The sequence below is a fragment of the Rhodanobacteraceae bacterium genome (assembly GCA_024234055.1).
GTDB lineage: Bacteria > Pseudomonadota > Gammaproteobacteria > Xanthomonadales > SZUA-5 > JADKFD01.
This window is the reverse complement of the sequence record JACKOW010000013.1, coordinates 1-57671: the sequence shown is the minus strand read 5'-3', so window position 1 is coordinate 57671 and position 57671 is coordinate 1. Positions and strand designations below refer to the sequence as shown.

The window sequence follows — 57671 nt, the reverse complement described above, 5'->3', positions numbered from 1 at the left end:
ATCTGGCGCGGGCATTGATGATGCCCAGTGATTTGCTGCTGCTCGACGAGCCCACCAACCATCTGGACCTGGATGCGGTGATGTGGCTGGAGCAATGGCTGCTGAAATATCCGGGCATGTTGATGATGATCTCGCATGACCGCGAGTTCCTTGATGGATTGTGCACCCATACGCTGCATCTGAACGAGGGCAAGGCCAAGCTCTACACCGGCGACTACACCAGCTTCGAGCGCCAGCGCTCAGAGCATCTGCGCCTGCAGCAGATCGCCTTCGAGAAGGAGCAGGCCGAGCGTGCCCATCTGCAGGCCTTCATCGACCGCTTCAAGGCGTCGGCGGCGCGCGCCAAGCAGGCGCAGTCGCGGGTCAAGCGTCTGGCCAAGCTGGCCGGTACCGAGGCGGTGCGCGCCGAGCGTGAAGTGCGCATTGGTTTCAGCGATCCGCCCAAGCTGCCGTTCTCGCTGATTCGCCTGAATCATGTCGATGCCGGTTATGGCCAGCATCGGGTGCTGGCCAATGTCGACTTCCGCCTGGAAGCGGGCGATCGCATCGGTTTGCTTGGCCCCAACGGCGCCGGCAAATCGACGCTGGTCAAGTCGCTGGTCGGCGAACTGCCCTTGCTCAAGGGCGAGCGCATCAACCATCCGGACCTGGAACTCGGCTACTTCGCCCAGCACACGGTGGAATCGCTGCATGAGGGTCAAAGCCCGATCGATCACATGCGCATGATTGCGCCCGGTGTGTCGGTACAGGAATTCCGCGATTACCTGGGGCGCTGGAGCTTTCCCGGCAATCGCGCTTTCGAGCTGGTCGACGGCTTCTCCGGCGGCGAGCGAGCGCGGCTGGCGCTGGCCCTGATCGCCTGGCGCAAACCCAACGTCATGCTGCTCGACGAGCCCACCAACCATCTGGATCTGGAAACCCGTGAGGCCCTGGCCGAAGCCCTGAGTGACTTCGGCGGCGCCATCGTGCTGGTCTCGCATGACCGCCATCTCACCGGTCTGGTGTGCAACACCTATTGGCGCGTGGCCGACGGCCATGTGGAGGAGTTCGACGGCGATCTGGACGAATACGCGGCCTGGCTGCGCACCCGCAACAACAAGACAGCGGAGCGTCGCGCGGCTTAGCGGACGCCGCGCCCCGGCTGGGGCCTGCTGGTGCAGGGTGCCGAAGAAGCAGGCCGCAAAGGTCGCGAAGGAAAAGCAGAAAGGACGCGAAGGGAAGCGGCTGGGTTCGGCTCGACAGACTTGCTGCTGTTCGGGCCATCGGCAAGACTCTGCGTCGACTGATGATGCTTGAGAACTGATCCCGTGATGGGCGACCACCCGCCTCAGATGCCGCCATTGCGGGAGATGGTCAGGGATGGATTGCGTCTGCGGCCCCTGGTTCAGTTCGACGAAGCGCTCTATTGCGCCGTATACACCGATGTCGATCTGATGCGGCAGGTGGCCGAGGTATTGACCAAGCCCGCGGCACAGCGCGCCTTCGCCCTGGCCTTGAAGGCCAACGCGGATCCGCACTCGCGGGCGCGCTATTGGGTGATCGAAGCCCTGGATGCCGACGTCGGGCTGCTGGGCGTCGTGGCAACACCGGCCGCCGAGACCGAGCTGCAAGGTGAAGTCGGGGCCATGGTGCTGGCGGCGTGGCAGAACCGCGGCCTTGCGGCCAAGGCCATTGCGTTGCTGGCTGATCATGTCTTCAGCGCGTCGACCGTGGCCCGTCTGCATACCCGGCATGCCGGCAACAACGGGTCTGCCAGCGGCTTGATGCACAAGCTCGGCTTCGCGGCGCTGACAGCGGATGCCGACACGGCGCTCGGCTTTCGCTGGGAGTTGACTCGGCGGCAATGGCAGCAGCGGCAGGGCCTGGACTGAGGGCAAGTGGGCAAGAGGGCAAGAGGGCAAGAGGGCAAGAGGGCAAGAGGGCAAGAGGGCAAGAGGGCAAGAGGGCAAGAGGGCAAGAAAGATCAGCAGCTCGCCTCAAACCCGCTCTTGCGTGCCCTCTTGCCCTCGCGCCCTCGTGCCCTCGTGCTTTTGCCCCTCGCGCCCTCGCGCCCTGTTGCATTGACTCATCATTCGGATATGGTGTGCCCGGGCCGGTCGCGCCGATGCGGCCACGATTGATTCGCTGCAACTTCCTGAGGCCGGGCTGGATGCAAACTGAGCGTGCCGAGCTTGCGGGTTCACTGGTCTGCGTGGGTCTGGGGATGACTCTGGGCGCGCACATCAGTCCGCGGTCTCGTAGCCATATCGAACAGGCCGAGGTGGTCTTCGCCGCGGTCTCCGATCCACTGGTGGAACTCTGGCTGCAGCAGATGCATGCGGATGTGCGCAACCTGCAGCCCTGTTACGGTGAGGGCAAGTCGCGTCACCAGACCTATCGCGAGATGGTCGAGGTCATGCTGATCGAAGTTCGCGCCGGCAAGCGCGTCTGTGGCGCCTTCTACGGCCATCCGGGCGTGTTCGCGCTGGCGCCGCATCAGGCGATCGAGCAGGCCCGTCAAGAGGGCTTTCACGCGCACATGGAGCCGGGCATTTCAGCCGAGGATTGTCTCTACGCTGATCTCGGCATCGATCCTGGGCGTTACGGCTGCCAGCATTTCGAAGCCAGTCAGTTCATGGCCTACCAGCGCCACATCGATACTGCGGCCTATCTGATCCTCTGGCAGGTGGGCATCACTGGTGACATCCATAGCCGCAGGTTGAGCACCAACCCTGCGTACGTGGAATTGCTGGTCGAAGTGCTGGGCGCCGACTATCCCGCCGAGCACCGGGTGACCGTCTACGAAGCGGCGACGCTGGCCATCGCCCCCCCGAGGATCGAAACACTGGCGCTGCGGGATCTGGCCTCTGTGCCCCTCACCCTGCAATCGACGCTGATCGTACCGCCCGCTCGGCGCATGCTCAGCAATGCGCTGGTCAAATCCAAACTCGACGCACTGGAACAGCAGTTCCGTGCCGCTTGAGCCCACCCCAAGTCCACAGGAGAACGGCATGTCGAAGGTTGTTGAATTTCTTGCCCAGTTAGGTGCCTCGGTTGAGCAGTCGGATCAGAGCTATGCGGCGGCGGTATCCCGCCTGGATGTTGGCGCCGAACTGCGTGAAGCGCTGGCGCGTCGTGATGCCACCCGTCTGCCGCAGTTGCTCGGCGCCAGCGAGGCCGTGTGCTTCATCTTGCTGCCGGCAGAAAACGAACCGCAGCAACCGGATGAGCAACCGGCTCAAGATCCGGCTCAGGAGCCTGAGCAGCAGACCGAGTCGCGGCGGGTTGCGGCGGGGCGCTGAACACGGCCAGATCCATGTCCAGTCGGCCAATGCTCCGCGCGAGCTGCCTGGCGCTGCTGCTCTGCCTGACGCCTCAGGCCCACGGTGATTCGGATCAGTTCGAATCACTGTTGGCTGAAGCGGATGCCCTGCGCAGTGCCGATGCGGGCAAATTTTCCCTGCTGCTGGATCGGCTCGATGCCATAAGTGTCGAGGCGACCGTGCAGCAGCGTGAACGTCTGCGCTATCTGCAGACCTACAGACTCGCGCTGGCCGGTGATTTTCAAGGCGCGATCCGCGATCTCAAGGTGCTGTTCGAAGAAGCTACCGATGTGAACGTGCGCTTTCAGACTGGCGCGTTTCTCGTCAACAACTTTGCGGCAACACGAGAGTTTGCGGAGGGCCTGGCCTACCTCGACCAGACCCTGGCCTTGCTGCCTCAGATCAGTGACCAGCAGCTGCGGCAGCAGAGCCTGATCGGTGCCATGGTGCTCTTCAATCAGGTGGGGCAGTACGATCTGGCGCTGCACTATGCCGACATGGTGCTGGCTGAACCGACCAGCGGGCGTACGCGCTGCAAAGCGGAATTCATGCGTCTGGAAGCCCTGTTCAATCTGGGTGAGCTGCCGGCAGACGATCAGCAGTTCACGGAGCGAATCCAGCGCTGTCAAGCCGAAGGTGAGGTCCTGGTGACCGGTTTCGTTCGCGGCTATCTGGCGCGCAAGTGGGATGCCGAGGGACGAACTGCCGAGGCGGTGAGCTTGTTGCAGCAGCACCTAGCCGAGGTCGACGCCACCCGCTACCCGCGGCTGATCGGCGAAATCCAGTCACTGCTTGCGCAGTACCATTACAAGCTGGGTCACGCGGCTGAAGCCGAGGAGCACGCCCGCCAGGCCATCGCCCAGAGCAGCGGCATTGCCTTTTCTCTGCCGCTGGTGCTGGCCTACAAGACCCTTTATGACACCGCCATCGAACGCGGCGACACGGCCGCTGCGCTGGAGCAGTACCGCAATTATGCCGAGGCCGACAAGGCCTATCTGGATGCCACCAAGGCCCGCGAACTGGCGGTGCAGCTGGCCAAGCACGAAACCCTGCAGAAGACCCAGACCATCGAGCTGCTCAACCGCCAGAACCGGGTGCTGCAGCTGGAGCAGAAGGTCAGCAAGCAGGCGGCCACCAACACCCAGCTGGTGCTGGCGCTGGTGTTGTTGCTGCTGGCGTCGCTGGCCTTCTGGGCCTATCGCATCAAGCGGGTGCAGATCGAGCTGAAGCGACTGGCTGAAACCGACGCCTTGACTGGCCTGTCCAATCGCGGGCATTTCACCGATCGCGCTGGCGAACTGCTGCTGGCCAGCGAACGCAAGCGCAGGGTGGTGAGCTTGATCATGTTTGATCTGGACCTGTTCAAGCGCATCAACGATCACTTTGGACATGCCACCGGCGACTGGGTGTTGCGTCAGGTCGCGTCGGTGTCGAAGTCAGCGGTGACGGGCAAAGACGTTTTTGCGCGCATTGGTGGAGAAGAGTTCGCGATTCTGCGCCCGGACTGCGATCTGGATTGCGCCCGCGAGCTGGCTTCGCAGCTACGCGAGTGCATTGCTGGCATCGATGGTCGCACTAACGGCGCCAGCTTCGAGGTCAGCGCCAGCTTTGGAGTCAGCTCCAGCGCAGATTCCGGCTACGATCTGGATCGATTGCTGGCCCATGCCGATCACGCCCTCTATGCCTCCAAGCACGCCGGCCGTAACCGTGTGAATGTCTATGATTCCAGCATGGCTGAAGTAGCCCAGGCGCCGTAGAGCGCGGTCTCGTCAAACATGCCTCAAGTTGTTGGATTGAGGGCGAGAGGGCACGAGGGCACGCAAGATCAAGAGCTCGCGGTGAGGCTGCCATTGCTGCCCTCGTGCCCCCCCAATGCTGGTTGCGCGAAACAGGCGCGCCGCCAGGGGCGACGGGGACTCCCATGGCCTCGCTTATGGCCGCGTTGGCAGGATCAGCGGATGCTGATCTTGCCTGCGGTTGTCGGATCAGCTCATGAATCCCAGATCATTGCCGTTGAAGTTGGCGAGTTGCGGGAAGATGGCATCCAGCGCCGTGCTGTCGGTCACGCCCATCCAGCGCGCCAGCGTGGAGGCCACCTGATCCACCGCTGTGGTCGGGATGTACTGCCCGCGTGACAGGCTCCAGTCCTGGTCGGCGTTGTCGTTGGCGTTGAGCACCAGTTTCGGGAACTTGCCGTAGAGCTGATTGCCGCGCACGGCGTCGCCCAGCACCAGCAGATTGCCGCCCCAGGCGTGATCGGAGCCGCTGCCATTGCCGCTCAGCGTGCGCCCGAAATCGCTCATCGTGAAGGTGGTGACTTCGCTGCGGGCGTTGATCTCGCCCAGCGCACTCCAGAAGGCACCGAGGGCCTGATTCAGTGTGGTCAGCAGCGCGCCGTGGCCGGTGCTCGCTATCTCGCCGCCGGCTTCAAACATGCCCTGGTGCAGATCGAAGCTGCCCATGCGTACGTAATAGACCTGACGATTGGCGCCCAGCGTGCGGCTGACCTTGATCATGCGCGCCACCATCTTCAACTGGTCTGCGAGGGTGTTGCCGGCCGGAAACACACTGCTGACATTGCCGCTGCCATCGGGCGCATCCAGCAGGGTGGCCAGGCTTTCGCCTACATCGAGCGAGCGTCGGGCAATGCTGGAATAGCCGCGGGCGAAGGGATGGACCTGGGCATCGTCGAGCAGGTCGTTGAGGACTGCACGACGCACATTGGAATAGTTGGCGGTGCTGTCGGCAGCATAGTTGTCGATCAGGTCGACGCCAGCGCTGGACAGCTGATAGGGCAGGATCTGGTCGCCGATCAGGAAGCGCGCGGCGCCGGCGACCGAAATCGTCGGAGACAGCCCGTTCGCCAGCGGGCCACCTGCGGCCAGTTTGGCCACCCGGCCACCCCAGCCGAAACGTGCCATCGGATTGCTCGGCGCCGACATGCCCACCTGCCACTGCAGTTCCTGGTCGTTGTGCGAGAACAGCTGCGGTGGCCGTGGCGCACCGTTTTCGTACTCGCTCTTGCTGATCGGTCGGACCAAGGTGCCGGTGTTGCAGACAAAGGCCGCCTTGCCCTGATTGAACAAGCTCTGGATGCCGCTGTGGGCCTGCGCGGCGCTGCCGTTGACCGCAGTGAAATCGGCATTGGCCGGGTGCAGGCCATAGGCACTGGGCTGGTTACTGGGTGTGATCGGCAGCAGATCGTTGAAAGCCAGTGCCAGGCCGCTGCTGTTGCTGCCGCTGTACACGCCGCCGCGGGTCAGGCGGTAGGTGTCGTAGCGGCTGCCGGAGCTCTCGCTGTCGCGTGGCACCAGCCAGTTCCAGGAATCGTTGGCGCCAGCCAGATAGACGCAGACCAGGGCGCGGTAGCCAGTGGCCGACTGGGCCATGGCTCGCGGCATCAGCGCCAGCTGCGGAATCAGGCTGGCCAGCGAGCCTGCGGCAAAGCTGCAGCCCAGCTTCTTCAGGAACTCGCGACGGTTGTTGCTGCTGTGGTGACCCATGACGGCGGCTCCTTACTGCTGCACGGCAAATTCGGACGAGATGGCAATCAGATGGATCAGGCTGAGCACCTTGCGACGGTGATCGGCATCGGCCATGCCGGTGTCCAGCAAGGCCACCAGCTTGCCGCGCATGCTGTCACTCATGCTGCCGTAGAGCAGCCGCTGGTTGAGTTCCTCCACCAGTTCGGCATGCCCGGCAGGCATGGCGTCGATCACGGTCGGCGACAGATAGGCGGCATTGTTGGGCGTGGCAAAGCCGGTGGTAGTGGCGCTGGTGGCGTTGTAACCGCTGAAGATGCGGCGCCAGAACTCGTCGGACATGCTGATGAAGGTCGATTCGTTGAGAATCTGGAATTCCGGCGAATACAGGCCGGCATCCGCGATCTCACCGGGCTGCTGGTAGTCGGGCTCGTAGAAATTGAACACCGAGGTGGCGCGCAGTGGCGCCTGGCCGAGGCCCCCGCGCTCGGTGCCGCTCAAACCGTTGGCGCCATTGAGGCCGTTCTGTACACCGAAGGCGCGCAGGATGGCGGTCAGCCGCAGCAGCGGTTCGCGCAGCTTGCCGAATTCCGTCGCTGGCGCGCTGGCCCGGGCCTCTGGATCCAGCAGGATGGCCTTGACCACGGCGCCGAGATTGCCACGCACGCCGCTGCCATCGTCCTCGAATACCGCGGCCACGCGCTCGATGTAGCTGGGCGAGGGATTGCTGGTGGTCAGTCGCTGGATCAGCTGCCTGGCCATCATCGGTGGCACATTCGGATGCAGGTAGAGCGAATCCAGCAAGGTGTCCAGCTGGTTGTTGCAGTAATCGATGCAGGTCTGCTGGTCGCTGGCTGGCGTGGAGGTGTAGCAGGCCACCGGGCTCGGCTGGATGCTGATGCCACCCAGCAGAATCTTGGTGTCATTGGGCGCCGGCAGTACGGCGTAGTTGTTGCTGGCGGTGGCCGAGCGTCCGGTGTCGCTGTAGCGCGGATAGCAGACCATGGGCTGGTAAGTGTCCGGATGCGCCAGCGCCGTGACCGTGCCAGGCACCGCGTAGCGACCGGGCGTGGAGAAGAACTGCGTGGTCGAGAACTGGCCGGCGGTGCCGGTGCTCAGGCCACAGTTGCGATTGATGAACACGCCGCTGACGGTGGCGGGGCCTGAGCACGAGTAGCTGAAGCCGGTCAGTACCCGTGCGGTGGCCGTGACCAGATCCTGGGTGTAGGTGGGCACTGGTGCGCCATTGCTCAGGACCGGGCTGAAATCGCGATTGCGCTCGATCAGGCCGATCGAGAACAACTGCATGACCTCGCGGGCATAGTTCTCATCGGGCTGGATCAGACTCGGCACCAGGGTGTTGGAGTCATCCAGAGTCCAGTCGGTCTTCTGATTGCGCAGATGGGTCAGGAAGGTGCCCATCATCGGGCTCAGCGTGACCTCGCGCAGCAGGGTTCGGTAGTTGCCGAAGGCGTTGCGCAGCAGGATGTCGTTGTACTCGGCCACGCCGATGGTGTTGTTGTCGAGTGCGCCGACCTCCGACAGCACCAGGATCTGCGAGAGCGCAAACGCCATGCGCTGGCGCAACTGGTCCGGCGCGTACAGGGCCGAGTTGAACCAGCGTTCCTGCCGGTAGGCGCGATAGAACTGCGCGTTGCGCGGATCGATCAGCACCTGGGCAGCGATCTGTTGCTCGATGGTGGGCCGTTGCAGCGTCGGCGGCACTGTCAGCTGGGCGTCGATCCAGCCGGCATATCCCAGCGTGCGCACGGAGGCGATATCGGCGGGGGTGGGACCAAAGCTGGCCTGGGTCAGGAAGCGCGCGGCGCTCTTGTCGCTGCTCGGTCCGCAATCGCTGCCGCTGAGCGCACTCAGCCGAGTCAGACTGAGGCTGCCGCTGCCGAATCCCGGCTGGGTGCTGGTCCAGGTCCAGTTGGCGTGGTCGGCATCGACGCCGGTAAAGGTCATCGTGCCCCAGGGCACGCTGATCACCTCCGCCGGATTGAAGGCCGGCGGAAAATCAGCGCCCGAGGTGATCGAGGCGGTCAGCGTGGCGCTGTTGCCCTGTATCGGCCCCAGCGCGGTCATCCAGCGCTGTTCGCCGTTGAGGTAGGCATACCAGATCGCCAGCAGCTGGCGCTCACTGCCGCTGCCGAGGACTTCGGTGAAGATGCCGTGGCCGTTCTGGGCCGGGTCGTACCAGGATCCGCTGTGGCAGGCCGCAATCTGCCCCACGGTCGGCTCGAAGCGGCTATCCGGCGTGGTCAGTCGCTCGATCGGCATGCTGCCGTTGTTGAATCCGGCGTAGGTGCTGGTCCAGCTGGCACTGCCGTGACTGGCGTCACTGAAACTCAGGGTCAGCGTGCCCCAGGGCTCCACCTGGGCGGTCGCCGGATCGAATCGGGGCGGGAAGTCGGCGCCACGGGTGATCGACAGGGGGATGCTGACCTGATTGCCAGTCGCACTGCCGACGCCGATCAGCCAGCGTTGCTGGCCGTCCAGATAGGTGAACCAGGTGGCCAGCAGCAAAGGTTGACCATTGCTGACAATGTGCTGCAGCACAAAGCCCTGGCCATTCTGGGCCGGGTCGTAGAAGGTGCCGCTGATGTTGCTGCCGATCACGTAGCCGGCCTTGTTGGCGGGATCGACCGCCAGGGCGCGGCTTCCCGCGAGCATCAGGCCCAGATAGAGGATGGACGCAAAGAGGTGTCGCGGCGTGTTCATGCAGCCTCCTGACGGGAATTCGGGCCGGATCCGGCGAATTGTTTGCCATGGACAACGATCCAGTCCGGCAACGGTTGACATACCCGTGTAGCCTTGGGCACCTTGAATGTTCGAAGCTGCACAAAATTTTTGCCGCTGATCGACCAGTATCGCGAATACTGGTGTTTCCCTACTTTGCCCGCCGGTGGCGATCGCCTAGCATTGGACCCATGAGTCTTCAGCCCATCACCATCCTCTTTGCCGACATCGCGGGCAGCACCAAGCTCTTCGAGAAGCTTGGCGACGTCGGCGCCCGGGCCATCACCTCGGCGGTGCTCTCGGTTCTGACCGAGATCACCCAGCAACACGGGGGCCGGGTGATCAAGACCATCGGCGATGAACTGATGTGCACCTTTCCGGGCCCCATGGCCGGCATCATGGCGGCCATCGACATGCAGCGTCGGGTGCACGGCGATCTGATCTGGCAGCGTGATTTCCTGGCCGTGCGCATCGGCTTGCATCATGGCGAGGCCTTGCTGGAAGAGGGCGATGTCTACGGCGATGCCGTCAACACCGCCGCGCGCATGACCCAGATGGCCAAGCGCGAGCAGATCGTGACCACGCTGACCACCATCCAGGGCATGAGCAACAGCTCGATGATCCGCACCCGCCATCTCGGCGATGTGCGCGTGGCCGGCAAGCACAATCCGGTCGAGATCGTCGATGTGATCTGGCAGGAAGACACCTCCAACGTCACCATGGTGGCGCGGGCCATCCGCCTTGACGATGCTCCGGCCGGCGCCAAGCTCACGCTGCGCTTTCGGGGGCAGCTGATCGAGTTGTCCAGCCTGGCGCCGCCCTTCGGCCTCGGCCGCGATCCGGGCAGCTCGCTGGTCATCGACAACGAATGGGTGTCACGCAATCACGCCACCATCGAGTTCAGGCGCGGTTATTTCGTGTTGACCGATCGCAGCACCAACGGCACCTATCTGCGGCTGGATGACGACGACGAATTGCGCCTGCATCGCGACGAAGTGCAGTTGCGCAAATCCGGCAAGATCAGTCTGGGTCAGTCCACCGACAAGGATTCGGCTGACGTTCTCTATTTCCAGTGTTCGGGTTGAGAGTTCGGAGCTGATTGCCGCCGCCGGCGCCTCAGTCTGGCGGAAGGCCGTGGCTCAAACCGCCGGAGGCGTAGGTCGCAATAGCGACACCAGCACCTTGTCGACCCTTGCGCCATCCAGGTCGACGACCTCGAAGCGGTAATCGTCGAAGTCGTAGGTCTCCGCCACCTTGGGAATATGGCCGAGCTCGGAGATCAGCATGCCAGCCAAGGTCTGGTACGCGTGTTCGCCCTCACCAGGCAGTGCCGGCAGTTCCAGCAGATCCCGCAGATCCTCGATCTTGAGCGCGCCATCCAGCAGATAACTGCCGTCGGCGCGGCTCACGATCATGGCGTCATCGGTGTCCGGCCGGCCCTGATGAACGGTGGCGCCGAGGATCGCCGCCATCACGTCATTGCGCGTGACCAGCCCCTGCAGATCGCCATATTCATCCACCACCAGCGCCAGCCGCGACTCGGCATCGCCCAGTTCGTTCAGCAATTTCAGCGCGCTGGTGGATTCGGGCACGAACAGCGGCTTCTCCAGCCGCTTGAACAGATCGAACTGGCCACCGGAGCCAATGCGCTCGATCAGGGATTTGACCGTCAACACGCCCAGCACTTCCTTGTCACTGCCACGCATGACCGGATAGCTGGCGTAGGGCGTGGTTCGCATCGTGGCCAGGTTCTCCGCCAGCGGCGCTTCGGCATTGAGCCAGGCGATGCGGTTTCGGGGCGTCATCACGCTCTCGGCACTGCGGTCCGAGAGCCGCAGTGCGCGATTGATCATGTTGCGCTCGATGTCTTCAATCTCTCCCTGTTCGGCACTCTCGGCCACCAGCAGGCGGATCTCTTCTTCGGTGATGCGCGACTCGTTGCTGTCGCCAGCGCCCAGCAGCCGCAAGCTGACCCGGGTGATGAAGGCCAGCATGACCACGAAGGGATGGGTGATGCGGCTGAAGACCAGCATCGGCATCGCGACGATGACGGCAATGCGTTCGGGTGCCAGCAAGGCCAGGCGCTTGGGCATCAGCTCGCCCAGGATGATGCTGAACAGCGTGATGCCCACCACGGCAATGCCCAGGCCCAGGGGCTCTGCGTAGGCCGCCAGCGGATCGAACTGCGACAGCCAGTCTGAAATCCGCGCACCGATCGCGGCGCCACTGAACACGCCGGTCAGAATGCCGACCAGGGTGATGCCGGTTTGCACCGCCGACAGGAAAGTCTCCGGATGCTCGGCCAGCTTCAGGGCCGCGCGCGCACCACGATGGGTCTCGGCCTGCTGCTTGAGGCGGCCCTTGCGCGAAGTGACAACCGCCATTTCGCTGAGGGCAAAGAAGCCATTGAGCAGGACCAGGCCCAGCAACAACAGAAGTTCCAGAGGCATGGGTCGGCGCTGGATAGCGGTCTCGGTGTACGAACGCTGATTAGAGCACAGCGAGGCCGCGATCCCGCGGCTGGACTCAGGTGCGGTCCTCGCCGGGTGACACCAGCGACTCCAGACCATCGGCCAGAGAGCCGAGCTCATTCAGCACGCGATCCAGTTCGCGCGTGCTCAGCGAGCCATAGCCACGGTTCTCGCACAGATGCACGTAGGCGGTGCCGTCAAGGTCGTCCACGGCGAGAAAGCCGACCCGTTGAGCCCAGTTGAAGCGCAGGCATTTCTCGGCGGGCAATCGCGCCAGCGGAGCGACCGGGGTGGACATGCGCAGCAAGCGCTTGCCGTCCTCGGTTTCAATGTCGGCCAGGAATAGACTCTGCACACGCCCGGCCGGCAGATTCAGGTCGAGACTGATCACGAAGGGTTGGTTCTGGTTCAACTGGTGTCGGCTGGCAAGATGCGAGCGGATGTCTTCAAAATTGTGCACGGGAACGATTCCGGATGATCGATGTGGACGATGTTAGCAGCCTTCCATCCGATCGCGCCGGTCGCGGGCAAGTCAGTGGTGAGCAGGCGCGCGATCGGATTCTTGGCGTGGTGGCAGCGATACCACGCGGTTCGGTGTTGAGCTACGGCGCTGTTGCGTTGCGGGCCGGTTTGCCAGGGCGTGCGCGACTGGTGGCCCGCGTGCTGTCGCAGTTGCCCGATGGCCATGATCTGCCCTGGCACCGCGTGCTCCGCGCCAGTGGCAGCATTGCCTTCGCGCCGGGCTCGGTCGATTTCGAGCGCCAGCGGTGCCTGCTTGAGGCCGAAGCTTGCACGGTGTCGGCGCAGGGCAGGGTGAAGTCGGCTCCTCGCCAGCCGCAAACACTGGACGAGGCGCTCTGGGGTGGTCTTTTTCCGGATTGACCCCAGATCAGGTCTTCAAACGAGTTCCATCACTTCGAGCTGGCCGGCACAGGATTCCGCATGCAAGTCCCTCCGATGACCCGTGGTCTGCTGATTGTTTGCGGCCTGATCTTTCTGCTGCAGTCCATGGACCCGCAGGCCTGGCTCACCATCCATTTCGCCTTGTGGCCGCTGGGCAATGGCGGCAGTGGCCTGCCGCCTCAACTCGGCGGCTGGCCGCAATTCCAGATCTGGCAGCTGCTGAGCTATGGATTCCTGCATGGCAGCGTGCAACATCTGCTGTTCAACTGTCTGGCGCTGTGGATGTTCGGCAGTGATCTGGAGCGCTTCTGGGGGCCGGGGCCGTACCTGCGCTTCGTGCTGGTATCCATCGTCGGCGCCGGCGTGGCCCAGCTGATCGTCGCCAGCTTCAGTGGTGAGCCCTATCCCACCGTGGGCATCTCCGGCGGTGTCTACGGCATCCTGCTGGGTTTCGGCATGATGTTCCCCAACCGCATCATCATGCCGCTGTTCCCGCCGATTCCGATGAAGGCCAAGTTTGCGGTGATGCTGTTCGCCGGCATCGAGGTCTATCTCGGCGTCTTCACCCGCGGCGGCGGTGTCGCCCATTTTGCCCACCTCGGCGGACTGGCCACCGGCTTTGTGATGATCCAGTACTGGCGCGGGCTGCTGCCGTGGAAACCGAAGCGGGTGCTGCGGTATTGAGGGCGCAAATTGCCAGCTGTCTGTGGGAGCGGGCTCCGCCCGCGATCTTCGTTGGTGCCCCGAAAAGATCGCGGGCAGAGCCCGCTCCCACAGGATCCGCGCCCCCGGCTTCTTCAGTACTGCCAGTTGAAGTTGACGTTGCCCACGCCCGAGGCGGGTACCGTGTAGCTGTGATTGCCGCCGTTCTCCCAGGTCACGGCGCCGCCGGCGGTGATCTTGATGGCCTTGAACTGCAGGGTCTTGCCGGCTGGCACGCTGACCGTGAGCCACCAGTTGGGGTAGGTGGTTGGCGTGGTCAACATGGCGCCCACGGCACCCGTGGTGGTGGTCGACCAGTTGCCCAACTCCACGGTATTGCCGGTCAGGTAGATGTTGTCACCGGGGTTCGTCGGTGAGGCATTGTTGACGGTGAAGGTCACCGGGATCAGCTTGGCTTGATAGACCGTGAAATTGAAGCTGTTCGACGGCGTGGTGCTGCCCGAGCGGGTCACGGTGATGGCGCTGACGCCCTGGCCTACGCTGGGCACGGTCGCCACCACTTGCTGGTCGCTCCAGCTGACGATGGAGGCTGCCGTAGTTCCGAATTTCACCGAACCGCTGGCGCTGCCGAAACCTTGCCCCGAAATCACCACTTTGACGCCGGGCTGGGCGGCAGTCGGCGTGACATTGCCGAGCTGAGCGCTGCTGGTGGCCGGATCGCGCTGCCACACCGAGACACTGTTGGCCGGCAAGGAGAAGTTTGCCGTGCTGTACCCGCCGCTGACGGCGCCGGTGGCTGTCAGTGAAACGCCGCTGACCAATCCGCTCAGATAGTCGGTGTAGGTGCCGGTGGGTAGCGAGGTGACCAGGCCGCTGATGTTCTGCGCCGAGCTGCCCTTGTTGATGGCCACCACCACCACGCTGCCGTAGAACTTGCGCTCGAAGATGAAGGTATTGCTGTTGATCCAGCGCTCGCCGATGGAGCCGTAGGCCAGCGCCTCATTGTTCTTGCGCAGCGTCGACAGGCTCTTGATCAGCTTGAAGGCGGTCGTGGTTTCGCTGAAGCCCGGCATCTTGCGGCGGTTGTCCGGATCGTCGCCACCTTCGAGGTACTGCTCGGTGCCGTAATAGATGCAGGGAATGCCGCGAGCGGTCAGCACGAAGGCCAGCGCGCCGTGCAGGTGGGCGCGATCGCTGCTGCTGGTGTCCACCGTCAAGAAGCGCTTGCGATCGTGGTTGTCGACGAAATTGACCAGATCGTTCTGGTAGGCAAAGTCAGCCTGCTGCTGCACCAGCACCGAGTTCAGTGCGGTGAAGGAGCCACCCTGGCCGAATACGCTGTTGATCGTGGTGAACAGCGGAAAATTCAGCTCGGCCACGCCGCTCTTGTTCGAGAACTTGAGCAGATCCTTGTACAGCGGGTTGTTGCTGTCGTCGGCCACCCATTCGCCGAAGACAAAGCTCTGCTTGTTGCTGTAGATGTGATTGGCCAGGCTGTATTGCCAGCCCCAGTTGACGTGCTTGGTGGCGTCAAGTCGAAAGCCGTCCACGCCTAGATTCTGCAGATTGGTCACCGCGCCCTTGAGCAGGGCATCGACTGTCGGATTGGTCTGATTGAGATCGGACAGATCGTAGATGGTGTAGTACTGGGTCTCGTAGGGCGAATCCCATTGCGCGCCGCCCATGTTCGGGCCGGTCTGGAAGAAGCCGCCGGGATTGCTGCTGTAGGTGGCCTGCAGCACACCGTTGGCATAGAGCGCGCCGTCATCACCAGAGCCGCGCACATTGGAATGGTTGGGTGCGAAGTCGACGATCACCTTGATGCCGGCATTGTGGGCGGCGGTCACGAAATCGGTGAAGGGCTGCCAGGAGCGGCTGCTGGTGGTGAAGTGCTCATCGGGCTTGAGCGTGTCGCGCATCTCGTAGCCGTGATAGGGCGCCACCGAGCCCGCCAGCGCCTGCAGATTGCGGTTGTCCAGCGGCGAGGTCACCCAGATGGCGCTGACACCCATGTTCTGCAGATAGCTCATCTTGGCGGTCAATCCCTGGAAATCGCCGCCGAGGTATTTCTGCAGATTGCTGCCGCTGGCATCGAACAGCGGATCGCCACTCGGGTTGTTGGTCGTGGTCCCGTCGAAAAAGCGGTCGACGAAGACCTGGTAGATCACATCGCGGTTGTAGCCAGGACGGATGCTCTGGGCATCGGCACTGCCGAGCAGTCCGAGCCCGGCGGGCAGCATCAGGGCGGCGGCCACCCAGGTCGAAAGACGCGAAGCACGGTGTTGCGCAAGCGTGAAGGCGTAGCTGTTCATCAAACTCTCCCCAGTCTGAAGGCACAGGAACCGGCGATCGACGATCGCTCGGGCACCCTCGTTTCAGGCACACGCAGGCAGCCGCTTGAGCGAACCCGCAGGTTCGTCCCCTCTCAAGGCGGCGTCAGTGAGTGCAACGACGGTGATGCGCAGCCTAGAACCTGAACGCCCACTGTAACAGTCGGTTGCATACGTATTCATGCGTGATCGTCGCAAACGAATGCAGAGAGCGGGGCTTGGCGGGCCTGCTGCGCAGGTGCCTGCTTGCGCTGGCTCTTCCGGGTGTTTCGAGATCTGGGCCCTCGCGCGCCCGTCAGCCGCCGCGCCGACCCAAGGACAGATGCGTACGCCACACGGCGGCTTGAACGCTGCGCAGCTGGTCGGGATCGAAGTGGAGCAGCGCGCCGTTGCGCAGCCGGAGTTGGGCCGGCAGGCCGCTCGGCGATTGTTGATAGAGCTCGGCGTAGATGCTCAACGCGGCGGCATAGCTGCCCAGTACCGAGGGATGAAACTGATCCGAATCGTACAGCGGCAGGGTAGGGACGGCGCGCCAGGCCTCGCGCCAGGCTTCGCCCGCCGGGATGAACATGCCGTTGATCGCCAGCGCGGCTTCCGAGTAGCTGTCGCGCACATCATCGAAGAATGCGCTGCGTGAGGCATCGGGCCACACCATGTACAGCGCCGGCCGCGCGCCGCCCGCGCGAATCAGTGGATCAAATCGACTGGCCCAGGTGCGCAGATGCGCCTGGCTCTCGGGCAGAGACGACGGCCCCTGCTGCATGATCACCCAGCGATAGCCGCCATTGGCCAGCGCCGTGTGGGCCGTGCGCTGGCGAAAATGATCCTCCAGCGCGGCGTTCGGCGCGGTGATGGCGTCGGCCACCAGTACCTTGCCGGTCTGCGCGACGATGGCTTCCAGCATCATCGGCATGTCATGGGAATAGGTCAGGCTGTTGCCGATGAACAACACCTTGGCGTGATCGGGCAGGCCATTGTCCTCGATGTTGTTGACGTCGAACTGGAAGGCAAGATTCCCCCCGACCACGGCGACCTCGGCGCGCAGGATGTCGCTGCCGGCATCGGCACTGTCATTGCCCGCATCCCAGGCGACGACCGAGCGCGCCGAATCGGCGTGGACCGGCGCCATCGGTGGCGCCAGCGTCAGCGCCAGCAGCGCCAGCCATCCGATGCCCAGCGGCACCGCCGCACCCGCTCTGTGCAAATGCCGACGACCGAGCCAGCCCAGCATCAAAGCTGTCAGCAACAAGCCCAAACCACCCAGCAAGGGAATCGGACGTGCCGCCTGGCCCAGATCCAGCGCCACTATCGCCGCCTGTGTTCCATCGCCCACCGCATCCGAGGCGGCCAGATCAAGTCGCTCAGCCATCAAGCGCATGGACAGGCGAGGCCATGCCGAAAATTGATTCAGCGGCAGCGACCAGGCGATCCGATCGCTTCCGGCATCGCCCTGACCGTGGCCTATCGCCACGGGCTCGGTCGACCGGAATTCATCATGCCAGCTGCCATCCCGGCAGCTCTGGATGGCCACTTCCACCACCGACACCCGATCCGAGCGGGCCAGGGCGCGCAACTCGCTACCCGCTACACCGACCTCGCCCGATTCCACCAGGCATCCGCTGCTGCCGTCGCCATCCAGATCGATCAGCGCCTGGTACTGATAGCTGGCGGCCAGCAGAGGCGCCGTTCCCAAAACCCACAGTAGCAGCACCGCAGAGCATGACATTCGCATGAGGATTCTCACCAAGCAGGTCGCAAGTCTCTGATTTGAATGTAGGTTACGTTGGTCGCGTAGCGGCCTACGTGACTGGCGCAGCTGTCACGTAGACCCTTCGGGTCAACGTGACCTACCTCCACGGTTTGATGCGCGAACCAGCGCACCTCCAGCGGCGACCGGGACTCCGATGACCCAAAGGCATCCCGGACCGATGGCCGATGCGCCACAGCCTGCCCACGGCAGCCCCGCGGCGCCGGAACTCCGTCTCCTTTTTTCCTCCGTTTTATCTTCCGGCGGCATTTTTCGACTGGATGGCAGCCGCCGCGCACGCCGGTTCCGGCATTCCCCCAGTGGCTTGAGCCATGCTCACCCAGCACCAAGGGTCCGGATTCGTACGCACAACCCAAACGGAACACGCGCTGCGGCCTTGCCGATCGCGACAGCGTGCTTCGGACCTCAACCTCCGCTGACCCTATCGGCAGGCCTTTGCGACCCTTGACGCCGATTGCCAGCCCCGGTCGAAGAGTGCTGGCTTGACCACAACCGGCGCCAGGACCCTTCGGCGAGGAGTGCGTTCAGCCGATCGACGATCGGCGAATGCTCACCAGGCCCGCGACCGCCAGCAACAGGATCAGCAGCATCAGTCCGCGTGTCGACAGACCCGGCACGGCGACCGCAGAGTTGACACCCAGGTTGGCGACGGCTGCGGCCGCACTGGCGCCCAGGGTGGATCCCAAGGTGCCCGCGTTGTTCACCAGATTGCTCGTCGGCAAGGACTGGGCAATGACCACGTCAACCGACACGGTACAGATGGACATGCTCGCCACGCTGCCATTGGTCAGCGAAATCACTGAGCTGCCGGGGCTGGCATTCAAGGTGCCGCCGCACCCATTCACACTGTTGGCCGGGCTGGACACCAGCATTCCCGCAGGCAGGTTGTCAGTGAAGGCCAACGAATCTGCCGATACCGGATTGGCACTGTTGTCGATGACAAAAGTCAGCGCCACAACGTCACCGGCGGTGACCGCTGGCAGCGCAAAACTCTTGCTGAACAAGGGCGCCGTGGTCACGTTCAGTGTGCTGCTCGCGGTGCCGCTATCGCCCAGGCTGGAGGTCAGATTGCCGCTGATATTGGTGTAGCTACCCGGATTGGCCGCCGTGACGTTGGCGCTCACGGTACAGCTTGCCCCAGCGGCAACCGTGCCCCCGGACAGGCTGATGGAGCTGCCGCCCGCATTGGCGGTCAGCGTGCCGCCGCAGGAGTTGCTGCCACCAGCAGGGGTGGCCACCACCAGCCCGGCGGGCAGGTTGTCGGTGAAGGCCAGGGCGCTGGCGGCCACCGGGTTGGCGGCGTTGTCGATCACGAAGCTCAGGGTGACAGCAGTGCCCGCGGCTACGGTCACTGGGGAGAAGGACTTGCTGAACAAGGGCGGCGCCGTCACGGTGAGCGTGCTGCTCGCGGTGCCGCTATCGCCCAGACTGGAAGTCAGATTGCCGCTGACATTGTTGTAGCTACCCGGATTGGCCGCCGTAACGCTGGCGCTCACCGTGCAGCTTGCGCCAGCGGCAACCGTGCCGCCGGACAGGCTGATGGAGCTGGCGCCTGCATTGGCGGTCAGCGTGCCGCCGCAGGAGTTGCTGCCACCAGCAGGGGTGGCCAGCACCAGCCCGGCGGGCAGGTTGTTGGTGAAGGCCAAGGCGCTGGCCGCCAACGCGTTGGCCGCATTGTCCACGATGAAACTGATGGTCACCGGATCTCCGGCGGTGGCCGTTGCCGGCACAAAGCTCATGCTGAACCCCGGTGCGCTTGCCACGGTCAGGCTGGCACTCGCCGGACCACTGTCACCCAGATCCGAGGTCAGACTACCGGATGTATTGAGATAGACGCCGGTGTTGGCCGCCGTGACGTCGACGCTGACCGTGCAACTGGCGCCCGCAGCCACCGAGCCGCCGGACAGGCTGACGACACCCGAGCCGGCCGCTGCTGTCAGCGTGCCACTGCAACCGTTGCTGCTGTTGGCGGGCGTGGCTACCAGCATGCCGGCGGGAAGATTGTCAGTGAAATCCAGTGTGGTCGCGGCAACGGGGTTGCTGGTGTTGCTGATCACAAAGCTCAAGGTGGAAACGCCACCGGCAGCCATCGCTGCGGGGGAGAAGGACTTGCTGAACGTCGGAGCGACAGTGGCATTGAGCGAATCGCTGGCGGTGCCGCTATTGCCCAGGTCCGAGGTCAGGTCACCGGACACGTTGACATAGCTGCCAGGGCCCGTCGCGGTGACATCGGCGCTGACGCTGCAGCTGTTGCCAGCAGTGGCCGTGCCACCCGAGAGACTGATCGCGCCGCTACCGGCATTCGCAGTCACGGTGCCGCCGCAGGTATTGGCAATATTGGCCGGTGTGGCCACCACCATGCCCGCTGGCAAATTGTCCGTGAAGGCCAGAGCGGTGGCATCCACAGGATTGGCACTGTTGTCGATGGCGAAGGCCAGCGTCACCGGGGAGCCGGCGGACGCGGTGGCGGACGCAAAGCTCTTGCCGAACTGTGGCGGAACCGTAACGTTCAGCGTATCAGTCGCAGTGCCGCTGTCGCCCAGGTCAGACGTAAGGCTGCCGGACACATTCACATAGCTGCCCGCTGTCGCTGCCGTCACGTCGGCGGTGATCGTGCAAACCGCGCCGGCTGCGATGGAGCCGCCGGTCAGGCTGACCACGTTGGCACCAGAGCTTGCCGTGAGCGTACCGCCGCAGGTATTGGTGCCATTGGCGGGGCTCGCTATCACCATGCCCGCTGGCAGATTGTCACTGAAGGCCAGGGCGGTGGCCGGCAGGATGGAAGCCGTGCCATCGATGGTGAACGTCAGCGTGCTGACGCCGCCTTCAGCGATGACGCTTGGGGAAAATGCCTTGGTGAACGCAGCCGGAGTGACCAGGCGAGTAATGCGAACAGCACCGTCGCCCAGCTGAACACCGCCCAGATTGACCGCATTGGTGCCAGCGTTGAACGATCCGCCACCGCCTCCTGCGGGGCAGCACATGGTAATGTTGTTGCCGGCGCCACCGCCGCTGTAACCGCCGCCACCACCGCCGCGATAGTTGTTCCAGGAACTGGTTCCGCCGCCGCCACCGAAGCCGCCAAAGCCGTACTGACCGCCGCCGAGCCCGCCATTGACAAAGGCCATGCCGGCAGCCGTTCCGGTGCCATTGCCGAGCAGCCCGCCACCGCCATCTGCACTGGATGCCTGCGAGCCACCGGAACCGGCCGTGCCGCCGGCGCCAATCGTCGCAGCCGCTGAGCCAGCGGCGCCGCTTTCGGTGATCTGGCCATCAGCCCCTGGAAGGAAGCTGACCGCGTGACTGCCGCCGCCGCCGCCTGCGACAACCAAAGGCGTGTTGTCCGTCAGCGTGACGAAGGAACCACCGGCACCACCAAACTGATGGTTGTAGGTCGTGCCCGGGAACGCGAGATAGGGCGCGCCCATCTGGCCGACCAGAATCTTGAGCGTGGTGCCGGCTGTCAGATTGAACTCGCCGGAGATATGCGCACCTCGACCACCGAAGGTGCCGTAGCCCTGGCCACCGAAGGCTTCGATCCGGTAGGGGGCGGTAACCGGCACGGTCCAGTTCTGAATGCCGCCGACGCTGGTCACCTGACCATCAAGATTGGTGCCGGCGTACGCCGCATCGATCATGGTCTGATCGGGGCCAGTGGTGCCGGCGGCGCCAGCCGTACTGAAGTTGTACACCGTCTGAGCTGACGCTGTCGTAGCCCCAAGACCGACGTAAACCAACAGCGCGAGGAAGGATGTCTTCATTCTAGGCACTCGGATATCAAAAAAGATTGGATTGCAGCGCACGAAGGCGCTTTGCCAGGCGTATCGGCTGCCGATCCGGAGTTTCCCGATTCTGGCCGGCGATGACAATCGCCCGGGACCCGATCGCCGGGCAATCAGAGGCCTTATGCGGGCGTGAGCAGCTGATCAGAGCACAGGCCTGACAGACACGATTCAATCCTCCGCCCACGCAGGACGGGGAAACTCGCGACCCGCCAACGCTCTGGCAGCGCCCACCCAACAGTCGGCCCACAGACATTGAACCAATGTGTAACGCTAGCCCTCAGCCCTGAGACATCCAGCGCCTCAGCAGCACTTGTACTCAAGAAGCGCCAGTCCGACACACCGGCAGCGGCGTCTCAACGGGGGCAGGGTGATGATCATCAAGCAGCAGGCGCACGCATCAGCGCGCGGGCCACGCCCGCTGATGTCCGCGCCCGCCGCTAGCGTCGCTCACGTACATCGATCCATCTTTTCGATGCATCGATCAATCAAAAAGATCCACGCATGCACCTCGAAGGTGCATCGATCAGCTCGGAAGCAACAAGAATGGATGTGTCCGAGCTCACGCATGTATGTCCAGCGATTCCCCGTTGACCGAAATACATACACCGATGAGCTGCAAGCGGGCACGCGTGAACCGCAGCGGTGCACGCGCGCAGCCCCCAGAGTTCACCGATCCATCCCCGGCGATACATCGCTGCATCGAAAACATCCATGCGTGCGTGCTGACCGCACAGCCATCGATCCGACAGCAACGGTGGCGAGCGAAGCGGGCCACCACCACCACGATGCCGGTGTGCCGTGTGGCCGCCTGAGACCTGATCACGCCCACGCCGGAACCGCCCCTTCGTCTGATCCGGCGACTAGGCCTGCGCGGTTTGCCATGGAGATTGCCCTCATGGGAAAGCGCGGGGTCGGACAGCCAAGTCACCCGTTTCGTGATGTGCTGTTGCCTATCACGTCAAAGCGGCCTCCCCTGATGCGGCTCTTTGATGCTATTCAGGCGCAGAAGGGATCGTCGCCAGATTACGCCCGACAAGGTAGCTCTTCGCGGCTCAGGAGTGACCTATCACACATGTTTCGTACTGCACAACTGATGTCTGCTTGTGGTTAAAGTTCACACGGGGGTTTCGCGTGGCTCGAACTAGCGATCGTGACTTATTCATCAAACGTCTCGCCAAGCTCGCGGGTACGGATGGAGGCTTCGTGACCAATGATAGCCTCCGTACCGAGCTGAAGTGGGATAAGGCAAAGTACAAGGGAATCCACGCTTCGCTTCGCCAAGAAGAGAAAATCGTTGTAAAGCGAGGCCGTGGTGGACTAGTCGCGCTCGCCGGAGGTAAGAAAAGTGATCGATTGAAGGTCTTCGTGTCCTACAGTCATATCGACAAGGACCTGAAAGATCGCCTTGTAAAGCACTTGAGGCCACTCGAAAACGAGAACCTTGTCGAAGTCTGGGTCGATCATCAGATTCTTGCTGGCGATGACTGGGACAAAGAGATTGCGAAAAAGCTAGTCGAGGCTGATATCGTGCTAACTCTTGTTAGCATCGATTTCATCAACTCGAAGTACTGCTATGATATTGAGCTTGAAAGGGCTCTGGAGAGGGAGTCCTCTGGTGATTCCAAGGTTATTCCTGTAATCCTTCGAAGCTGTCTTTGGTCAAAGTCTCCTCTCGGCAGACTCAAAGCCCTTCCCACTGACGGAAAGGCAGTCACTACCTGGCCCGATACCGACCTTGCGCTTACCCTGGTAGCCGAGGGCGTTCGTCTGGCAGCAATTTCGCTGCTTGAGGGTGCATGAGCAGAGGCCCAAACCACATTTTCAAGCCGACCGCGGAACTGTCACTTCGCTTGGCCCAGCCTTGCCGCCGCGGCGACTTAACATGGCGTTAGACCTCCCATTGAGGACTGCGGCAACCGTGTTTCGATGGTTCATACAAATTGCACGCGAGGTGGATGATGGGTTGCTGGGCTATCGGTTCTTTCGGGAATGATTGCGCAATGGATTGGCTTTTGGACTTGGTTGAGACCGCAGATTTGGGTCTTGTTAGGGAAGCAATTGGGCGTGTAGCTGCGTCGGAAGGATATTTAGACCCCCCGGAAGCAACTGATGCACTGGCAGCTATTGAGGTTGTACTGTGCGCACTGGGGCGACCTAAGCCCGAGGGGATACGTCGAGAGAAGCTTGTGAATTGGGTATCGCGCATCCGACCTGCCGTAGATGAAGAACTCATCTCGGAATCGGTCAGAGCTATTGAACGTATCCTTGGGTCAGATTCCGAACTCCTGGAGCTCTGGGAAGACACGGAAGATCTTGACGCCTGGAGGGCTAAGGTTGAAGGTCTAAGAGTCGCTTTGAGTGGCTAGTAATCGCAGGGTGTACGTGGTTTCGCTCTCAATATGGTGGGGAGGTCTAACTATGCATTTAAACCGATTGCGGAACAGGTTCTTCGCTCAAAGTAGTTTATCGTGCCGCAACGGCTTGATGCGGCGTTAGGCATCACCCCGAACTTTCCGTTGACGTGGAGTCGACAATGTCCGATTCAGAAGAAGTCAGGCTGTCGGTTCACTTGGCCGGCGGCATCCCAAGTGTCACCGAACTAGCGGCATTCATTGAGTTGCTTGGAGGTGTTTTAGTTTGGGCTGGCATGGCGCACACGGAGTTCCCTAATTCGCATCGGGGAGGAGATCCGCTGCCACTTGGTTGGGAGCTAGAAAGATCCTTCAATTCGTTCCTTTCCGAAAAATATGAGGCAGCCGTACTATACGGCGCTGCTGGTTTTGGCAGTTGGCCGTCTCTGGTCGAATCCCCTGAACTTGTCGAGAGAATGATTAGGGCCCGCGCAGAATATCGATGGTCGCCAATTGATCAGATTTCAGCATTTGTGTCAACACGGTCGCTCCCTCGCTTTAGAGATGAGGTGGGAACGTGCAGAACCCAGTTAGTTGAGGTAGTTGAGTGGAGCCACAACAGGTTTGGCCGCGGCTTTCTTCCGATAGAGGAAATAAGTTCCACGAAGAGTATAGATGTCATCCTTAACTTGGTGCATCTGGCAAGTATCTTCGGTTTACAGTCCCAAAATGTGCTCAAGGACCTTGTGGAATACGTAGTTGCATTGCTACAAAATTGGGTAGGTCAGAGGGAGTCATCGAAACGAAAGATAATCATGCCACAAATATCAAAGCCAATGAGAGACTTAATGGCAGGTTATGACAAAGTAGAGCTTGAGGTCACTTCCGGGTTCTTTCGAATAAAGCTAGATCGGAAGCGGAAGTGACCTAAATGATGCCTAACCAGGCGCTCAAGCCGGCTACCGGGGAGTTCCTCGCTATGATCCGAAAATTGCGGCGACGTAGCCGCTTAGCTCAGCGTTGGGCGTCATGATCGAACCTGTGACTGAGCATTCGATTCACCGCGCGGCCGACGAAGCGGTGAGGCTCTGGGCTCTCGCGAGCGCGCAGTATCCAAAGAGCCATCCACTCATTCTCGAGGTCACCACAACCGCGTTCGTAGAAGCCATAAGTACGTTTGCACTCAACGCTCGTCGAGCGCTCGAAGTCCTCCCCCCAAGCGAGAAATTCCGGCTCGCGCAGCCACGTTGGAACTGGGCGCCAACATTGGACGGTGAACAGGTGTACGACATCAGGGACGCGCTAAACCGAATCATTCACGCGCAGCAGCTGCAAGTCGGCTTCGAGGAGCTGCCTGCGAAAATTTCCGTCATTGACGGCGGCGCACTGGTAGTGCCCTATGTGAAGGCTTCAACTGATCGAAAGAAGCTCGCGTTTATCGATCCCTTCGCGCTATCTCATGCGTTCTTGTATCGTGCTCTTCCCAAGCTTCATGTACTTGGAGCGGGTAACATATCAGCAGTGCCGCAATGACACCCAGTCCTTTATTTCAGCGGACCGCCTCCGGTGGCCACTAAGCTAGGAATTTGGTTGTCACCAGTCTTTCGTCGCGAAAGTTCGTTGCTGCAGCATGGATTTGCTGTTCCAGGCAGGACGAATTATTGCAACGAGATTTTTAATGATGACTCGACGCCATTCGCATTTGTTGTTGAGGTTCTTTTTCGGATAGTAGGAATGACGGAGCGAGAGGCCTTCGCGAAGACGCTCGAGATTCATAACACCGGCGGTTTGATAGTGCCGTGTCGCTCGAGAGAGGAAGCGGAATTGCTCGCGTCAGAGATCACCAATGAGGCAAAAAGCAAAGGACACGTACTGCTGTGCCGCGCATTAAACGGCCAAGTGCCGCCCGCATGACGCTCAACTATATGTTCAAGCCGACGCGGGAACTGACTCTTCGCCTGCTCTGGCCTTGTGGCCGGCGCGGCTTAACATGGCGTTAGGCAAGCAGAATGACTTTTCGCAGCGACATCGAAGCCGAATTTGAGGGGAAGGCATTTCTGCGTCCTCTGTTTTACAACATTCCTGGTGGGCTCCGAATTGAACTCGCAGAATCAGGCAGCTCGATCGACCGGTTCCTGACAGCCCACCGTAAGGCATACGAGGTGTGTCAGCGGATCTTTTCCGGTAGTGAGAGCCTGGTAGTCTGCTTGCGCCAGTACTGTTCGCGAGAGAGCCCGTTCTCATTGAGGCGTACGCTCAAGGCGCTGCAAGACGCCGAAGTACGGATACCTCGAGAGCGGGAGCTCTGGCTGGTTGAAGAGGAAGACTCAGAGTCCACCTCGATTTTTGCCGCATTTTCGGCTCCAGTGGAGTTGCTCCCTCGTCTGCTCTGGTGTGCACTGTCGAGTGACTTCGGAGCCATTCAGCCTCGACCGTACTGTTCGGTCTACCTTTTCAACCTTTCAGAGCGCCTGTTAGCCTTTCCTTATGATGATCGCGGGATGGATGTTGTGGGCCCAAACGTCCTGGCGCTTGCCGGAATCTATCGAGACTTCAAGCGCTTTCTGCTCGACCATGACATGCCTGAGATGCGACGTACTTTTGAGTCAAGATATGACCTATGAGTTTTCGGTAGGTTACGGTTTGTCGGGCTTAGGCCAGTGTTACACTCTCGGTGTTCTTCAGTAGGTTTGGTCAGCGGAATGTTTCTCTAACCATGCGTTCAAGAGGGCCGCTTGAAGAGGCTTTGATGTTTCTGATTTTCAATCGGCCAGCGGCCGCTTGACGCGGCGTTGGGTTTCCGTTTGCAATTCCGTTCAATCTTCGCAGCGGTACGACACAGACTTGGGAGCTTAATCCGTTGAAGTATCATGGTCATCCTGCCGCCGAGGGTCACGCACCGAATTGCCCGAACTGTGGTTTCTGGCTGGAGAGCACCGATAACTGCGGTGCTCCGGTCTGGGAATACGAGGGGCATGTTTTGGGTGCGTCCGTCGTCGCGGGTTGTGCCGTAGGCTTCTTCCTTGGGCTAGCGTCAGGTATATGTGTCGGAGCAATTGCCTATGCATTGGGAAACATGCTTTTCTCCCCAGCACAGCCCGCTTGGTACTGCATGTCGTGCAAGTCTTATCATCATGAGTCCGAAGTTCGTCGTCCTGAGAGGGACGCTTAGCTATATGTTCAAGCCTACGCCGGAACTGACTCTCCTCTTGATCTGGCCGCATGGCCGGCGCGGCTTGACATGGCGTTAGGCGCCGGATTCTTGCGGTTCTCTTCCTGAAATGTACGATGAGCAAAGAGCCTTGGACAGATCATGAAGTCCGCTGAGTCGAATAGCGGCGTCGACCGCAAGCTTCGCCGTCTGAAGCTCGAACAAGACAAGGGACAGTGCTCTCGGTGTCCGCCACATGACGGCGAGAATCGAGGCAGACGCCCGAAAGACGACAAGTACAAGTTGCAGCGGAAGGGTCGCGCGCGTGCGCTATCTAGACGCCGGCGCCTAACTACGCATTTGAGTGGACCTATGGGACAGGCTTCGATGTTTCCTGAGAAGATGTCGTTCGTCGGCCGCTCAATGCGGCGTTAGGCGTCAGATACCACCCGCATTGGCATGCCACACGAGCCATACCTGCTCTACGCCCTGATCGTTGCATGCGAGGTCGGCTTCTGGGTCATCTTGCTGCTGGCGCTTGCACTTCGCTACCTGCTTCGCAAGGAACCGCTGAGCCGCGCAATGCTGCTTTGCTTGCCGCTCGTAGACGTGCTCCTTCTGCTCTTCACCGCTATGGATTTGCGCCGTGGAGCAACAGCCACATTCGCGCACGGTCTGGCCGCCGCCTACGTCGGCTTCACGGTTGCATTTGGTTCAATGGCGGTGAAATGGGCGGACGCCCATTTCTCGCATCGGTTCGCTGCTGGCCCAACGCCGTCGAAAGCTCCGTCTCACGGCTGGCCGGCGGTCCGTTATGACCTCAACCTTTGGGGGCGGTGCATCGTAGCCTGCATCATCACAGTGGCCCTGATCGAAGCACTCGTACAGTTCATCAGTCCAGGCGCAAGCAGTCAGCCGCTGCTTGCCTGGCACAAGCACGCGTTCGGCTGCGTTGTGCTTTGGTTCTTCTTTGGTCCGGTTTGGAGCTTGGCCACAGCATGGCGTCGCGCGCACTGACGCCTAACTCCTCGCTCAAGCGGAGCGCGAACGGCAGCCCGCTTAGTTGGATAGCCTCGCCCCCTGTCGCCGCCCTTGGTGTTGATGGAAACCGGCCCCGGCGCGCAATCGTGGGGCCTGGAGGCGTGGGGCCGGGAAGACTAGAGACCCGGTCCGTGACGTGCTGTTGCCTATCACCGCAAAGTTGCCTCCTTCGAAGCGGCTCTTTGGTGATGTTCGTTCGCAGAAATGATTGATTTCTAAACAAAATGTTCGCAAGATTGGGCCTGACGCGTTAGCCCATCGCACCTCGGAACTGGCGCATAAACGCCTGTTATTGCCTCACAACTGACGTCTACGGGTGGAAGGGAATTCGTATGGAAGGTCAAGCTAAGCTTCACGCCGCTGAGCAGTTTGTGAGCTTGGGCTATGGTGACATCATCAGGCGCGACGCCGAGTTCTGGTCGACGCAGTTCCGTACAGATCAGTTGACGACTCCGGAAACGCAGGTGCTGCTAAGGCTGGTGAAGTCCTATAACGCTTTTTCAGGCGACAGGGTTGCCGCCGCTATCGAGGAGTTCAAGGGGCGAGTTACAGCATGGGAGTTTGGGCGAGAAGGTAGTCCGGTCGTGTATGTGCTTCTTCCCTACACCACGAATCAGATTGAGGGGCAGAGGAGGTATATTGTGGGTAATCGAATTCCTGAGGAAGCCCATGCGGCTCTGCTTGAGCGGCTGCAAATTGTGTTTCAGTCTGAGTTGGGTGCGTCTGAGTTCACGCTCGACGATCGGCAGCATTACCTTAGAGTTTGGTGGGACTAGGCTCCGAGGCTTAACTATGAAATCAAGCGGACGCCCGATGTCGCTCTTCGCACAAACCACCATTAGCGGCGGGCGCCGCTTATTTCGGCGTTAGACATCAGGGGAAGGTTGTGCGCCCTATTCAATTTCTGTTCGTGATGTCCGTGTTTGTGAGTGCAACAGGCTCTTCGCAAAGCGTGACCTCCAATTCCGCTCTGTCGCACTGCACGCAGCGAGAGTCTTTATACTTCAATTGCCTTGTTGAAGGCGGAAACAAAGTGGCGTCAGTTTGCGGAACTCATTCCGGGTCGGATAACCACAGAATTAAGCAAATTCAATATCGCTTTGGTGCGATTGGCCAGGTTGAATTTAGGTATCCTCCATCTGGAGGCAGGGCGCTAGATCTAGTTCACTTTGAAAGCCAGGGTACACGGGACGGCTCGACACAAGATTATTTCCTGTGGTTCAGGAACGGAAGGTGGATTTACGAGGTCTACTACCGCGAAGAATTTGGGAACTGTTCGGAAACAGGTTGCTCTGATGAGAAAGCGGGTCAGGCTGCATTTGTCTCTGTTTGGAGAGGCGCGGAGGCATGGCGGACCGGACACATCGAGAGCGGTCGGAGGTTTCGCTGCACAAACCCAGAGTCTAACGCGGCCTTTAAAGACCTCGAAGGTAAAGGCCTCTTTCATCCGGAATCAAAGAATCGTATTTTCTCGGACTGATCTTGACTATATGTTCAAGCCGACGCCGGAACTGACTCTTCGCTTGCTCTGGCTTGGCGGCCGGCGCGGCCTAACATGGCGTTAGGCCTCCAAGAGCCGCACACAATTCCTGATGAAGGGAGAGATGAGTGAGCTTCAGAAATCCATGAGGATCACTACGGTTCCGTTCTCCGCTATATTGATCGGTGGGCTCACGCTTGCCTATTCGATGTACGTTGCTTTTACACTGACTGGCAATGTCTTGGGTAATGTGAAGATAGTCCAGCTAGAGTCATATGGCGGCGTCACATTTTCGCACTTGAACAACCTTGAAATCTGGCGCCTCTTTGCGTCCCAGCTAATACATGCAAAACAACTCCATATGTTGTATAACGTGTCGTGCATTGTACTTCTGGGGCTATGCTTGGCGCGGCACGTAAGCAATGTGAAGTTCTTGTTGCTCTGGTTTGCTTCTGGTGCCGCGGGCACTCTTGCCAGCACTCTTTTTTCTGAACCGCCGTGGAATCTCGGTACGGGGGCATCACAAGCAGTAATAGGTATAGCCGCATTTGGTCTCGTCCTATCACATCGGAAAATTATTGCGTCAAAATCGGTTGTGGTCGTCCTTTGCTTTTCGATAGTTCCTGCAGTCATTCTTGATTTAATCTATGCGGGCTATCCAAAGCCAGGGCATGTAGTCGGAGCGCTAGTGGGTGTTCTTGCAGGTGTTGTGCATTCAAAGAGCTACGTCAAGAGCGAGGCTTAACTACCCATTGGAGCGGACCGATGGGGCGAGCTTCGATGTTTCCTGAAATGAAATCGGCCATCGGCTGCTCGATGCGGCATTAGGAGGCGCAGGATGTTTGCTCGCGTCATTGTAGAACCAGACCCGTCGCGCGCCCCTGTGTATGACAGCGTCACGCGCCAAGGTCGCTTTCAGTCTTTTTGCTGCGCCGGGTGCGGGCGGTCCGTTTCCATCGATTTCAACAAGTACATTGGACAAGACTGCGATCCCGAAACAGTCCTTGGAAATGAGCATGCGGAGGAGGTCGCGCAGCACTTCGGTATCCAGGGTCTTTCCTTGCGGAATGGCTGGCCAAGGGTGCGTATCGAAACCTGTGCGGGCTGCGGAGTCCGGTATCTTGTCTGTGTCGCGGAGTTTGAGCCGAGAATGAGCTGGTGCCAGGGAGTGCTGCATGGGGTGACCGAGCTGGCGCCTTCTAGCTAGGCGTTCAAGCCGGTTTCTGACGGCGCTACGCTTTTTCGAGGTGAATGAGGACGCCTAAAGCGAGTACTCGGTTCGAATGAGATTCCCAAAATCAGCTGCTTCTTCCGGAAAGTTAGAGGGCTTGATCAAGGCGTGGAGATCGGAGTATATGATAAAATGCAAGATCGTCGAGGTTGATAGCTGACTATATGTTCAAGCCGATGCCGGAACTGACTCTACGCTTGCGCTGGCCTTGTCGCCTGCGCGGTTTCACATGCCGTCAGGCGCACCAACGGGGCTAGATCGCATGCCTGCCAAACAACAGGTAGCCCATTTCTCAAGCGATGTTCTGGTCGCTGAGGGAGAGGCGTTTCTCTTTGCCAGAGTTCCGCCTGAACTCAGCAAGTCGCACTTGAGGCGTGGAAGAATCACCGCACGCCTGGCCATTGGCGAGAGCAGCTTCGATGCTCAGATGGAGCCGGACGGAAAGCTGGGACACTGGTTCGTGATCCCGCCCGACGTTGCGAAACGAGAGCAGATGTCGGCCAGAAAGCGGTCAGATTTTTCGCTCATTCCGCTGGATCGGCAACCAGAACCGATACTCCCCGAGAGCTTCAAGGCGCTCTTTAGCAAGAGTGTAAGCGCACAAGCCACCTGGGTGAGTGCGAGCACGTTGGCAAAGATCGATTGGGTGCATTGGATGGAGTCGGCCAAGCAAGAAGCAACGAGGAAGGAACGCGCAACTACTGCGATCGACATGCTGGAGAAGGGGAAGAAGCGAGTCTGCTGTTTTGACTCGTCGGGCTACTTCAGCAAGGCACTTTCTTGTCCGCCGGAAGCCGGCTAGCAGGCGTGGTCAAGTGCGCCTGACAGTTCGCTCAAGCAAGGAGATCAATCGCTTCGCGATTGATGCAGCCACTTCGGTCAGGGGTTGGAGACCTTAATATGGAATCCTCTGCACCATACACTCGTGATGAGCTCCAGACTGCCGGCGCCGGCTTTCCGGATCGCGGGCTCCGTTGCCCGCTGTGCAACACCCTTGTTCCGCAATTTGCGGAGCTGTCCGATGCAGACGAACAGAGGATCCTGGAATTAATCCGAAACGGCGAGAGTTTGCTTGCGATGGCTGAGCTGCAGAGAGTTGCCTCGTGTCCCGAGCGCTGGGCGAAAATCTGGGTAGTGCATTCCGGTCGTCCAGGTGTGAAGATTGCCGGTGCGCCATGTCCGCATTGCGGGCAACCACTTCGCACCGCTGAGGCCATGCAGTGTCCGCATTGCTTCGCTGACTGGCACTGAGTGTGCGCGCTTTCCCCATCAGGCGTTTATTTATGTGTTCAAGCGTACTGCTGGGAGTTGCTCTGAGGTTTCCTGATATTCTGCCGCGCAGCGGCCGCCTAAAATGGCGTTGGACCTTGTTCGATGCACCTCTTCGACAGTTCGATATTCGGAGCAATCTCGTGAAATTAAATTCCATGAAGCGCATCATACTTGCGAATCTGACACTATTGCTGCTCTTGTTTCTACCCTAGCTTGGATCCGCATCAGAATCTTGTAACGACAAGCTTGAAATGGCCGCGCTGGATAATTCCGCGCTTCGCCTGCTCCTGTATTCGAGCCTGTTGGAAAATGGCTTGGAAGGTGTGAACAGGAAACTCGTCATAGCGTCAGCTCGAGGCGATGCGCTCGTGGGTCGAGATCTAGTCATCATGGCTACACCATCATTGGTCGAAAAATATGGGAACGTGTCATACGACGCTTGGCCAATGGCTGCGTCGTTGGAAAGTGAATGTGTCGACTGCTCAGAATCGGCCAAATCGTTCTTGCGGGCTTCTGCCCGTTGGGAATCTGTGGCTAAGCTGAATGGCGTAGCAAGTGAGTAATTCGTTTTTCCTGGAGCCCCTTTGTGCAAGGGTTTACGATATTGTCATGCTGATGTCGGAACTGACTCTTCGCTTGTTCTGGCGTAGCGGCCGGCGTGGCTTAACATGGCGTCAGGCGTCGCAAACAACCACCATTGCAGCTCATTGCCATGGCTGAACTCAAGACCAAAGCCACAGAGGCGAGTATCGACGAGTACCTCGCATCCCGAGCAAACGAGGAGCAACGGGTCGACTGCCAGGTCCTGATGGCCATGCTCACGCGAGTAACCAAGGAAAAGCCCAAGATGTGGGGCCCTAGTATCGTCGGATACGGCACCTACAAGTACACCTATGAGAGCGGTCGAACCGGGGAGATGTGCCGAGCGGGATTCGCCATCAGGGGCAGAGAGCTGGTGATCTACATCCTGGCGGAAGGCGGCGAACAGCAAGGGCTCCTGAGGGAGCTGGGCAAGCACAAGATGGGCAAATCCTGTCTCTATATCAAACGCCTCGCAGACATCAATCCAGATGTCCTCGAGAAACTTGTTGTTGGTTCACTTGCGCAGCTCAAGTCGAGGTATGGCTAGCCCGACCCCTCGCGCATGCTCGGCCGCTACGGCAGGCACTGTGAGCCCTGTTCCGCGGCAGGTGGTGCATCATCGCGGACCAGGCTTCAAACGCCTGCCTCCGCGGGCAGCTTGGCTCGAACGTCAGCCTTCCGTCCATGGCGCCATCTGGTTTGCGAAGTGCAATCCTGTCGGCTTCCTCCTGTTCGCCAGGATCCCCCATGCCCTCACTATCACGGCTCAGCAAGTACCTTGCATCCTTCTTCAAGCGCAGCTGGAAACTTGAAGACTACCCGTTGGTCCTGAGGCAGCAGGAGAGCTTGAACGAAGGTCAGCCGGTCCCTCCGTGGGTGGCGACAATCGATGGCTGGCACCTGACCGGCCTCGGTGAGACTAGCGATACCGCAATCCAAGACTTGCGCTCCAGGTTCGAGGCTTATCGAGCCGAGAACACGCTTCCCCGTCCAGGCACAAAGGTTCCGTTGCAGTTTGCCGGGGCCTCCGAATTGGACAGGCACGGCGAGTTCGCTTACGAGTTCATTGAGCAACACGTGGGCGTTCGCCCTTTCTTCATGTCTGATGGCACCACGCTTGCTGATTTCGATGGTGTGACGCCGATGGAAGATGTCCATGCATCTATCCGAGACCACTATGGCGTAGAGTCAGAGCCGTTCGAAACAGAGCCGCTATGGATGCTTCTCGACTCCGTGAAGTCCGCCCGAGGCAGCGAGATCTGACTATAGGTTGAAGCCGACGCCGGAAATGTCTCTTTGCTTGCTCTGGCTTGACGGCCGGAGCGGCTTAACATGGCGTTTGGCGTCTTTCGATAATCTGCAAGTTGGGAGCCGTAGGAGCGGATGATGAGCAAAAAGCAGAGGTCGGGAATAGTCAGAGCGCTCAATGCGGTATGCGCAGTGGTGCTAGTGGTCGCCGGACTGTACGTCGTCATCGCAGGGTTCCAAATTGCCGCAGTCGTTGCGCTTGTATGTGCCACAGCCGGAGTCGCTACACCTGTACTCCTGAGTGGCGAGGGGATTCTCGAAGTGGTCTCAGGAATATTCGGGGCCCTTCTTGACGGTCTTGTGGCAGTCTTCGAGGCTATTCTTGATATTTTCTCTGGCATTTTCGGATGAAAACACGCGGCTGCGAAAGCCTCGTGCCGCCGGAAGCCGGCTTGTACGCCGGCGAAGGTTGATGAACGAAGGGTCGGTTGGAAAATGCGGTTGGCCATCCGCCGCTCAATGTGGCGTCAAGGCTTGTCGTTGTGGGTCCAGAATTGTCTGGACGCTTTCCCCCATGAAGCCAGAAGCGTCCAGACAAGTCTGGACCTACAAGTGCCCGGGCGGTGCGATGCTCTCCCGTGTCCCGTGTCCCGTGTCCCGTGTCCCGTGTCCCGTGTCCCGTGTCCCGTGCCCTGTGCCCTGTGCCCCGTGCCCCGTGCCCCGTGCCCCCTGTCCCCGCTACTCCCAGCGCAAGGCCACCATTGGGTCTACCTGGGCGGCGCGTCGGGCCGGCCACCAGGCGGCGAGCAGGGCGATGTTGGCGAGCACCAGCGTGGCGCCGGTGAGTACCCAGGGATCCGTGCCTTCCAGGCCGAAGAGCAAGGATTGGGCGGCCTGGCCTAGCCCCAGCGCCAGAGCCAGGCCGATGCCGCCACCGATGGCAAACATGCGCGCCACTTGGGTCAGCTGGGACAGCAGCACCTGCCGCGGCGCGGCGCCAAGGGCGAGGCGCAGGCCGATCTCCCGGGTGCGCTGGGACAGGGTGTAGGACAAGGCGCCATAGACTCCGATGGCAGCGAGTAGCGTTGCCAGAATGGCGAAGGCGCTCGACAGCAGACCGACGAAATGTTCCACCACCAGATTTTGCCGGATCTCCTGGCGCACGGTGCTCAGATTCTCGATCGGCAGATCCTGATCGACAGCCGCCACCACTTTCGGCAGGGTGGTCAGCAGATACTCCGGCGCCTGCTGGCTGCGGACGTAGAAGTACATCGAGCGATGGGCCAGATTCTGGCGTCGGGGCAGCAGGAACTGCACCGGGGCTTCGGATCGGACACTGTCGTAATGGGTGTCTTCGATCAGTCCGATGATCTCGAGATCCAGCTCTTCCTTGGCCCCGACGGCCATACGCTTGCCGATCACTTCGTCGCCCAGCCCGAAGTATTCCGCGAAACGCCGATTGACGATGGCCACTCCGGGGCGATCCACGCCATCGGCGGCGGAGAAGTCCCTTCCAGCCAGCAGGCGGATGTCCAAGGTGCGCAGGAAATCCTGACCGACCTCGTTGTACAGCGCACTGGCTTCGCTCGGGTCCGGGGCCGTGTAACCCTCTACCGAGACATTGGTGCCCCAGTTGCTGCCGCTCAGCAGCGGCACCATCGAGGTGGTGACGGCGCTGACGCCAGGCAGCGCGGCCAGTTTTTCTTCCAGCTCATCGAAGATCGCCGCAGTTCGCTCCCGACTGTAGCCATTGCGGCCCGGTGCAATCTCGAAGGTGGCGAGGGAGTCGACCTGCATGCCCAGCTCCACCTGACTGAGGTTGTGCAGGCTCTGAATGAACAGGCCCGCCAGTACCAGCGAGGTCATCGAACAGGCAATCTGCAGGGTGGCGAGTGCGGCTCGAAAGCGGGTGGCAATACGGCTGCCGCCACTGCCGGTGGCGGCGCTCTTGAGAGCGCGCATCGGCTCGGTCCGCGACGCCTGCCAGGCGGGAAACAGGCCGAATACCAGGATTGTGGACAGGGCAATCAGGATGGCGTAGCGCAGGGCTGCGGTGTCCAGACCGCCGGAGACGACCTGCGCCACATTGGTTGGCATCGCTGACAGCAATCCCTTCAGACAGAGCAGGGCAATGGGAATGCTGACGGCCGCTCCCATGAGCGCCAGCAGCAGCGATTCGATCAACTGCTGGCGCAGCAGCTGACGGTCGCTGGCGCCGATGGATGCGCGAACCGCGATTTCGCCAGCGCGTGCCGACGCCCGCGCCAGCAGCAGGTTGGCAACATTCATGCACGCCACCAGCAGTACCAGCGTAGCTACGGCCAGCAGCAGCACGATCGGCGTTGCCGCGTTGGTGGACAGGCTGCTCTGGCCCCGCGCGCCGGGTTCCAGCAACAGCGGTTTGGCCTTGAACTCGGCCAGCGTGGCGGCATCCATGCCCTGCTGCAGCGGTGCCTCCACCTCGTCGAGGATGCGCGAGTACAGACTGTGCATCTGCTGTTGGGCCGATGCCAGGTCGAAGCCGGGCTTCAATCGCGCGAACAGATAGACCCAATAGCTCTGCCGATTGTCATGATCGTCTGCGGCGCCAGACGTCAGCAGCCAGCGCAGGCTCAAGGGTACGAACACCTGCGGGCGGGTACCGATGGTCGTGCCCTCGAATCCTTCGTGCGCCACGCCGACGATGGTCAGCAACTCGCCATTCACCCGCAGGGTCTGGTTGACGACATCGGATGCGCCGCCCAATTGTCGCATCCAGTAGCTGTGACTCAGTACCGCGATCCGAGGCTCGCCCATTCCCAGGTCGTCGTCGGCATTGAGCAAACGTCCCAGCGCAGGCTGGAGTTGCAGCACTGAGAAGTACTCGGGCGAGACCAGCATCGCGTCGCCAGCCTGGGTTTGGCCGCGAAAGGCCAGATTGATCGACAGGCTGCGATGGGCGGCGATGCCCGTGAACACCGACTGCTGCTCGCGCAGGTCGCGCCACATCGGGTAGCTGAAGATCGCTTCCCGAGGGCCGGCGCTGTTGTTCGAGGTTGATCCGCGCTTCGGGCCCGGCGACGTCAGATTCACCAATTCCTGGGCGCGGGGCACCGGCAGTGGTCGGGTCACGATCTGCTCGAAGATCGAGTACACCGCGGTATTGGCACCAATGCCCAAGGCCAGCGTCAGCACCGCAATCCAGGTGAACCCGGGTTTGGACAGCAGCGCTCGCCAGGCGTGGCGGAGTTCGGACAGCAACTGATTCCCCATTCGAGCGCACCTCAAGGTTTGCGGGCGGATCACACGCAGGCAGCGTGGGTCAGTGGGTTGCAAAGGGCGTGCCGATCGCAAGTGATTGATTTGCATAGCTGGGAGCGAGGACTTTGGAACAGGGTCGGCCACTAGCGGACATCCGTGTTCGATTGCGAACTGCACGCCGCCTGTTCATCATCGACTGCACCCTGTCTGGAGCCCCGCGCCATGCTGACGATCTACGGAATGGCAACGTCGGGAAATTGCTACAAGGTGCAGTTGCTGCTGGCCCACCTGCGCAGGCCTTATCGCTGGGTGGAAACCAACAGCGCGGCGGGCGAAACCCGCACGGCGGAATTCCTGGCCCGCAATCCCAACGGCAAGGTGCCCCTGCTGGAGTTGGAACCCGGGCGATATCTGGCTGAGTCCAATGCCATCCTCTGCTTTCTGGCCGAAGGCAGCGAGATGCTGCCCGCGGATGCCTGGGAGCGGGCGCTAGTGCTGCAATGGCTGTTCTTCGAGCAGTACAGCCACGAACCCTATGTCGCTGTCGCCCGCTTCATCTGCCGATGGTTGCCGCCCGATCACGAGCGCCGCAACGACCTGCCGCGGCTGCAGGCTCGCGGCCATGAGGCATTGGCGGTCATGGAGCGCCAGCTTGCAACAACGCCCTATCTGGCGGGTGAGCACTTCAGCATTGCCGACATCGCGCTGTACGCCTACACCCACGCCGCCGGCGACGGCGGTATCGAGTGGTCAGGCTATCCGCATCTGCAGCGTTGGCTGGGCCGGGTGGCTGGTCAGCCGGGCCATGTGCCGATGGCGGTGTGAGAATCCCGGTCGCCCCTGGCGCGGTAGGGACCGACCAAATCTAGAGGAGGCAAGCCATGGGCGATCGCAGTGATCCGGCCTTTCGCACCGAACACGATTCCATGGGCGAGCTCAAGGTGCCGGCCGAGGCACTCTGGGGCGCGCAAACTCAGCGCGCAGTGCAGAACTTCCCGATCAGCGGGCAGCCGCTGCCGCGTGGCTTCATTCGTGCCCTGGGCCTGGTGAAAGCCGCGGCCGCCGCCGTGAACCGGCGTCTGGGCCATCTTGATTCGGCACGCGCCGAGGCGATTCTGGCGGCGGCGATGGCGGTGGCATCCGGCGAGCACGATGTCGCCTTTCCCGTCGATGTCTTCCAGACCGGCTCGGGTACGTCGAGCAACATGAACGCCAATGAGGTCATCGCCACGCTGGCCAGTCGCAGCGCCGGGGTACAGGTACATCCCAACGATCACGTCAATCTGGGGCAGTCTTCCAACGACGTGATTCCCGCAGCCATACAGATCGGCGCGACCTTGCTGGCTGAGGTCGACTTGCTGCCGGCGCTGCGCCAGCTGGTCGCCGCCATCGAAGAGCGTGCGGCGGAGTTCAGTGCGGTCGCCAAGACCGGGCGCACCCATCTGATGGACGCCATGCCGCTGACGGTGGGCCAGGAACTGGGCTGTTGGGCGGCGCAGCTGCGCAGTGCGGAGCAGCGCCTGGTGGATACCCTGCGTCGGGTGCGGCGGCTGCCGATCGGTGGTACCGCGATTGGCACCGGCATCAACGCTGACCCGGCTTTTGCCGCCTCCGTCTGCGCCGAACTCACGCGAATCAGTGGCAGCGAGTTTCGATCTGCGCCAAATCTGTTCGAGGGCATTGCCGCCAAGGATGAGTGCGTGGAACTCTCCGGACAACTGAAGACGCTCGCCTGTGCCCTGATGAAGATCAGCAATGATCTACGCTGGATGAACTCAGGGCCGCTGGCGGGTCTGGGTGAGATCGAGCTGCCCGCGCAGCAGCCCGGCTCCTCGATCATGCCCGGCAAGGTCAATCCGGTGATTCCGGAAGCGGCGTGCATGGTCGCGGCTCAGGTTATCGGCAACGATGCCGCGATCACCATCGGCGGCCAGTCCGGCAATTTCCAGCTGAACGTGATGCTGCCGCTGATCGCCCGCAATCTGCTGGAAAGCCTGAGTTTGCTGAGTGCGGTGATGCCGCTGCTGGCGGAACGCTGCATCCAGGGAATGAAGCTGCGCCAGACCCGTATCGACGAGGCCCTGGCGCTCAACCCGATTCTGGTGACGGCCCTGAATCCGGTGATTGGCTACGAGGCCGGTGCTGCCATCGCCAAGCGCGCCTACGCCGAGGGCCGTCCGATTCTGGAGGTGGCCCTGGAGAGCACCGATCTGACCGAGGAAAAGCTTCGGGGATTGCTGGATCCGCTGGCTCTGACCCGCGGAGGCATTCCGGGTGACGGCGATCGATAGTTGGGTAAATTGACCTGCATTCACCGGGAACTACGACAGCGGCGATTCTGGCGTAGTGGATTGCGGGAGGATCAGACCGTTGTCCTGCAGCGCGGTCAGCAAGGCATCGGTGTCGCGCTCGATGTCTGTCATCGGCGCGCTGAACTCGGTCGCGATGATCTGGCAGATCTGGCTGCGGTTGTGGCCCTGCGTCAGCAGCTGCCAGATGCGGGTGCCCACGGTGTTCAGGCCAAAGTACTGACCGGACGCCAGATTCAGCAATACCGTTTCGTCGCCCACCTGTTGGAACGTAACATGGCTGGAGACGGTGATGGTCTGGTTGGGATCCATTTCTGAATTGGGAGACCTGAGGCAGCATGAATGATAGTCCGGCGGCGTCCGAGTCTGGCCTCGGATCGGCAGCGGCCAGCCAATGGATTGCTACGGTGCTGGCGGGTGGCAGGCCACAGCCGCTTCCGGAGGCCGCTGTCCGGCCGATCGTCGATTGCGCCGAGACCCAGGGCGTGGCCGCGCTGCTGTATCAGCAGCTTGCTGGGCATCCTGGTGCTGGCGCGGCTTCCGAAGTCGCCAGGGCCCTGGCACCGCTGCATGCGCGCGCCATCGCGCTGGAAATGCTGCGCAGGGAGGAGAGTCGCCGTGTGCTGGCTGCATTGGCGCAGGCCGATCTCCCAGTGCTGGTGCTCAAGGGGGCGGCGCTCGCTCAGTGGGCTTATCCGGCCACTTATCTCAGGGCTCGTGACGATCTGGATCTGCTGTTCGCTGATCGCCGTGCAGCCGAGCAGGCGCGGCAGATTCTGCTGCGACTGGGCTACGTCGGCGAGGCACCAGCGGCCAATGGACCGCAGTACGAGCTGACCATGATTCGCCCACAGGCGGTCGGGCCTGACTGGCATGTCGATGTGCATTGGCGCATGAGCCCACACCCGGTCTTTGCCGAGTGTTTCGAGTTTTCCGAATTGCTGGCGGCCTCGGTGGTATTGCCCGAGGGTGGGCGAGGCCTGGGCAAGGTCCATGCGCTGCTGCACGCCGCCATCCATCGGGTGTCCAATCTGCTGATCGGACAGGGTGATCGACTGGTCTGGCTGTTCGATCTGCACCTCATTGCCCGGCAGCTGGAAGCTGACGATTGGGCGCAGTTGTCGAGCCTGGCGGAATCGAGGCGATTGGCCGGTGCCTTGCTCGCGGCCATGCAGGCCAGTCAGCGATTTTTCGGCACAGCATGGCCGCCCGAGTTCGTCGCCAGCCTGCAAGACTGGGCTGATGCCGAGGTCTTCAAGGTCGATCGGGCCCATCTGCGTGGCTATTTCGAGTGGGAGACCCTGCGCACGCTGTCGCTCGGCGCCCGCGTGGCATTGCTCTGGCGCAAGCTGATACCGGACAGGCGCTACATGGCCGAGCGCTATCGCTTGCAGCATGGCCGGCAGCTGCCAATAGCCTATCTGCGGCGCTGGATGGAGGGCCTGCGCATCCTTGGCGCCTGGTGGCGCAAGCGACCGCCGACATGAGAGGGCAGGGGGCCCAGGCTGTTGTAGCCCGAAAGCGCGTAGCGCTGTCCGGGTGCAGAGCCCCGGTGAGCCGCTGCGCGGCACATCGGGCTACCAAAGCAGAGGCCCAGGCTGTTGTAGCCCGAACTGCGCGCAGCGCTGTCCGGGCGCAGAGCCCCGGTGAGCCGCTGCGCGGCACATCGGGCTACGAAAAGCAGAGCCCCGGTGAGCCGCTGCGCGGCACATCGGGCTACCAAAAGCAGCGTCAACGGGCGAGGCTGTCGAAAATGGCCTCGACGCTGGCTCGATCGCGCTCGAAATAGAATTCGGCGGGGGCGGTGTACATCAGAAAACTCAAGCTGCCGTCAGCGCCTTCGGCCAGCAGCAGGCCGCGATAATGCAGGCCGTCGCGATTGTCGTAGCGCAATTCGGCGCGAAAGCCGGTGTGGCCGTTCAGTCGGGCGGGGCGCAAATCCAGTGCTGCGACATTGCTGAAGCCCGACGCGCGCAGCCCCTCAATGATCAACTCGCTGATCTCAATCTCACTCAGGCCCGCGCGAAAGCGCGCGCCCTCATCGTTCTTGCCGCGCATCCGTCCCCTGAAAACGTGTTCACCGGGTTCAATGTCGGTATAGACCTGCAAGGCATTGAGCAAAGTGCCATCGCGGGTCCACAGGCGTTCGCCACGGTGGCCCAGGTCCGACCAGGTCAGCGGTGTGGTCAGCGGCAATCCATCCACGGTCTGCGCGCCGGGCTGGATCAGCGGCGAAGCGCAGCCGGCGAGCAGGACTGCTCCTGCCATGGCCGATAAACGACTGCGCAAGCGCGCGGGTGGACGGTGATGGGTCATTGCAGCCAGCTTTCGATCACGGCGCGGTCTTCGGCGTCGGGGCTCAGCTGCAGATAGGTGCTCCAGGCGTCCATGGCAGCCTGTTTTTCGCCCAGTTGCTGCTGCATCAATCCCAATCCGCGCCAACTTTCAGGCGGTGCTCCGCCTTCGGCGATGGCCTTCCTGTAGGCGTCGCGGGCGCGGACGAAATCTCCCTCCCTCGCGCGACGTCGGTACATCTCGGCCGCAAAGTATTCTGTTTCTGCCCTGGCTTGCGACAGACCGAGCAGGCGCGCCAGCAGGACTTCGGTCTGGGCATAGTGGCGACGGCCGATTTCGTCCTGCAGCCAGCCGCCGCGCTGCGCCTTGATGGCTCGCCAATAGGCTGCTGCTTCCCGGCGTTCGCTTTGGCCGGTTGCGGCTGCTGTCAGGCGATCGCGGCGCTCGGCGCTGGCAGGGTGAGCGGAAAAGATAGATGACAACAGGTTCTTGTCACGCATCTGTGTCTCATCCCAGATATCGCCCCAGAGTTGGCCGACACGACGATCGTCATAGCCTAATTCGCGCAGACGCTTGAGGCCATAGTCATCTGCTTCGCGCTCCTGTTGGCGGCTGAACGCAAACATGTCGCCATAGGCTCCCAGACTCGCAACGCCTCCGATCAGGCCTCCGCCTAGCAAATGCAAAGCAAGTGTCAGCTCGTTGGTCGATTTGAGCTTGCGCCAGTGTGCAAGCGAGTGGCGACCTACATAGTGACCGACCTCGTGTCCGATCACGGCTGCAAGCTGGGCTTCGTCTTCCACTCGCAGCAGCAATCCGGTCCAGATGATCAGCATGCCATTCGGCGCCATTTGCGCATTGAAGTAGGGCTGTCGGACCAGATAGACCCGGATCCGGGCGCAAAATTCACCGGCGACCCGGCAGCTCAGTTCCTGCAGGTAGCGATTCAATTCGCCATCGCGAACGACCGAGGGCGATTGCGCCAACTCGCGCTCGTAGCTGTCGAACTGCATGATCAGTCCCGCTTCGTCGCTGGCGCTGTCCGCTGCTGAGGCGGCGGGTTCCAGCAGCTCGACCCGGTTCGGAGATGCGCAGGCGGTCAGCAGCAGGCAGAACGCCAGCAGCCTACCAATGACTCCGCGAGAGAGTGCAGCGCCCGTTGTGGCGCTCACAACGGCAGCCCGTCCAACAGTCGGGTGACGGATTCGAACGTGCCAGGCGCATCGCGAAGATCGCCCGTTTGCGCTTGCAATAGATTGAACCAGATCAGCCTGCCGTCGTTGAGATCGACCAGCGAGGCGAAGCCGATTTGCTCTCCGGGGGAAATACCAGAGCCATAGCTGTCGCGCACGAGTACAAACAATGCATAGCGCGCAGCAGGATCCAGCTTGCGGGCGCCCGGTCCGAGCGTCCAGTCAAAGCGTTTGCCCTTGGAAGCAAGGCCAGGCCCGAAATATCCGTGCAGCAGAATGCTCCTACCTACGGCGCGGTGCAGCAGGATGATCTGGCGTTGGCGCGCTGCCAGATCCACATCCTCCGACGGCCGGAAATGCGAAATACGCGCCTCGCGTGCGGCCAGCGCCGATTCCAGGGCATGGTTGACGTTCTTCCTTGCTGCCGTTGTCCAGTCTGCACGGGGCTGCTGCAACCCCGAGCTGAGCAATTCGGTGAGCTCAATATCGGGTTCCACGATCAACACTGCTGCACCACGACCCAGCGCCGCATGTTCGCCGATTCCCGCGGCCATGTGATGGCGGGTATAGGCGCAGGCGTTTAGCAACAGAAGCAGGCCCATCACGAGCCCAGCTCTGGTCAGATAAACGCTTCGGCCGCGCAAGCCTAGCAGCGTCGACAGGCCAGACTGCATCCTGCAGGGTGTTTCCCCGGGCCCCCAATTCTGGCAGTAGCCGGCTGCCCGCGCTGGCGGAGCAACCGAGGTCGCCATTGTGCTATCAATCATTCAAATCCATTAGCAAACAGATTGTCCCCGCTCGCGGTCGGCAGCGGCCATACCCAGGCACCGCGAGAGCGCGTCCACACCGCCAGCGTGGTGAAGCCGCGGTCGATGGTCATGTCCCAGATCATCACGTTCGGCAGACCCAAGTGCTTCTGCCAGACCACCGGATTGGCCTCGACATTGTCGGTGTAGTACAGGCCCCAGTCGGAACCGGCAAAGACCTGGCGCGGGTTGTTGGGATTGACGATGACGCTGTTGACCGGAATGTTCGGCAGATTGCCCGAGACATTGCGCCAGGTGAAGCTGGCACAGGCGGCGGTGCAGGTCACCTGGAACACATGCCCGGGCGTCGCCGGCGTGTTCTGATCGAAACCGGCCATGGCGGCGTAGCCGATCAGCGGATTGACCGGATCGGTGGCCACGTCCAACACAAAGCGATTGGGCAGTACGGTGTTGTTGCCGGTGACATTGACCCAGCTGGCCGAGTTGTCGATGTTCTGACCCATGTTGAAGCCGATCCAGACATTGCCGTCGTTGGTGCCGGCGATGGCGATGTCCGGGGTGTTGACCGCATAGGCGACCTGGTTGATGTAGGAACGTGCGCCAAGTGTGCCCTTGGTCAGGTCCGGGCTGTTGGGGCGCCAGCTGCTGGTCGGCACGCCGCCGGTGACCGATTCCCAGACTCGATAGCTGCCGGCGATGATGCGGCCGCAACCGGTCGCTGCCGGGCAGCCGGTGGTTTCGCCACCGAAGCGGTAAAGATCAAAATTGGTGATGAAGGCCTTGCGGTCACCGCCCCAGCCGCTGGGTGCGGCGCTCTGGGTGCTGGTGCTGCCGAGGCCGCCGCTGGCGCTGGAGGTGGCCACGATCGCGCCATTCTGGCTGGAGTAGTACCAGCGCTGCTGCAAAATGGGCTCGATCGTGCTCCAGAAGCCGTCGCCACCGTTGCGCGAGGCCCAGGACTGGGCACCGAAATTGCCGCCGGACCAGGTTGAGACCATGCAGGAGTTGTCCTGCGCGCCGCCCACGGCGCTGGCTGTCGGCGCGGTGTTGAAGTTGGGCGAAATGCCACCGGAGTAGAACTCGATGGTGTTCAGCGTGGCATTGAGCGAAGTCCAGGTCGGCGAAGCGGCGAGGGCGTTGGCGGTGTAGTAGACGCCACCGTCGGTGCCGATCAACAGCCGGTTCGGGTCGTTGTTGACGAAGCTGCGGGCATGGTGATCTACATGCGGCGCGCTGCCCATGCTGCTGAAGCTGGTGCCGCCTGTGGTCGAGCGGAAGGTACGGAAGGCGCTGAGGATCACCGTGTTCGGCTCAGTCGGGTGCACGCTCATGCCGGCGTTGTACCAGCTCTGGGTGCCAGCGCCGCTGACGTCGCCGATCTGCTGGGTCCAGCTGTTGCCACCATCACCGCTGCGCCACACGCCCAGGATCACCGGGCTGCCGCCGGCCGCCGGGATGTTGCCGACCTGGGCATAGAGCACATTGGGATCAGAAGGTGCGATGGCCAGATCAATGCGGCCGATCGAGTTGGCCGGCGTCGGTGCCCCGCCGCCCGTGCCGGTCGGCCAGCCGTTGTCCGCGCGCGAGACCAGAGTGAAGTCCAGCGGACAGCCACTGGCAGGGACAGTGCCGCGATAGATGCCATTGGCGCCGTTTTGGTTGAGATCGGGCTGCACCGGTGTTTCAAAACCGCGGGTGCCGACCGCGGCGATGATTCGGGTGGTGGCGCCGAGATCAGTCAGGATCAGACCGGTGGTGTCCTGGCGCTGGCTGGAGAAGCTGTTGGTCAGGCAGGGGCCGGTCCAGTTGTCACCGCCGTCATAGGACAGGAACAGACCGGTCTTGGCGCCGACGATGACGATGTTGGAATTGTTGGGATCAACCGCCACCTTGCCGATGGCCTGGTATTGCGGAACGCCATTGGCGCTGGGCGGATAAAAGGGATTGAAGACGGTTTCGCCCTTGACCGTCCAGGTGTCGCCGCCATCCACCGACTTGAGCACGCCGTTGGAGCCGAAGGAGTAGGAGCCATATCGCAGATCGCCGGTGCCGGCGTAGAGCACGTTGGGGTTGTTCGGATCCAGGGTCAGATCGCCGATGGCACTGTTCTGGATCGGCTCCAGCGTGGCCGAGTTGTCGGTGGTGTTGACCCAGGTGGTGCTGGCATCGCAGCAGTTCGTGGTCTTCCATACGCCGCCGCCATCGGAACCGATCCAGGCGATGGCCGGATTGGTGGGATGGCTGACGACCACATTGGTGCGACCGGCAACACCGCCGCCGCTGCCCAGCGGGCGTGGTCCCAGCGGAGTGAAATTGCCGGGATCCAGGGCGCGACCGGCACTGCGTTGCAACTCGATACCGGCAGGCAGCGACTGCTGAACCTTCGACGCTTGATCCGCTGCTCCCACCAGCCAGTGCGGATTGAAGTGGCCCGTGGGGTAGGAGGCGCGCTCGGACCAATAGCTGCCGTCGTAGGCTTCCTTGGCCAGCTCGCCAGTCAGCGGCTGGCGCACCGGTAAATCCGCCCCGACCAGGGGCTTGGGCGCCTGAGACGCGCAGCCGATCATGGCCGATATCGCGACGAAGAGCAGACACGGGCGTAGCGCTGATTTCATGAGGTGCGTCCGGCGAGAGGATCGCCGGATCATCCGCGGGATCGCCGTCCCCGGCAAGGGAAGCGATCACGCTCCGGAGGTTCGGAGCGCGGACCGCTCAATTCCAGCTGCAGACCACCTTGCCGCAGCTCCCGGCCTCCATCAGATCGAAGCCGCGCTGGAAATCGTCGATGTGGATCTGGTGGGTCAAGACCTTCTGCAGCGGGAAGCCGGTCAGCACCATCTGGGTCATCTTGTACCAGGTTTCGTACATGCGTCGGCCGTAGATTCCCTGCAGGGTAAGGCCCTTGAAGATCACCTTGTCCCAGTCGATGCCGGCACCCTTGGGCAGAATGCCGAGCAGCGCCACCTTGCCGCCGTGGTACATGCAATCGAGCATGTCCTGGAACGCGCGCTGGTTGCCGCTCATTTCCAGGCCGACGTCGAAGCCCTCCATGTGCAGATCGGCCATGACGTCCTTGATCGACTGCTGGGCGACATTGACCACCCGGGTGGCACCCATGTCGGCCGCCAGCTTCAGGCGGTAGTCGTTGACATCGGTGACCACCACATTGCGGGCGCCGACGTGCTTGCAGATGCCGGCGGCAATGATGCCGATGGGCCCTGCGCCGGTGATCAACACATCCTCGCCGATCACATCGAATTCCAGTGCGCAGTGGGCAGCATTGCCGTAGGGATCGAAGAAGGCCGCCAGTTCCGAAGAGATCTGGTCCGGTATCGGCCACAGATTGGACGAGGGTACTGCGATGTACTCGGCGAAAGCGCCGTTGCGGTTCACGCCGATGCCTACCGTGTGCGGACACAGGTGCTGTTTGCCGGCCCGGCAGTTGCGGCAGACGCCACAGACGATATGGCCTTCGGCCGACACCCGCTGACCGAGCTGGTAGCCGGTCACGCCCGGTCCCATGTCGACGATGCGGCCCACAAACTCGTGGCCGATGACCAGCCCCGGCTTGATGGTGCGCTGGCTCCAGTCGTCCCATTTGTAGATGTGCAGATCGGTGCCGCAGATGGCGGTCTTTTCCAGCTTGACCAGCACTTCATTGGGACCGATCTCCGGCATCGGCACCTGCTCCATCCAGATGCCCTTGGTCGCTTCGCGTTTGACCAGCGCTTTCATCATCTGTGGCATGACATGGGTCCTTTCGGCAGCAGGGGCCATGGAGTATAGGGGCGCCAGCGACGCACACTTTCGCTGCCACATTCCGAGCGGATCGGTCCTCGTTCAGCAAGACGCCTGAGCTCAATGGGCCGCGTGCGGGTCGGCCGGCTTCAACAAACTCGCCCGATACTCGCGCACCGGCACGGCACCGAGCGCCAGCATGCCGTCGACGAACTCGCGCAGCGGTCGCTCAGGGTACTCACGGCGCCAATCCAGCCAGATCGAGTGGATATCGCGATAGCCCAGGTGATAGGTGGTCAGCTGCGGTGAGCTGAGCACCGCGCGCTGCCACAGGTTGCTGGCGAACTGGGCATCGAGCAGCGCGTCCTCGGTGAGGAAGCGCTGGAGTCGCGCCTGATCCCAGTGGCGGGTATGCACGCTGATGTCGGCGATCAACCGCGCCAGGTTTTCCAACTGCTTCTTGTAGTGTGCCAGCCGTTCTGGTGGGCCGCCCCAGCCCAGATCCAGCATCAGGCGCTCACTGAAACTGCCCCAGCCCTCGGTGTAGACACCATCGCCGAACAGACTGCGCACCGGGTGCGGCAGTCGTGCAGCCACCTTCAGCTGCACATAGTGCCCGGGCACCAGTTCATGGGTCAGGATCATGCGGTTGAAGGCGGTATTGAAGGCGCTGAAGAATCGCGCCTTGGCGTCATCCGGCGCCGAGTCCGGGATATTGGGCAGCAGGAACAGGGTTTCGGCGTCTGGCTGGAAGGGGCCCGCCGGATAGACGCCGCCCACGCTCTGGCCGCCCAGCCAGGCTGGTGCGGTGTCGATGACCAGCGTGCGCGGCTCAGGCACGCTCATCAGCTCATGGCTCTGGGCAAAGGCAAAGGCGGCGTCGGTGTCGGTGCTGAACTGGGCGACCAGTTTTGCCGTGGAGTTGGGTCGAGCTGCCTCGATGGCCGCAAAGAGCTGCCGCAGCACGGCGCTGTCGTCCAGAGGCATCTTCTGCTCTGGATAGAACTGTCGCCACACGCCGCGGCCATAGGCGGCAGCTTCCTGGCGCTTCTCACCCAACTCGCGGTGAGCCTCGACCAGTATCTGCGACACCGGCCTGTCAATGCCGGTGACGATGCGGAAGCGCTCGTCGTAGTCGGTGCCGAGTCGAAAATCAGCGTGGGCCGTGGCAGCCATCTGTTCGGTACGTGCAGCCAGACGAGCGATGGCATCCGCCGCTTTGGCTCCGCTGCGTTGAAGTCGACGCGCGAGCGCTCTGGTGGCGCCCTCGGCCGCGGGCAACCCGCTGCGATAGAACTCCGCCAGCGCGCGCAGCCGCTCCGTTGCCGCCTGTGCGCGTTCGGGTATGACCTGATCATCGGCGGTGCCAGCCATCGCCTGCAGTGCCTCAGCGACCAACCGCGGAATCTGGTCGGTACGGTCTGCCGCGAAACTCAATCGGGTGACTGCGGGGCGGTCGCGGCGCAAGGCCAGATAGACGGTGGATTGGCCCAGGATCTCGGCCCAGAACAAGGGGTCGGTACGTGGCCGGTCCTGATCGCGCCATTCCAGCAACTCCTGCTGCACCTGACGCAACAGCAGTTCCCGATCCAGGCGCAAGGCCGCGTCGGGCTCTTCCGCCAGCGCCTCTTGCAGTGCGATCCGAGTCGTTTCGTTGAAGGCGATCCAGTGTTCGCGGTGATCCTGATCCAGCTGCTCCAGCCGACTGTCGGTCGAATACAGCCCGGCCGCGGTCGCGCGCGAGGGAAACGTCGCCAGATAGGCCTTGATGTAGTCGTCCGTGGGATCGGCGCCACTCGCAGTGGCCGTCGTCATGGACAGGCCGGCCAGGAACATCGACATCAGTGAGATCAGGGTGCGGGGCATCGCGGGTTTCTGGATTCGTCGGAGTCTGCAGTCTAGCCCTCAAGCAACTGCAGAGACCGCGATCCGCCGGGCGGATCGCGGTCTCCAGATTGGCTTGCGACTATTCGAAACCGTCGCGGAACAAGTCATCGCTTCCTTCAAAGCCGTCGGCAAAGAAGGAGGCCTGGCAACTCAGGGTCCAGTAGCGAAGGGTGGTTGCACCGCCGGCGATGGTCTCAGTCGCCTCCAGATTCGCTGTGCGCTCACCCGGGCCGGTAATGCAGGTCAGGTTGATGTTCTGCGGCGTGCTGATGCCCTGGGTGAAATTGAGCGTGGCTGAACTGACTACCTGGAAGCTGCTGGCGTGGGTGCCCGACAGCGTGAAAGCTGTGAGCGTCGTTGTGCCGCCATTGGCTCCGCCGGACGGTGTCGCCACGATCTGGCCTACCCCGGTGGAGCCCACCGCGGTGTTGCCGGTGAAGAAGACTGGCCCGCCGCTGCCGGGTGTGGCCCCAGCGGTGGGGTTGTAGGCGATGGACGGACCCACGCCCGCAGCGCCAGCCGGGCAACTGAGCACCCAGAAACGCTGAGTCGTGGCGCCACCGGTAATGGTCTCAGTCGCCTGCAGATTGGCTGTACGGGTCGTCGCGCCGGAGACGCAGGTCAAGGTGATGTTCTGCGGCGTGTTGACACCGGCCGTAAAGGTCAGCGTGGCCGCGCTGGTGCGGGTGAAGCTGGCGGCATCGGTGCCGGTAATGCTGAAGCTGCCGAGGGTGGTGGTACCGGACGCGGCGCCGCCCGAGGGCGTGGCGACGATGGTTCCGTTGCCGCTCGAACCGATTGTGGTGACACCGGTGAAGTTGACCGGTCCACCGGTTCCCGCGCTGGCGCCGGCGGTCGGGTTGTAGGCGATGCTCGGGCCGAGCGGATTGGGACTGCCGGCCGGGCAGACAAGTTGCCAGAAGCGCTGCGTCGTGGCGCCACCGGTGATGGTTTCGGTGGCCTGCAGATTGGCCGTACGGGTCGCCGCGCCGGAGACGCAGGTCAAGGTGATGTTCTGTGGCGTGTTGACACCGGCGGTGAAGGTCAGCGTGGCCGCGCTGGTGCGGGTGAAGCTGGCGGCATCGGTGCCGGTGATGCTGAAGCTGCCGAGGGTGGTGGTGGCAGAAGCCGCACCGCCCGAGGGCGTGGCGACAATCGTGCCATTGCCCGTCGTGCCGACGGTCGTCACGCCGGTGAAATTGACCGGTCCGCCAGTGCCGGCGCTGGCACCGGCGGTCGGATTGTAGGCAATCGATGGGCCCAGCGGATTGGGGCTGCCGGCTGGACAACTCAGCACCCAGAAGCGCTGCGTGGTCGCCCCGCCCGTAATCGTTTCAGTCGCCTGCAGATTGGCCGTACGGGTCGCCGCGCCGGAGACGCAGGTCAGGGTGATGTTCTGTGGGGTGTTGACGCCGGCGGTAAAGGTCAGCGTGGCCGCGCTGGTGCGGGTGAAGCTGGCCGCATCGGCGCCGGTGATGCTGAAGCTGCCGAGTGTGGTGGTACCGGACGCGGCGCCGCCCGAGGGCGTGGCGACAATCGTGCCATTGCCCGTCGTGCCGACGGTCGTCACGCCGGTGAAATTGACCGGTCCGCCAGTGCCGGCGCTGGCACCGGCGGTCGGATTGTAGGCAATCGATGGGCCCAGCGGATTGGGGCTGCCGGCTGGACAACTCAGCACCCAGAAGCGCTGCGTGGTCGCCCCGCCCGTAATCGTTTCAGTCGCCTGCAGATTGGCCGTACGGGTCGCCGCGCCGGAGACGCAGGTCAGGGTGATGTTCTGTGGGGTGTTGACGCCGGCGGTAAAGGTCAGCGTGGCCGCGCTGGTGCGGGCGAAGCTGGCGGCATCGGCGCCGGTAATGCTGAAGCTGCCGAGTGTGGTGGTGGCAGAAGCCGCACCGCCCGAGGGCGTGGCGACGATCGTGCCATTGCCCGTCGTGCCGACGGTGGTCACGCCGGTGAAGTTGACCGGTCCGCCGGTGCCGGCAGTAGCGCCAGCCGACGGGTTGTATGCAATCGACGGTCCCAGCGGATTTGGACTGCCGGCCGGGCAGCTCAACACCCAGAAGCGCTGCGTGGTGGCGCCAACGGGTGATGGTCTCAGTCGCCTGCAGATTGGCGGTACGGGTCGTCGCGCCGGAGACGCAGGTCAGGGTGATGTTCTGTGGGGTGTTGACGCCGGCGGTAAAGGTCAGCGTGGCCGCGCTGGTGCGGGCGAAGCTGGCGGCATCAGCACCGGTGATGCTGAAGCTGCCCAGGGTGGTGGTGGCAGCAGCCGCGCCGCCCGAGGGCGTGGCGACGATCGTGCCATTGCCCGTCGTGCCGACGGTCGTGACACCGGTGAAGTTGACTGGTCCGCCGGTTCCCGCGCTGGCGCCTGCGGTCGGGTTGTAGGCGATCGACGGTCCCAGCGGATTGGGACTGCCAGCCGGGCAGACGAGTTGCCAGAAGCGCTGCGTGGTCGCCCCGCCCGTAATCGTTTCAGTCGCCTGCAGATTGGCGGTACGGGTGGCCGCGCCGGAGACGCAGGTCAGCGTGATGTTTTGCGGGGTGTTGACGCCGGCGGTGAAGGTCAGCGTGGCCGCGCTGGTGCGGGTGAAGCTGGCGGCGTCGGCGCCAGTGATGTTGAAGCTGCCTAGCGTCGTGGTGCCCGATGCGGCGCCGCCCGAGGGCGTGGCGACAATCGTGCCATTGCCGGTCGTGCCGACGGTGGTCACGCCGGTGAAGTTGACCGGGCCACCGGTGCCTGCACTGGCTCCCGCGATCGGGTTGTACGCAAGTCCGGGGCCGACAGAACTCGGGCTGCCGGCCGGGCAGCTCAGCACCCAGAAACGCTGCGTCGTGGCGCCACCGGTAATCGTTTCAGTCGCCTGCAGATTAGCGGTTCGGGTGGCCGCGCCGGAGACGCAGGTCAGGGTGATGTTCTGTGGGGTGTTGACGCCGGCAGTGAAGGTCAGCGTGGCCGCGCTGGTGCGGGTGAAGCTGGCAGCATCGGCACCGGTGATCGAGAAGCTGCCGAGGGTGGTAGTGCCGGACGCGGCGCCGCCCGAGGGCGTGGCGACGATCGTGCCATTGCCCGTCGTGCCGACGGTCGTGACCCCGGTGAAGTTGACCGGTCCGCCGGTGCCGGAAGTAGCACCCGCAGACGGGTTGTAGGCAATCGTTGGGCCCAGCGCGGCAGCTGTAACGTCCACTGAGCCAGGCGCAGCCGTGCAGGTTGGTGCCGAGCCGCCACCAGCCAACGAGCACAGCTGAGAGCCGCCAGTGACTGGGTAACTCCCAGCGGCTGCACCGGGCGCAATGCCGACGGTGATATCGCAGTAGCTGGTCGGGCCGTTTGGAAGCGGACTGAAGGCGAAAGCGACAATCGTCACGCTGTTGCCTGTGGCGCTGCAAGATTGCCCGTTCTGTCCAGTCGCGCTGACGATCGACAGAGGCGTCGTCACCGAATAAGTGACTTGACTGACAATGGTGGCCCCATCGCCCGCGAAGCTGACCGGTACGACCACTTGATTGCCCGCTGCGCCACTGGCCGAACCCGCGGTCCAGGCACCAGCATGGGCGAAGTCTGTTTGTACAAGACCCATTGCAAGCAGTGCAATTGAGACGATCTTCGGCAATTTCATGGAAATCTCCTGAAAGCGTTGCGCAAGCCAGGCTTTGGCAACATCGCCGAAGGCATGGCAATCGCCGATGGGGCCCATGGATCTTGGCGGGCAGCGAGAATGTGGACTCCGATGAGTCTACGTCAGCGCAGAGGACGTGTAAGCGCGTTCGATCACATTAGGGCGTCGGTACATCGACAAGTTCAGACCAATGCCGCACCAGGTCACCTGTGGGTGGCATCCGCAGGTGCCGTGCAATTGATCTTCGGGCATTCGGTCGATACGCTGTAGCGCGACGTGAGAGGAGTGCAGCATGGCCACCGGTTGGGCCGGAGACGGCGCCGTACAGGATCAGATCGACGCGACCGTCAAGGACGCGATCAAGCGCGCGCGGGGGCGGATGCCGCGGGGTCCAAGCCTGGCGGAGTGCGAAGAATGTGATGCGCCGATTCCGCAGGCGCGTCGCGAGGCGGTGCCGGGCGTGCGCCTCTGCATCGTTTGCCAACAGGCGCAGGAACAGGCTGCGAGCGGCACTGCCGGCTACAACCGCCGCGGCAGCAAGGACAGTCAGTTGCGCTGATCAAGGCGCTCGTATGCCTTCAGCGGAGCAGGACAAGTCGGGATCTGAAGAGCTCAGAACGGCTGTCATTGCGAGCCACCTGTTTCGGCCCGACACTGCCGACGGGCCGTGAACCACAAACCCGCCTGTAGGAGCGACCTCGCGTCGCGACCGGCAAGCCGCACGTCCGAAGCAGCGGTCGCGCCGCAAGGGCGCTCCTACAGGTGGACGAAGAAAATCAAAGACTTGCGATATGGGTTCATTGCGAGCGTAGCGAAGCAATCCAGGGATGTGCGGCGCTACCCTGGATTGCTTCGTCGCTGCGCTCCTCGCAATGACGCATCAACAACTTGCGATATGGGTTCATGGAGAGCGCAGTGATGCAATCCAGCCCGACTGTCTCGATGGCAACGGTTCAATCCGGGGCGCGCGCTTGTCGATGAATCCACGTCGCCAGTGCGTGATCTCGGCGATTGGTGGGGGCGCCGCGCTGCGGCGCCCCCTTGCCAGAGCTCCGATCAAGCGGCGTAGCTGGACTCCAGAAACTCGATGATCCTGGCCGACTCGAACAGCCCTGTGTCCTGATTCGGATCTTCCAGATAAGGCAACTGCACGCGCCCGTGTTTCTGCCAGAAGGCATGGCGCTTTCCACCCGGCTGCGGCACATAGGGATTGGGCAGGATGCGGCGCATGGCAGGACCCAGCTCCTTCCAGTTCTCCTTGCCGAGGTTGTGCAGCGTGTATGGCAATTCCAGCTCGCACAGGCGTTCGCGCACCAGCCGCGAGTAGGGGCTGGATTCGAAGCTCCACAGATGCAGTGCCTTGCTGGGTGCGCGGGATGGGCGCGCCTTCCAGCCGCGACCTGCACGCACGGCGCTGGCCAGCGTGGACAGCAGCGGCTTGATGGTGCCGCTGCGATAGGCTGACGGCGTGTCCATGCGCCCGTAGGTCAGGAACAGATGGTCGATGATCGCGCTCGACTCGAACATGACCTTCTCGGCGTTGTGGTCGACCAGCATCGGGAACTGCAACTTGCCGCCCAGGCGCTGGGCTTCGGCGCGAAACCGGGTTCCGCCCTGGGGGCACGGGCGAATCTCTGCATCCAGATGCAGTGCAGTCAGCGCCTCGCGGACCGCCCGGCAGTAGGGCGAGGCTTCAAACTCGTACAGCACCAGCGCCTTGGGCGGCTGCGGTGCGGCGGTAAGCACCATCGTGCCCCGCCACAGGCCCAGGGTCGAGCTCGCCATCGAACCCAGTGACGCCATTTGATGCAGAAGGGAGTGGGTCACGGAGTGGCGTTGCCCGGAAGCTGAGGCGCGTCAGTCTAGCCCGCATTTCTCACACCTGTTGCGGAAGTTCGCGCAGGTGTGAGAAATGCGGGGTAGCAGGCCAGGACCAGAGACCCCGGCGCGGACAAGCGAATTGACCCCGGCGTCGCGACCGGGCGCGGTATTCCGTGACCGGGCGAGGCTTGCTAGTGTTCGCGGCCTCTCGCCCGGACCTGTCGCCAGCCGGCGTCATTGTCAGCATCGCCCATGATTCCGAATTCCATTGTCCACGCGCTGGTGCCTGAGATCGCGCTCCAGTTGCCTGCGGATTTTGTGCTGCAGCGTGCCGCGTCGGGATGGTCGGCCAGCGAGGCGGACACCGGCGCGCAGCTGTCCATCCTCCTCAGGTCCAGTCGCCGCGATGGCGTCAATGGGCAGCGTTTGGCGGAGACCGCGCTGGCACTGCTGCAAAAGAAGCATCCGGCCGCCGAACCACTGGGCCGTGTCGAACAGGTGCAAGGCAAAGGCTGGCGCGGGCAGGTTCACGGATTTCGCGTGCAGCGCCATTCGCAGGCAGCCCTGCAACTCGTGCTGACCACCTTGATCAGCCCGGATCCGGCAGACCCGGAAGCGCAGCGCAATCTGATCGCCCTGGTGGAGGTGGGCCGACCGCAGTTCGACCAGCGCCCGGTGTTTTATCGGCGCCTGGTGGAGGACCGGTTGCTCATCGGTGAGGCGGCCGGCGCCGCGCTGGCGGCACAGACCGCGCGACCGGTGATCATCGAACTGGCCGAGCCTGCCATCGAGAGCGCCTCAACGACCCCATCAGACGATGCCGAGGCCGCCCTGGCGTCAGCCCAACGCGCCCACCTCTCCGCTCAGGCGCCCGCTTCGGTCGGCCCTTCCGGCAGGTCCGCAAAGACCGGTCGCACAGCACAGGGCCGTGCCAGGGCGGTCGCTGCCCTGAGCGAATCCGATCAACTCCGGCTCGCTGCCGAGGGCCAGCGCGTATTGGTGTTCAGCGTGCTGCTCGGCATCCTGGTTCGTGGAATCGTCAACATCCCGGCGGTCCCGGATTTCTTCGGTCTCGCGCTGCCGGCGGCTTTGATGCTCTATGCCATCAGTGGCGTGCTCAAGATCTGCAGTGCCTTCGGCCACAGCCAGCGCGCGAAGCTGGCGCTGATGTTCTGTTCCAGCATGCCGGTGCTCGGCATGACCTGCTGGGTCTATCTCAGCATCAGGACTACCCGACGCCTGCGCGCTGCCGGCTTTGAGGTTGGACTTCTTGGGGTGCGCACATGATCGCGCTCATGTCGCTTCTGGTGATGCCCTTTTCAGCGCTGGTCGCCATCCTCGTGATGGTGCTGACTCAGCGCGGCGAAGAGCTGGACGATTCCAGCCTGATGCTGTCTTTCGGCAGCCTCTTTACCGCCTGCTTCTTTCTGAGCTACGGCCTGCTGCAGACCGACTGGTTGCTGTTCAAGCTGGACCCGCGACTGGAACAGGTGGCCCTGCTCAAGGTACACCCGGTCTACCAGGGGCTGGAGCTGTCTCCCGACAGCCACCGGCGGCTGATGGATGCGCTGGTTGCCAAGGTGGCCGAGGGTACTTCGATCGAGAATGCGCTCCACGCGACCTTGCCTGCGCTGGTGGCCAGCGCTCGTGAACGGATGGGTTTTGCCGGCGCCGAGGCCAAGGTGGCCTGGGGCAAGGCAGAACTCGGGGCCTTGCGTGAGCTGCAGCGCAGCGACGTCGCGCGCTGCGCCGAACTGGCCGACAGCCAAGGCAATCGCCAGAGCCTGAACACCCTGGCGTCTGAGCTCAGCGCCGAAACCCGCACCGAGTTCGAGCGTGCCCTGGTGTCAGTCATGAATTCCGCCGATGCCGGGCTGCGCGACCGCTACGCCCATGCCGGAGAGAGCGTTGAGTTTTCCGAGTTCCGGAAGCGCTATCGGGAATTGCGGGAGCCCCTGGTGAGACGCCATGGCGAAGCCGTGCTTCGACATCTTGAAGCCAATCAGCTGCGCAAGGCGACTCCGTTCGGCGATCGCAAGTTGCTCTGCATGGCGAGGATCGATCAGCTGGATGCAGCGTTGGCGGAGCCGGCGCCGATGGCGGCCATGCTGACGGGCGCGATGTTGCGGTAGCGGAACAGATTGTGATCCACAAGGTTGCGTGAGCGACCTTGGGTCGCGACCGGCTAGCCGCACGACCGCAGCAGCGGTCGCGCCGCAAGGGCGCTCCTACCGGTGAACAGGACCAGCTCTGCGCCCCTGCGAAAAGCAAATCCATGCCTCAAGATGCGGGCTCGTGGAGAGCCGCGTGTGTCGGTCCGACATGGACTGCTCGCCGCGACGCATCAAGCACTACTCCAGCTTGCCGGTAATCAAGCGCGTGCTGCGGCGGAAGGTCAGGTAGGCCCACATCCATTCCACCGCTACTGCGATGCGACTGCGCAAGCTGGCCAGAAACAGCACGTGGATGGCACCCCAGAACCACCAGGCCAGCGGGCCGGTGAGTTTGAAGGGCCCGTACTCGACCACTGCCGACTTGCGGCCGATGGTGGCGAGGCTGCCCATATGGGTGTAGCGGAAGGGCTTGGGCACTGGCCGACCGCGCACTCTGGCGTCGATGAGTCTGGCTACATAGGCGCCGCCCTGCTTGGCGGCCGGCGCCAGCCCGGGTACGGCCTGACCGTTCCAGGCCTCGCTGGCGGCGGTATCGCCGATGGCATAGACGTTGGTGTGGCCGGGTACCGACAGATCTGACGCCACCTTGACCCGACCGGCGCGATCGCGCTCGGCACCCAGCCATTCGGCGGCGGGCGACGCGGCGACGCCGGCGGCCCACATCACCGTGCGCGCCGGAATGCGGCTGCCGCTGACCATGACGCCACCTTCGTCGATGGCCTCGACCCGCGCGCCGAGGCGCACATCGACGCCAAGCGACATCAACGAACGCAGCGTGGCGGTCGACAGCGTAGCCGAAAAACTCGGCAGTACGCGATCGGC

The 57671-nt window shown here is 62.3% G+C and carries 45 protein-coding genes (1 of these 45 running past the window's edge); 27 read left to right on the top strand and 18 right to left on the bottom strand.

What is annotated here, in order from left to right; translation table 11 throughout:
- The 5 genes from H7A19_17170 to H7A19_17150 all read left to right on the top strand — a co-directional run.
- Positions 1-1124, top strand: partial view of an ABC-F family ATP-binding cassette domain-containing protein gene (locus H7A19_17170; GenBank protein MCP5476564.1) — the 3' portion only. It extends 475 nt beyond the left edge of the window; the window shows 1124 of its 1599 coding nt (coding positions 476-1599); the start codon falls outside the window, past its left edge; its stop codon occupies positions 1122-1124.
- A 168-nt stretch (positions 1125-1292) separates the two neighbouring features.
- Positions 1293-1871 (top strand): GNAT family N-acetyltransferase, encoded by a 579-nt coding sequence (locus tag H7A19_17165; protein ID MCP5476563.1) that lies wholly within the window; start codon positions 1293-1295, stop codon positions 1869-1871.
- Positions 1872-2149: 278 nt separating this feature from the next.
- Positions 2150-2962 (top strand): hypothetical protein, encoded by an 813-nt coding sequence (locus H7A19_17160; protein ID MCP5476562.1) that lies wholly within the window; start codon positions 2150-2152, stop codon positions 2960-2962.
- 28 nt (positions 2963-2990) lie between these two features.
- A complete protein-coding gene (locus H7A19_17155) occupies positions 2991-3281 on the top strand; it encodes a hypothetical protein (GenBank protein ID MCP5476561.1) in 291 nt (96 codons plus the stop codon).
- A gap of 29 nt (positions 3282-3310) precedes the next feature.
- Positions 3311-5059 carry a diguanylate cyclase gene (locus H7A19_17150; GenBank protein MCP5476560.1) on the top strand — a complete coding sequence of 583 codons (1749 nt, stop codon included), beginning with the start codon at positions 3311-3313 and terminating at the stop codon, positions 5057-5059.
- A 228-nt stretch (positions 5060-5287) separates the two neighbouring features.
- Here the strand turns inward: H7A19_17150 and H7A19_17145 are convergent, their stop codons facing one another.
- Together H7A19_17145 and H7A19_17140 are read right to left on the bottom strand one after the other, a co-directional pair.
- Positions 5288-6805, bottom strand: coding sequence for a DUF1501 domain-containing protein (locus tag H7A19_17145; GenBank protein MCP5476559.1), 1518 nt, complete (start codon positions 6803-6805; stop codon positions 5288-5290).
- Between the two features lie 12 nt (positions 6806-6817).
- On the bottom strand, positions 6818-9508 hold the full coding sequence (locus H7A19_17140) for a DUF1800 domain-containing protein (protein MCP5476558.1): 2691 nt from the start codon (positions 9506-9508) through the stop codon (positions 6818-6820).
- A 209-nt stretch (positions 9509-9717) separates the two neighbouring features.
- Here H7A19_17140 and H7A19_17135 point away from each other — a divergent pair, with 209 nt between their 5' ends.
- Positions 9718-10611 (top strand): adenylate/guanylate cyclase domain-containing protein, encoded by an 894-nt coding sequence (locus H7A19_17135; GenBank protein MCP5476557.1) that lies wholly within the window; start codon positions 9718-9720, stop codon positions 10609-10611.
- A 54-nt stretch (positions 10612-10665) separates the two neighbouring features.
- On the opposite strand, the gene H7A19_17130 is transcribed toward H7A19_17135, so the two are convergent.
- Together H7A19_17130 and H7A19_17125 are read right to left on the bottom strand one after the other, a co-directional pair.
- Positions 10666-11976 (bottom strand): HlyC/CorC family transporter, encoded by a 1311-nt coding sequence (locus tag H7A19_17130; GenBank protein MCP5476556.1) that lies wholly within the window; start codon positions 11974-11976, stop codon positions 10666-10668.
- Positions 11977-12052: 76 nt separating this feature from the next.
- Entirely contained in the window at positions 12053-12457 is a 405-nt protein-coding gene (locus H7A19_17125) for a hypothetical protein (GenBank protein MCP5476555.1), read from the bottom strand.
- 14 nt (positions 12458-12471) lie between these two features.
- Between H7A19_17125 and H7A19_17120 the strand changes: the two genes are divergently transcribed.
- The gene (locus H7A19_17120; protein MCP5476554.1) at positions 12472-12879 is read left to right on the top strand and encodes an MGMT family protein; all 408 of its coding nucleotides are present in this window, start codon (positions 12472-12474) and stop codon (positions 12877-12879) included.
- Between the two features lie 60 nt (positions 12880-12939).
- Positions 12940-13584, top strand: a complete 645-nt coding sequence (locus tag H7A19_17115) for a rhomboid family intramembrane serine protease (GenBank protein ID MCP5476553.1) — start codon at positions 12940-12942, stop codon at positions 13582-13584.
- Positions 13585-13697: 113 nt separating this feature from the next.
- Here the strand turns inward: H7A19_17115 and H7A19_17110 are convergent, their stop codons facing one another.
- The 3 genes from H7A19_17110 to H7A19_17100 form a co-directional block, all read right to left on the bottom strand.
- Positions 13698-15875, bottom strand: coding sequence for an IPT/TIG domain-containing protein (locus H7A19_17110; protein ID MCP5476552.1), 2178 nt, complete (start codon positions 15873-15875; stop codon positions 13698-13700).
- Positions 15876-16188: 313 nt separating this feature from the next.
- Positions 16189-17625, bottom strand: coding sequence for a hypothetical protein (locus H7A19_17105; protein ID MCP5476551.1), 1437 nt, complete (start codon positions 17623-17625; stop codon positions 16189-16191).
- Between the two features lie 560 nt (positions 17626-18185).
- Entirely contained in the window at positions 18186-21422 is a 3237-nt protein-coding gene (locus H7A19_17100; GenBank protein MCP5476550.1) for a hypothetical protein, read from the bottom strand.
- A gap of 1227 nt (positions 21423-22649) precedes the next feature.
- Here H7A19_17100 and H7A19_17095 point away from each other — a divergent pair.
- The 13 genes from H7A19_17095 to H7A19_17035 all read left to right on the top strand — a co-directional run bounded on the left by H7A19_17095 (position 22650) and on the right by H7A19_17035 (position 34213).
- A complete protein-coding gene (locus H7A19_17095) occupies positions 22650-23246 on the top strand; it encodes a toll/interleukin-1 receptor domain-containing protein (protein ID MCP5476549.1) in 597 nt (198 codons plus the stop codon).
- A gap of 200 nt (positions 23247-23446) precedes the next feature.
- The gene (locus H7A19_17090; GenBank protein MCP5476548.1) at positions 23447-23812 is read left to right on the top strand and encodes a DUF4259 domain-containing protein; all 366 of its coding nucleotides are present in this window, start codon (positions 23447-23449) and stop codon (positions 23810-23812) included.
- A gap of 167 nt (positions 23813-23979) precedes the next feature.
- Complete coding sequence (locus H7A19_17085) at positions 23980-24723, top strand: hypothetical protein (protein ID MCP5476547.1); 744 nt, start codon at positions 23980-23982, stop codon at positions 24721-24723.
- Between the two features lie 103 nt (positions 24724-24826).
- Positions 24827-25330 (top strand): hypothetical protein, encoded by a 504-nt coding sequence (locus H7A19_17080; protein MCP5476546.1) that lies wholly within the window; start codon positions 24827-24829, stop codon positions 25328-25330.
- Positions 25331-25363: 33 nt separating this feature from the next.
- On the top strand, positions 25364-25711 hold the full coding sequence (locus H7A19_17075; protein MCP5476545.1) for an ATP-dependent Clp protease adaptor ClpS: 348 nt from the start codon (positions 25364-25366) through the stop codon (positions 25709-25711).
- 95 nt (positions 25712-25806) lie between these two features.
- A complete protein-coding gene (locus H7A19_17070) occupies positions 25807-26421 on the top strand; it encodes a DUF3885 domain-containing protein (protein ID MCP5476544.1) in 615 nt (204 codons plus the stop codon).
- A gap of 986 nt (positions 26422-27407) precedes the next feature.
- Positions 27408-27965: a hypothetical protein gene (locus H7A19_17065; GenBank protein ID MCP5476543.1), complete on the top strand. Its 558-nt coding sequence runs from the start codon at positions 27408-27410 to the stop codon at positions 27963-27965.
- Positions 27966-28321: 356 nt separating this feature from the next.
- The gene (locus tag H7A19_17060) at positions 28322-28765 is read left to right on the top strand and encodes a hypothetical protein (protein ID MCP5476542.1); all 444 of its coding nucleotides are present in this window, start codon (positions 28322-28324) and stop codon (positions 28763-28765) included.
- Between the two features lie 828 nt (positions 28766-29593).
- Entirely contained in the window at positions 29594-30214 is a 621-nt protein-coding gene (locus H7A19_17055; protein MCP5476541.1) for a rhomboid family intramembrane serine protease, read from the top strand.
- Between the two features lie 748 nt (positions 30215-30962).
- Positions 30963-31502 (top strand): YdeI/OmpD-associated family protein, encoded by a 540-nt coding sequence (locus H7A19_17050; GenBank protein ID MCP5476540.1) that lies wholly within the window; start codon positions 30963-30965, stop codon positions 31500-31502.
- A gap of 1176 nt (positions 31503-32678) precedes the next feature.
- Positions 32679-33101 (top strand): DUF1801 domain-containing protein, encoded by a 423-nt coding sequence (locus tag H7A19_17045; GenBank protein ID MCP5476539.1) that lies wholly within the window; start codon positions 32679-32681, stop codon positions 33099-33101.
- 200 nt (positions 33102-33301) lie between these two features.
- Positions 33302-33817: a hypothetical protein gene (locus H7A19_17040; protein ID MCP5476538.1), complete on the top strand. Its 516-nt coding sequence runs from the start codon at positions 33302-33304 to the stop codon at positions 33815-33817.
- 123 nt (positions 33818-33940) lie between these two features.
- The gene (locus H7A19_17035; protein MCP5476537.1) at positions 33941-34213 is read left to right on the top strand and encodes a hypothetical protein; all 273 of its coding nucleotides are present in this window, start codon (positions 33941-33943) and stop codon (positions 34211-34213) included.
- Positions 34214-34540: 327 nt separating this feature from the next.
- Here the strand turns inward: H7A19_17035 and H7A19_17030 are convergent, their stop codons facing one another.
- Positions 34541-37054 carry an ABC transporter permease gene (locus H7A19_17030; GenBank protein ID MCP5476536.1) on the bottom strand — a complete coding sequence of 838 codons (2514 nt, stop codon included), beginning with the start codon at positions 37052-37054 and terminating at the stop codon, positions 34541-34543.
- A 210-nt stretch (positions 37055-37264) separates the two neighbouring features.
- Between H7A19_17030 and H7A19_17025 the strand changes: the two genes are divergently transcribed.
- Positions 37265-37867 carry a glutathione S-transferase family protein gene (locus H7A19_17025; GenBank protein MCP5476535.1) on the top strand — a complete coding sequence of 201 codons (603 nt, stop codon included), beginning with the start codon at positions 37265-37267 and terminating at the stop codon, positions 37865-37867.
- A 56-nt stretch (positions 37868-37923) separates the two neighbouring features.
- Positions 37924-39333, top strand: a complete 1410-nt coding sequence (locus tag H7A19_17020) for a class II fumarate hydratase (GenBank protein ID MCP5476534.1) — start codon at positions 37924-37926, stop codon at positions 39331-39333.
- A gap of 30 nt (positions 39334-39363) precedes the next feature.
- Here H7A19_17020 and H7A19_17015 read toward each other — a convergent pair whose 3' ends face one another.
- Entirely contained in the window at positions 39364-39663 is a 300-nt protein-coding gene (locus H7A19_17015) for a PqqD family protein (GenBank protein MCP5476533.1), read from the bottom strand.
- 26 nt (positions 39664-39689) lie between these two features.
- On the opposite strand from H7A19_17015, the gene H7A19_17010 reads away from it, so the two are divergent.
- Positions 39690-40838: a nucleotidyltransferase family protein gene (locus tag H7A19_17010; GenBank protein MCP5476532.1), complete on the top strand. Its 1149-nt coding sequence runs from the start codon at positions 39690-39692 to the stop codon at positions 40836-40838.
- A gap of 244 nt (positions 40839-41082) precedes the next feature.
- Here the strand turns inward: H7A19_17010 and H7A19_17005 are convergent, their stop codons facing one another.
- The 7 genes from H7A19_17005 to H7A19_16975 all read right to left on the bottom strand — a co-directional run bounded on the left by H7A19_17005 (position 41083) and on the right by H7A19_16975 (position 51290).
- Positions 41083-41619: a hypothetical protein gene (locus H7A19_17005; protein MCP5476531.1), complete on the bottom strand. Its 537-nt coding sequence runs from the start codon at positions 41617-41619 to the stop codon at positions 41083-41085.
- 44 nt (positions 41620-41663) lie between these two features.
- Complete coding sequence (locus H7A19_17000) at positions 41664-42818, bottom strand: M48 family metalloprotease (protein MCP5476530.1); 1155 nt, start codon at positions 42816-42818, stop codon at positions 41664-41666.
- Positions 42815-43441, bottom strand: coding sequence for a hypothetical protein (locus H7A19_16995; GenBank protein MCP5476529.1), 627 nt, complete (start codon positions 43439-43441; stop codon positions 42815-42817). The genes H7A19_17000 and H7A19_16995 overlap by 4 nt, the downstream gene beginning before the upstream one ends.
- 161 nt (positions 43442-43602) lie before the next feature.
- On the bottom strand, positions 43603-46221 hold the full coding sequence (locus H7A19_16990; protein ID MCP5476528.1) for a hypothetical protein: 2619 nt from the start codon (positions 46219-46221) through the stop codon (positions 43603-43605).
- A gap of 97 nt (positions 46222-46318) precedes the next feature.
- Positions 46319-47341 carry an L-threonine 3-dehydrogenase gene (gene tdh / locus H7A19_16985; GenBank protein MCP5476527.1) on the bottom strand — a complete coding sequence of 341 codons (1023 nt, stop codon included), beginning with the start codon at positions 47339-47341 and terminating at the stop codon, positions 46319-46321.
- A 123-nt stretch (positions 47342-47464) separates the two neighbouring features.
- Complete coding sequence (locus H7A19_16980) at positions 47465-49210, bottom strand: DUF885 family protein (GenBank protein MCP5476526.1); 1746 nt, start codon at positions 49208-49210, stop codon at positions 47465-47467.
- A 100-nt stretch (positions 49211-49310) separates the two neighbouring features.
- Positions 49311-51290: a hypothetical protein gene (locus tag H7A19_16975; GenBank protein ID MCP5476525.1), complete on the bottom strand. Its 1980-nt coding sequence runs from the start codon at positions 51288-51290 to the stop codon at positions 49311-49313.
- A gap of 1856 nt (positions 51291-53146) precedes the next feature.
- On the opposite strand from H7A19_16975, the gene H7A19_16970 reads away from it, so the two are divergent.
- The gene (locus tag H7A19_16970) at positions 53147-53413 is read left to right on the top strand and encodes a DksA/TraR family C4-type zinc finger protein (protein MCP5476524.1); all 267 of its coding nucleotides are present in this window, start codon (positions 53147-53149) and stop codon (positions 53411-53413) included.
- Positions 53414-53910: 497 nt separating this feature from the next.
- On the opposite strand, the gene H7A19_16965 is transcribed toward H7A19_16970, so the two are convergent.
- Complete coding sequence (locus H7A19_16965) at positions 53911-54657, bottom strand: glutathione S-transferase N-terminal domain-containing protein (GenBank protein MCP5476523.1); 747 nt, start codon at positions 54655-54657, stop codon at positions 53911-53913.
- A 270-nt stretch (positions 54658-54927) separates the two neighbouring features.
- Here H7A19_16965 and H7A19_16960 point away from each other — a divergent pair, with 270 nt between their 5' ends.
- Both H7A19_16960 and H7A19_16955 read left to right on the top strand, forming a co-directional pair.
- Entirely contained in the window at positions 54928-55962 is a 1035-nt protein-coding gene (locus tag H7A19_16960; protein ID MCP5476522.1) for a hypothetical protein, read from the top strand.
- An 8-nt stretch (positions 55963-55970) separates the two neighbouring features.
- A complete protein-coding gene (locus H7A19_16955; protein ID MCP5476521.1) occupies positions 55971-56807 on the top strand; it encodes a hypothetical protein in 837 nt (278 codons plus the stop codon).
- Positions 56808-57026: 219 nt separating this feature from the next.
- Here the strand turns inward: H7A19_16955 and H7A19_16950 are convergent.
- Positions 57027-57671 (bottom strand): FAD-dependent oxidoreductase (locus tag H7A19_16950; protein ID MCP5476520.1); only part of this gene is annotated, 645 nt, incomplete at its 5' end.

What these genes read in the sequence shown, in the direction of transcription:
- H7A19_17140 (MCP5476558.1), bottom strand. Translation starts at nt 9,508, where the DNA reads ATGAACACGCCGCGACACCTCTTTGCGTCCATCCTCTATCTGGGCCTG.
- H7A19_17010 (MCP5476532.1), top strand. Translation starts at nt 39,690, where the DNA reads ATGAATGATAGTCCGGCGGCGTCCGAGTCTGGCCTCGGATCGGCAGCG.
- H7A19_17015 (MCP5476533.1), bottom strand. Translation starts at nt 39,663, where the DNA reads ATGGATCCCAACCAGACCATCACCGTCTCCAGCCATGTTACGTTCCAA.
- H7A19_17100 (MCP5476550.1), bottom strand. Translation starts at nt 21,422, where the DNA reads ATGAAGACATCCTTCCTCGCGCTGTTGGTTTACGTCGGTCTTGGGGCT.
- H7A19_17035 (MCP5476537.1), top strand. Translation starts at nt 33,941, where the DNA reads ATGAGCAAAAAGCAGAGGTCGGGAATAGTCAGAGCGCTCAATGCGGTA.
- H7A19_17155 (MCP5476561.1), top strand. Translation starts at nt 2,991, where the DNA reads ATGTCGAAGGTTGTTGAATTTCTTGCCCAGTTAGGTGCCTCGGTTGAG.
- H7A19_16955 (MCP5476521.1), top strand. Translation starts at nt 55,971, where the DNA reads ATGTCGCTTCTGGTGATGCCCTTTTCAGCGCTGGTCGCCATCCTCGTG.
- H7A19_17110 (MCP5476552.1), bottom strand. Translation starts at nt 15,875, where the DNA reads ATGAACAGCTACGCCTTCACGCTTGCGCAACACCGTGCTTCGCGTCTT.
- H7A19_17055 (MCP5476541.1), top strand. Translation starts at nt 29,594, where the DNA reads ATGAGTGAGCTTCAGAAATCCATGAGGATCACTACGGTTCCGTTCTCC.
- H7A19_17160 (MCP5476562.1), top strand. Translation starts at nt 2,150, where the DNA reads ATGCAAACTGAGCGTGCCGAGCTTGCGGGTTCACTGGTCTGCGTGGGT.
- H7A19_16960 (MCP5476522.1), top strand. Translation starts at nt 54,928, where the DNA reads ATGATTCCGAATTCCATTGTCCACGCGCTGGTGCCTGAGATCGCGCTC.
- H7A19_17020 (MCP5476534.1), top strand. Translation starts at nt 37,924, where the DNA reads ATGGGCGATCGCAGTGATCCGGCCTTTCGCACCGAACACGATTCCATG.
- H7A19_17145 (MCP5476559.1), bottom strand. Translation starts at nt 6,805, where the DNA reads ATGGGTCACCACAGCAGCAACAACCGTCGCGAGTTCCTGAAGAAGCTG.
- H7A19_17115 (MCP5476553.1), top strand. Translation starts at nt 12,940, where the DNA reads ATGCAAGTCCCTCCGATGACCCGTGGTCTGCTGATTGTTTGCGGCCTG.
- H7A19_16990 (MCP5476528.1), bottom strand. Translation starts at nt 46,221, where the DNA reads ATGAAATCAGCGCTACGCCCGTGTCTGCTCTTCGTCGCGATATCGGCC.
- H7A19_16970 (MCP5476524.1), top strand. Translation starts at nt 53,147, where the DNA reads ATGGCCACCGGTTGGGCCGGAGACGGCGCCGTACAGGATCAGATCGAC.
- H7A19_17040 (MCP5476538.1), top strand. Translation starts at nt 33,302, where the DNA reads ATGCCCTCACTATCACGGCTCAGCAAGTACCTTGCATCCTTCTTCAAG.
- H7A19_17065 (MCP5476543.1), top strand. Translation starts at nt 27,408, where the DNA reads ATGCCACACGAGCCATACCTGCTCTACGCCCTGATCGTTGCATGCGAG.
- H7A19_17080 (MCP5476546.1), top strand. Translation starts at nt 24,827, where the DNA reads ATGATCGAACCTGTGACTGAGCATTCGATTCACCGCGCGGCCGACGAA.
- tdh (MCP5476527.1), bottom strand. Translation starts at nt 47,341, where the DNA reads ATGAAAGCGCTGGTCAAACGCGAAGCGACCAAGGGCATCTGGATGGAG.
- H7A19_17150 (MCP5476560.1), top strand. Translation starts at nt 3,311, where the DNA reads ATGCTCCGCGCGAGCTGCCTGGCGCTGCTGCTCTGCCTGACGCCTCAG.
- H7A19_17050 (MCP5476540.1), top strand. Translation starts at nt 30,963, where the DNA reads ATGCCTGCCAAACAACAGGTAGCCCATTTCTCAAGCGATGTTCTGGTC.
- H7A19_17025 (MCP5476535.1), top strand. Translation starts at nt 37,265, where the DNA reads ATGCTGACGATCTACGGAATGGCAACGTCGGGAAATTGCTACAAGGTG.
- H7A19_17105 (MCP5476551.1), bottom strand. Translation starts at nt 17,625, where the DNA reads ATGCGAATGTCATGCTCTGCGGTGCTGCTACTGTGGGTTTTGGGAACG.
- H7A19_16965 (MCP5476523.1), bottom strand. Translation starts at nt 54,657, where the DNA reads ATGGCGTCACTGGGTTCGATGGCGAGCTCGACCCTGGGCCTGTGGCGG.
- H7A19_16995 (MCP5476529.1), bottom strand. Translation starts at nt 43,441, where the DNA reads ATGGGCCTGCTTCTGTTGCTAAACGCCTGCGCCTATACCCGCCATCAC.
- H7A19_17135 (MCP5476557.1), top strand. Translation starts at nt 9,718, where the DNA reads ATGAGTCTTCAGCCCATCACCATCCTCTTTGCCGACATCGCGGGCAGC.
- H7A19_17130 (MCP5476556.1), bottom strand. Translation starts at nt 11,976, where the DNA reads ATGCCTCTGGAACTTCTGTTGTTGCTGGGCCTGGTCCTGCTCAATGGC.
- H7A19_17030 (MCP5476536.1), bottom strand. Translation starts at nt 37,054, where the DNA reads ATGGGGAATCAGTTGCTGTCCGAACTCCGCCACGCCTGGCGAGCGCTG.
- H7A19_16980 (MCP5476526.1), bottom strand. Translation starts at nt 49,210, where the DNA reads ATGCCCCGCACCCTGATCTCACTGATGTCGATGTTCCTGGCCGGCCTG.
- H7A19_17120 (MCP5476554.1), top strand. Translation starts at nt 12,472, where the DNA reads ATGATCGATGTGGACGATGTTAGCAGCCTTCCATCCGATCGCGCCGGT.
- H7A19_17060 (MCP5476542.1), top strand. Translation starts at nt 28,322, where the DNA reads ATGGAAGGTCAAGCTAAGCTTCACGCCGCTGAGCAGTTTGTGAGCTTG.
- H7A19_17005 (MCP5476531.1), bottom strand. Translation starts at nt 41,619, where the DNA reads ATGGCAGGAGCAGTCCTGCTCGCCGGCTGCGCTTCGCCGCTGATCCAG.
- H7A19_17070 (MCP5476544.1), top strand. Translation starts at nt 25,807, where the DNA reads ATGACTTTTCGCAGCGACATCGAAGCCGAATTTGAGGGGAAGGCATTT.
- H7A19_17090 (MCP5476548.1), top strand. Translation starts at nt 23,447, where the DNA reads ATGGATTGGCTTTTGGACTTGGTTGAGACCGCAGATTTGGGTCTTGTT.
- H7A19_17085 (MCP5476547.1), top strand. Translation starts at nt 23,980, where the DNA reads ATGTCCGATTCAGAAGAAGTCAGGCTGTCGGTTCACTTGGCCGGCGGC.